General features: G+C 64.7%; 46 protein-coding genes (2 of these 46 cut by a window edge). 24 read left to right on the forward strand and 22 right to left on the reverse strand.

Going from position 1 to position 57,671, the window contains the following annotated elements:
• On the reverse strand, positions 1-635 hold the 5' portion of the coding sequence (gene pcaDC / locus BLR92_RS07895; RefSeq protein ID WP_089727277.1) for a bifunctional 3-oxoadipate enol-lactonase/4-carboxymuconolactone decarboxylase PcaDC. 553 nt of this gene lie to the left of the window's left edge; only the first 635 of its 1,188 coding nucleotides appear in the window; the start codon lies at positions 633-635; the stop codon falls past the left edge of the window.
• A gap of 228 nt (positions 636-863) precedes the next feature.
• Entirely contained in the window at positions 864-2,195 is a 1,332-nt protein-coding gene (locus tag BLR92_RS07900) for a class-II fumarase/aspartase family protein (protein WP_089727280.1), read from the reverse strand.
• 132 nt (positions 2,196-2,327) lie between these two features.
• Here BLR92_RS07900 and BLR92_RS07905 point away from each other — a divergent pair, with 132 nt between their 5' ends.
• From BLR92_RS07905 to BLR92_RS07915, 3 genes are all read left to right on the forward strand, one after another.
• Positions 2,328-3,107, forward strand: coding sequence for an IclR family transcriptional regulator domain-containing protein (locus tag BLR92_RS07905; RefSeq protein ID WP_089727517.1), 780 nt, complete (start codon positions 2,328-2,330; stop codon positions 3,105-3,107).
• A 74-nt stretch (positions 3,108-3,181) separates the two neighbouring features.
• Complete coding sequence (locus tag BLR92_RS07910) at positions 3,182-4,135, forward strand: AEC family transporter (RefSeq protein ID WP_089727282.1); 954 nt, start codon at positions 3,182-3,184, stop codon at positions 4,133-4,135.
• Between the two features lie 250 nt (positions 4,136-4,385).
• Positions 4,386-4,862, forward strand: coding sequence for a MarR family winged helix-turn-helix transcriptional regulator (locus BLR92_RS07915; protein WP_245704139.1), 477 nt, complete (start codon positions 4,386-4,388; stop codon positions 4,860-4,862).
• Position 4,863: 1 nt separating this feature from the next.
• Here the strand turns inward: BLR92_RS07915 and BLR92_RS07920 are convergent, their stop codons facing one another.
• Positions 4,864-6,813 carry an FAD-binding monooxygenase gene (locus BLR92_RS07920; protein ID WP_089727286.1) on the reverse strand — a complete coding sequence of 650 codons (1,950 nt, stop codon included), beginning with the start codon at positions 6,811-6,813 and terminating at the stop codon, positions 4,864-4,866.
• A gap of 346 nt (positions 6,814-7,159) precedes the next feature.
• Here BLR92_RS07920 and BLR92_RS07925 point away from each other — a divergent pair, with 346 nt between their 5' ends.
• From BLR92_RS07925 to fdxA, 13 genes are all read left to right on the forward strand, one after another.
• The gene (locus BLR92_RS07925) at positions 7,160-8,137 is read left to right on the forward strand and encodes a PDR/VanB family oxidoreductase (RefSeq protein ID WP_089727288.1); all 978 of its coding nucleotides are present in this window, start codon (positions 7,160-7,162) and stop codon (positions 8,135-8,137) included.
• A gap of 25 nt (positions 8,138-8,162) precedes the next feature.
• Entirely contained in the window at positions 8,163-9,368 is a 1,206-nt protein-coding gene (locus tag BLR92_RS07930; protein WP_089727289.1) for a Gfo/Idh/MocA family oxidoreductase, read from the forward strand.
• 44 nt (positions 9,369-9,412) lie between these two features.
• A complete protein-coding gene (locus tag BLR92_RS07935) occupies positions 9,413-9,898 on the forward strand; it encodes a MarR family winged helix-turn-helix transcriptional regulator (protein WP_089727291.1) in 486 nt (161 codons plus the stop codon).
• A 47-nt stretch (positions 9,899-9,945) separates the two neighbouring features.
• On the forward strand, positions 9,946-10,692 hold the full coding sequence (locus BLR92_RS07940) for a class II aldolase/adducin family protein (protein WP_089727293.1): 747 nt from the start codon (positions 9,946-9,948) through the stop codon (positions 10,690-10,692).
• Positions 10,693-10,971: 279 nt separating this feature from the next.
• The gene (locus BLR92_RS07945; protein WP_089727295.1) at positions 10,972-12,285 is read left to right on the forward strand and encodes a Rieske 2Fe-2S domain-containing protein; all 1,314 of its coding nucleotides are present in this window, start codon (positions 10,972-10,974) and stop codon (positions 12,283-12,285) included.
• A gap of 64 nt (positions 12,286-12,349) precedes the next feature.
• A complete protein-coding gene (locus BLR92_RS07950; RefSeq protein WP_089727297.1) occupies positions 12,350-13,342 on the forward strand; it encodes an ABC transporter substrate-binding protein in 993 nt (330 codons plus the stop codon).
• Between the two features lie 95 nt (positions 13,343-13,437).
• Positions 13,438-14,445 carry a TAXI family TRAP transporter solute-binding subunit gene (locus BLR92_RS07955; RefSeq protein ID WP_089727300.1) on the forward strand — a complete coding sequence of 336 codons (1,008 nt, stop codon included), beginning with the start codon at positions 13,438-13,440 and terminating at the stop codon, positions 14,443-14,445.
• Between the two features lie 99 nt (positions 14,446-14,544).
• On the forward strand, positions 14,545-16,395 hold the full coding sequence (locus tag BLR92_RS07960; RefSeq protein ID WP_245704140.1) for a TRAP transporter permease: 1,851 nt from the start codon (positions 14,545-14,547) through the stop codon (positions 16,393-16,395).
• Positions 16,396-16,504: 109 nt separating this feature from the next.
• Entirely contained in the window at positions 16,505-17,404 is a 900-nt protein-coding gene (locus BLR92_RS07965; RefSeq protein ID WP_089727305.1) for a DMT family transporter, read from the forward strand.
• 28 nt (positions 17,405-17,432) lie between these two features.
• A complete protein-coding gene (gene nadC, locus BLR92_RS07970) occupies positions 17,433-18,281 on the forward strand; it encodes a carboxylating nicotinate-nucleotide diphosphorylase (protein WP_089727307.1) in 849 nt (282 codons plus the stop codon).
• 43 nt (positions 18,282-18,324) lie between these two features.
• Positions 18,325-18,579 (forward strand): hypothetical protein, encoded by a 255-nt coding sequence (locus BLR92_RS07975; protein WP_089727309.1) that lies wholly within the window; start codon positions 18,325-18,327, stop codon positions 18,577-18,579.
• A gap of 43 nt (positions 18,580-18,622) precedes the next feature.
• Positions 18,623-21,193, forward strand: coding sequence for a DNA mismatch repair protein MutS (gene mutS / locus BLR92_RS07980; RefSeq protein WP_089727311.1), 2,571 nt, complete (start codon positions 18,623-18,625; stop codon positions 21,191-21,193).
• A 183-nt stretch (positions 21,194-21,376) separates the two neighbouring features.
• Positions 21,377-21,700, forward strand: coding sequence for a ferredoxin FdxA (gene fdxA, locus BLR92_RS07985; RefSeq protein WP_089727312.1), 324 nt, complete (start codon positions 21,377-21,379; stop codon positions 21,698-21,700).
• Positions 21,701-21,776: 76 nt separating this feature from the next.
• On the opposite strand, the gene eno is transcribed toward fdxA, so the two are convergent.
• The 13 genes from eno to pilM all read right to left on the reverse strand — a co-directional run bounded on the left by eno (position 21,777) and on the right by pilM (position 39,127).
• Positions 21,777-23,072 (reverse strand): phosphopyruvate hydratase, encoded by a 1,296-nt coding sequence (eno, locus tag BLR92_RS07990; RefSeq protein WP_089727314.1) that lies wholly within the window; start codon positions 23,070-23,072, stop codon positions 21,777-21,779.
• A 43-nt stretch (positions 23,073-23,115) separates the two neighbouring features.
• Positions 23,116-23,967 (reverse strand): 3-deoxy-8-phosphooctulonate synthase, encoded by an 852-nt coding sequence (gene kdsA, locus BLR92_RS07995; protein WP_089727316.1) that lies wholly within the window; start codon positions 23,965-23,967, stop codon positions 23,116-23,118.
• Positions 23,968-24,004: 37 nt separating this feature from the next.
• Positions 24,005-25,666, reverse strand: coding sequence for a CTP synthase (locus BLR92_RS08000; RefSeq protein WP_089727318.1), 1,662 nt, complete (start codon positions 25,664-25,666; stop codon positions 24,005-24,007).
• A gap of 117 nt (positions 25,667-25,783) precedes the next feature.
• Positions 25,784-26,338: a cupin domain-containing protein gene (locus BLR92_RS08005; RefSeq protein ID WP_089727321.1), complete on the reverse strand. Its 555-nt coding sequence runs from the start codon at positions 26,336-26,338 to the stop codon at positions 25,784-25,786.
• Positions 26,339-26,448: 110 nt separating this feature from the next.
• Positions 26,449-27,867 (reverse strand): glutamate synthase subunit beta, encoded by a 1,419-nt coding sequence (locus tag BLR92_RS08010; protein ID WP_089727323.1) that lies wholly within the window; start codon positions 27,865-27,867, stop codon positions 26,449-26,451.
• Between the two features lie 43 nt (positions 27,868-27,910).
• Positions 27,911-32,365, reverse strand: coding sequence for a glutamate synthase large subunit (gene gltB, locus BLR92_RS08015; RefSeq protein WP_089727324.1), 4,455 nt, complete (start codon positions 32,363-32,365; stop codon positions 27,911-27,913).
• Positions 32,366-32,607: 242 nt separating this feature from the next.
• Positions 32,608-33,723, reverse strand: coding sequence for a 3-dehydroquinate synthase (aroB, locus tag BLR92_RS08020; protein WP_089727326.1), 1,116 nt, complete (start codon positions 33,721-33,723; stop codon positions 32,608-32,610).
• A gap of 5 nt (positions 33,724-33,728) precedes the next feature.
• Positions 33,729-34,271, reverse strand: a complete 543-nt coding sequence (gene aroK, locus BLR92_RS08025; protein WP_089727329.1) for a shikimate kinase AroK — start codon at positions 34,269-34,271, stop codon at positions 33,729-33,731.
• Positions 34,271-36,307 carry a type IV pilus secretin PilQ gene (pilQ, locus tag BLR92_RS08030; protein WP_089727331.1) on the reverse strand — a complete coding sequence of 679 codons (2,037 nt, stop codon included), beginning with the start codon at positions 36,305-36,307 and terminating at the stop codon, positions 34,271-34,273. The genes aroK and pilQ overlap by 1 nt, the downstream gene beginning before the upstream one ends.
• Positions 36,308-36,337: 30 nt before the next feature.
• Positions 36,338-36,877, reverse strand: coding sequence for a pilus assembly protein PilP (locus BLR92_RS08035; protein WP_089727333.1), 540 nt, complete (start codon positions 36,875-36,877; stop codon positions 36,338-36,340).
• Positions 36,874-37,494, reverse strand: coding sequence for a type IV pilus inner membrane component PilO (gene pilO, locus BLR92_RS08040; RefSeq protein WP_089727335.1), 621 nt, complete (start codon positions 37,492-37,494; stop codon positions 36,874-36,876). The genes BLR92_RS08035 and pilO overlap by 4 nt, the downstream gene beginning before the upstream one ends.
• Positions 37,491-38,069, reverse strand: a complete 579-nt coding sequence (locus tag BLR92_RS08045) for a PilN domain-containing protein (protein WP_089727336.1) — start codon at positions 38,067-38,069, stop codon at positions 37,491-37,493. Before BLR92_RS08045 ends, pilO begins: the two co-directional genes overlap by 4 nt.
• On the reverse strand, positions 38,066-39,127 hold the full coding sequence (pilM, locus tag BLR92_RS08050) for a type IV pilus assembly protein PilM (protein WP_089727338.1): 1,062 nt from the start codon (positions 39,125-39,127) through the stop codon (positions 38,066-38,068). Before pilM ends, BLR92_RS08045 begins: the two co-directional genes overlap by 4 nt.
• Before the next feature lie 258 nt (positions 39,128-39,385).
• Here pilM and BLR92_RS08055 point away from each other — a divergent pair, with 258 nt between their 5' ends.
• On the forward strand, positions 39,386-41,908 hold the full coding sequence (locus tag BLR92_RS08055) for a penicillin-binding protein 1A (RefSeq protein WP_089727340.1): 2,523 nt from the start codon (positions 39,386-39,388) through the stop codon (positions 41,906-41,908).
• A gap of 118 nt (positions 41,909-42,026) precedes the next feature.
• Complete coding sequence (locus tag BLR92_RS08060) at positions 42,027-42,809, forward strand: DUF481 domain-containing protein (protein WP_245704141.1); 783 nt, start codon at positions 42,027-42,029, stop codon at positions 42,807-42,809.
• Positions 42,810-42,897: 88 nt separating this feature from the next.
• Here BLR92_RS08060 and BLR92_RS08065 read toward each other — a convergent pair whose 3' ends face one another.
• On the reverse strand, positions 42,898-44,169 hold the full coding sequence (locus BLR92_RS08065) for a malic enzyme-like NAD(P)-binding protein (RefSeq protein ID WP_089727342.1): 1,272 nt from the start codon (positions 44,167-44,169) through the stop codon (positions 42,898-42,900).
• 252 nt (positions 44,170-44,421) lie between these two features.
• The gene (rpmE, locus tag BLR92_RS08070; protein ID WP_089727343.1) at positions 44,422-44,637 is read right to left on the reverse strand and encodes a 50S ribosomal protein L31; all 216 of its coding nucleotides are present in this window, start codon (positions 44,635-44,637) and stop codon (positions 44,422-44,424) included.
• A 167-nt stretch (positions 44,638-44,804) separates the two neighbouring features.
• Between rpmE and BLR92_RS08075 the strand changes: the two genes are divergently transcribed.
• From BLR92_RS08075 to hslU, 5 genes are all read left to right on the forward strand, one after another.
• A complete protein-coding gene (locus BLR92_RS08075; protein ID WP_089727345.1) occupies positions 44,805-47,051 on the forward strand; it encodes a primosomal protein N' in 2,247 nt (748 codons plus the stop codon).
• A 263-nt stretch (positions 47,052-47,314) separates the two neighbouring features.
• Entirely contained in the window at positions 47,315-49,000 is a 1,686-nt protein-coding gene (argS, locus tag BLR92_RS08080) for an arginine--tRNA ligase (RefSeq protein ID WP_089727347.1), read from the forward strand.
• A 3-nt stretch (positions 49,001-49,003) separates the two neighbouring features.
• Positions 49,004-49,660, forward strand: coding sequence for an SPOR domain-containing protein (locus BLR92_RS08085; RefSeq protein ID WP_089727349.1), 657 nt, complete (start codon positions 49,004-49,006; stop codon positions 49,658-49,660).
• 333 nt (positions 49,661-49,993) lie between these two features.
• Entirely contained in the window at positions 49,994-50,512 is a 519-nt protein-coding gene (gene hslV / locus BLR92_RS08090; protein ID WP_089727351.1) for an ATP-dependent protease subunit HslV, read from the forward strand.
• A 17-nt stretch (positions 50,513-50,529) separates the two neighbouring features.
• Positions 50,530-51,858, forward strand: a complete 1,329-nt coding sequence (gene hslU, locus BLR92_RS08095) for an ATP-dependent protease ATPase subunit HslU (RefSeq protein ID WP_089727353.1) — start codon at positions 50,530-50,532, stop codon at positions 51,856-51,858.
• Between the two features lie 55 nt (positions 51,859-51,913).
• Here hslU and BLR92_RS08100 read toward each other — a convergent pair whose 3' ends face one another.
• Positions 51,914-53,035, reverse strand: coding sequence for a phospholipase D-like domain-containing protein (locus BLR92_RS08100; RefSeq protein ID WP_089727355.1), 1,122 nt, complete (start codon positions 53,033-53,035; stop codon positions 51,914-51,916).
• Positions 53,036-53,198: 163 nt separating this feature from the next.
• Between BLR92_RS08100 and plsB the strand changes: the two genes are divergently transcribed.
• The gene (plsB, locus tag BLR92_RS08105; protein WP_089727356.1) at positions 53,199-55,628 is read left to right on the forward strand and encodes a glycerol-3-phosphate 1-O-acyltransferase PlsB; all 2,430 of its coding nucleotides are present in this window, start codon (positions 53,199-53,201) and stop codon (positions 55,626-55,628) included.
• A 15-nt stretch (positions 55,629-55,643) separates the two neighbouring features.
• Here the strand turns inward: plsB and BLR92_RS08110 are convergent, their stop codons facing one another.
• The 3 genes in view from BLR92_RS08110 to tsaB are tightly spaced (at most 43 nt apart) and all read right to left on the reverse strand, a layout consistent with a single transcriptional unit that may run on beyond the window.
• A complete protein-coding gene (locus tag BLR92_RS08110; RefSeq protein WP_089727358.1) occupies positions 55,644-56,417 on the reverse strand; it encodes a class I SAM-dependent methyltransferase in 774 nt (257 codons plus the stop codon).
• Positions 56,405-57,220: an undecaprenyl-diphosphate phosphatase gene (locus BLR92_RS08115; protein WP_089727360.1), complete on the reverse strand. Its 816-nt coding sequence runs from the start codon at positions 57,218-57,220 to the stop codon at positions 56,405-56,407. The genes BLR92_RS08110 and BLR92_RS08115 overlap by 13 nt, the downstream gene beginning before the upstream one ends.
• Positions 57,221-57,263: 43 nt before the next feature.
• On the reverse strand, positions 57,264-57,671 hold the 3' portion of the coding sequence (gene tsaB, locus BLR92_RS08120; protein WP_089727362.1) for a tRNA (adenosine(37)-N6)-threonylcarbamoyltransferase complex dimerization subunit type 1 TsaB. 279 nt of this gene lie beyond the right edge of the window; the window shows 408 of its 687 coding nt (coding positions 280-687); its start codon lies beyond the right edge, outside the window; its stop codon occupies positions 57,264-57,266.

A 57,671-nucleotide genomic window follows, 5' to 3' on the forward strand; every position in this document is an offset into this window, starting at 1 on the left:
CCGCCGAGCAGGGCGATGCGAACGCCCGAGTCCCGGAGCTTGCCGCGGAAGTCGGCGCGCCCGAGCATCTCGCACAGCAGCGCGTAGCTCTCGCCGTCGCCGCGCGCCATCTGAGTTTTCCAGCCGGCTTCCAGTGCCGGCTGCGCCTTCAGCAGCGCGGGCGCGAACCAGCGCGGCACGATCTCGCCGGATAACGCCGCCAGGCCCTCCTCGCGCACGCGCCGGGCGCGGGTGTTCCAGTTCTCCGCGCTGCCGATCACCGCGCCGGTGTTGGTCAGGGTCGCCGATAGCAGGCGCTCGGGCGCCTGGATCAGCAACTGCTGGCCGATCGCGCCGCCGAGCGAGGTGCCGACGAAATGAAAGCGCGCGGCACCGGCATGCGCGGCCAGCGCCAGCGCCTCGTCGGCGAGCCGCTCGGGGGTGATCTTGCCCGCCACTAGCGGCCAGGCATCACTGGCGCCGTGGCCGGGCAGGTCCCAGGTCAGTACGCGATAGCGCCCCAGCAGCGCCGGCAGGATGTCGTCCCACACCGCCTGGGACATGCCCAGCGGATGCGCCAGCACCACCAGCGGCAGCGCCTCGCCACCCAGCAGGCGATAAGCGACGCTGCGACCATCAATTTCCAGAAATGACATATACCCTCCTTGTTCGCGCAGGCAGGTCAGCGCCTGGGCGGCGAACGCATCCTCTCAATTTCCCAATTTCCCAATTTCCCAATACTCATGTTCGCCAAGTGAACATAGATTTGCAATACGAACAACTTAATCAGGGTTGCGCCTGTCGTCAAACCGAAAAAACGCCGGAGCAGGTCCCCGGCGTTGTCGCTCAGCGTGTCAATTGCAGGTATTTACAGTCGCTACGCGTTATTTCAGCGCCTTCAGCACACGCTCCACCTGGGCCCGACTGCTACCAATATATAACTCGGGTTGGACGGCGGCACGCAGCGTCTCGGCGTCGATGCGGCCGGCGACCTCGCCATGCGCTAGCAATGCCTTGGCATACTCGCTCCCCTCGTGGCGGGCGGTTTCGGCCGCCTCGCGGGCGATACGCTTGGCCGTATCGCTACCCAGCGCCGGGGTCAGCACTCGTGCCGCCGGCTCGGCCATGATCGCGCCGCCGGTGATCGCCAGGTTGCGCCGCATGGCCTCGCGATGCACTTCCAGCCCCTCGAGCAGTGCGGCCAAACTCTCCAGCGCGCCCTCCAGCAACAGAGTGGCATCCACCAACGGTGCCCATTCGGCGTGCCATTCGCCAAGACCGCGCTCGAGCGGCTGCGCGGCGGCATGGGAGAGCAGGCCGGTCTGGCCGTGAATCTGGCGCGCGGCGGCGCGAATCCGCGCGCAGCCCACCGGATTACGCTTGTGCGGCATCGACGACGACTCGCCGACCCCGGCCTCGGCCGGCTCGCTGAGTTCGCCGATTTCGGTCTGGCACAGCAACGCGACGTCCAGGGCGATCTTCTCGGCCCCGGCGGCGACCGCGTCCAGCGCCCCACTCAGCGCCAGGATCGGCTGGCGGTCGGTGTGCCATGGCAGCAGCGGCGCATTCAGCCCCAGCCGCGTGGCCAGGCCGTCCATCAGCGTAAGGCCGTGTTCGCCCTGGCCCGAGTGCACGCCGACGGCGCCGCCGAACTGCACGTAGAGACCCTGCGCGACGACCTCCGCTAGGCGCCGCTCGGCCTGGTGCAAACCATGCAGCCAGTGGGCGAGCTTGGCGCCGAAGGTGATCGGCAGCGCCTGCTGCATCAGCGTGCGTCCGACCATCGGCGTGTCGCGGTGATCACGCATCAGCACGCAGCCCGCGACGCGGGCGCGCTCGAGCAGCGTCAGGCAGCGCGCCAGGCGCGGCTTGAGCAGCAGCATCAAGGCGCTGTCGAGGATGTCCTGGCTGGTGGCGCCCCAGTGGAAACAGGGCTTGAGTTCGTCGGGTAATGCCGCCTTGGCCTGCTTGACGAAGGGGATCGCCGCGTTGCCGCCCTTGAGCGCGCCGTCGGCCAGTGCGCGGCTGTCGAAGACCTCGTCGCCGAGATGGCGCGCCATGGCCTCGGCGCTACCCTGGGGCAGCAGGCCGAGGGCTTCCTGCTCGCTCGCCAGCGCCAGTTCGACTTCGCGCATGGCCGCGATCAGCGCCGTGTCCCGGGTCGCCGCCAGGCCCTCCGCGCTCATGAAGGGGTGGCGTAACAGCAGGTCATACATGGCGTTGTCTCCCTGGGCAGGTCTTCTAAAGTGTAATGCCGCACATGTGTTCGCTCAACGAACCCTATGCTAGAGTCATTGCGTGCATTCGAGCAACGCAACCATTGGGACGGCGCCGCCATGACGACGCAGATGAAGGAAGACATTCTCACGCCCGACGATCGGGACTTCGTGACCGCCCTCGCCAGCGGCCTGGAAGTGATCCTGGCCTTCGACAGCGACAACCCGCGCATGACGCTCAGCGAGGTCGCCGCCAGGACCGGCATGAACCGCGCCCGCGCGCGACGCTTCCTGCTCACGCTGCACGCGCTGGGCTATGTGCGCAAGCAGCATCGCCACTTCGAGCTGGCGCCCAAGGCGCTGCAGCTCGGCTACGCCTTCCTCTCGGCCAACAACTATCGCTCGGTGATCCAGCAGCACCTTGAGGACATCACCCAGCGCATCGGCGAATCCTCGTCGCTGGGCGTGCTCGACGGCAACGAAGTGATCTACGTGGCGCGCTCGGCGGCGCCGCATCGGTTGATGGCTATCACCCTGTCGATCGGTACGCGACTGCCCGCTGTCGCCACGTCCATGGGCCGCGTGCTGTTGGCGCAACTGCCCGAAGCCGAACTCGACGCGCTGCTTGCCACCACCACGCTCACCGCCTACACCGAGCACACCATCACCGACAAACGGGTACTGCGCGAACGCCTCGCCGAGGTGCGCCGCCAGGGTTATTGCATCGTCGACCAGGAACTCGACTCCGGCCTGCGCTCGCTGGCGGTGCCGACCTTCGACGCCAACGGCAAACTGCTCGGCGCGATCAACGTCAGCACCAACGCCGCGCGCATCGACTTGGCCACGCTGACCGACAAGTTCCTGCCGCTATTGCAAGAGAAAATCCGCCAGATCCGGACCCAGGTCAGTTGAGGCGATTTCTTCCAAGCGTAGACGACCTGACAGCCGCGCTCCGGCCTTCACCATGACGCGACCCAGGAGCTAGCGTGCTCGAGATTCTTGCCATCACCACCCCGATCTTCCTGCTGATCGGGATCGGCTATCTGGCCATGGCCGGTCGCATCGTCACCCACGAGCAGGTCCAGGGCGTGGGTAACTTCGTCATTTACTGCGCCCTGCCGGCCCTGGTGATACGCGCCCTGACCCAGAATCCTCTAGAGGAGGTATTCAATCCGCAATACCTGCTGGCCTATGGCGGGGGATCGCTATTGGTCTTTGCCGGCGGCCTGGCCTTCGCCCGCAAGCGGCGACACCAACCGCTTAGCGCCAGTGCCATTCAGGCATTGGGCATGTCGGCTTCCAACAGTGGCTTCATCGGCTATCCAGTGGCCGTCATGGTGCTCGGTTCGCCCGCCGCCGTATTCCTGGCGATGAACATGGTAATCGAGAACCTGTTGATCATCCCGCTGGCGCTGGCGCTGGCCGAGATGAGCAACCAGGCCGGCAACGGTCTGCGTGAAACACTGCGCCGGACTGCCGCCCGCTTGGCGCGCAACCCCATCCTGATCGGGCTGCTGGTGGGCGTGCTGCTCGCGGTGTCGGGACTCGATCTGCCGGGCCCATTGGCCAAGGCCGTCGACATGCTGGCCAATGCCGCCGGTCCGGCGGCGCTGTTCGTGATTGGCGGCACCCTCTACGGACTGCGGGTGCGTGGCATGGTCACGGACGTTACCCAGATCGCCATCGGCAAGCTGATGCTCCATCCGCTGGCGGTGTTCGGCATGTTTCTGCTGTTGCCGGAAAGGGATCCCCTTTTGCTCAGTGGCGCCCTGCTCTTCGCCTGCGCCCCGATGATCAGCGTCTACCCTTTGCTCGGCCAGCGCTACGGCATGCAAACGGTCGGTGCGGCGGCGCTGATGGTGGCCACGCTGAGCTCCTTCCTCTCCATCAGTCTGGCGATCTGGCTGATGAGCGGCAGCCGGCTCTTCGTGATGCCGTGATGGCTTTTGCGAATTTCTGCAGCTCAGACACTGACGCTACGCCAGCGCCATCGAAGCGACCTTGGGGTTATTTAGCCTGCCCGTGATGAGCGCAGAGACGTTCATCGTGACCACTTCCGGTTCTTCGGCCGATGGTCGTAATGGTGACCCGGCCAGGAAACCGTCAAATGTTTCAGGCTCCCCCGGCTTCTGCCGTGAATACGGTTAGAATGGCTTGGTGATATTCATGCTAGGAATCACAGGAGACTCAGTGAATATATGTGAGGCCCCCCTGACCCAGGCAAGCGCCTTCCCGGGCAACTTGCTGCGGCGCTGCCACCAGATCAGCGTGGCGATCTTCCTCAAGCAGTGCCAGGCGCTTGGATTGACGCAATTGCAGTACGTCATTCTCTCGGCGCTTGAGGAAAAGGGGACACTGGAGCAAAGCCGTATCGGCGGGCTGACGGCCCTCGACCGCAACACCACAGCCGTGGTGGTGAGGAAGCTGGAGGAGCGCGGGCTGGTAACCCGGCGCCGAAACGAGCGAGATCGTCGCTCGCTGTTGGTGAGCCTGACCGAGGAAGGGCGCGCCCTGCGGCGCCAGGCCGAGGCGGGCGCCGCCGCCACCCAGGAGGAGCTGACCATGCCACTCAGCGAGTCGGAACGCGCGATGCTGTGCACCCTGCTGCAGCGCATTGCCGACAAGAACAACGCGCTGAGCCGGGTCCCCCTGAGCCAGGGCGTGTGAGTCAGTCCGCGTCGAGCATGAAGCGAGCGAAGAACTCAGCCAGCTCATCGTGGGCATCGAGCGGCAGCACATGGGCGATGTGCTGATCCGGCCGCACGATGACCATGCCGCCTTTTTCCCGATCGATGCCACGCATGTCGAAGATGTCATTGCCGTTCTTCAGATCCGGGCAGAACACCTTCTCGTAGTCGTGCAGGCCATAGCGCCCCTTCCTGGGCCACAGCATGGCCGGGAAGGCATCGAGGGAGAGTTCACGGAAGCCCTGCTGGCAGATGACGCGCAGATCGATCACCAAATCGATATCCTCGCCCGACGGCGTATAGCGCCTGATAGGCGAGTCCGGCGACTCGCTGAGGAACTCGCACAGGGCGCCGATGCCCGAACCGGCGGCCGTGGGATCCTCCGCCCCCGAAAAGGCAAAGAGGCGCCAGCGGCCATCCGCCTTGACCGCATGGCCCAGGTGAACGGGCCTGGCATCGGCCAGCCGGATGACCGGCGCGGAGTGAAAGCGCTTGCCGATCTCCAGTCCCTGAGCGAGATGCTGATGGGTGGGTTCGGCGCAGATCAACGACGGGTAGTACTGGATCGCGGTCCCTGCCGTGAAACGCCCCTGCTGGACGAAGTACTTCTGGAACTCCGCCGGATCGATGCCGTTGCCCCTGTCTTCGGGCGAGCCCTTGGGTGGGGCGCTGAACATCTTGGCGAACTCCCGATCGAAGTCGATCAGTTCCTTGGCGACGGTCTGGCGTTCCGTGGTGTAGGTGTGCAGGATTTGCGGGGAGCAGCGCTCCTGGAGCACGGCGGCCAGCTTCCACCCCAGATTGAAGGTATCGCGCATCGAGACGTTCATGCCTTGGCCCGCTTTCGGGCTATGGGTGTGGCAGGCGTCGCCTGCGATGAATACATGGGGCAGGCGTTCGCCGACTGCCGCTGCCGGGACGTCGTCGAACTTGTCGCATAGGCGCTGGCCGATCTCGTACACCGACCACCAGGCGACCTCCTTCACGTCCAGGCTATAGGGATGCAGGATTCGCTGCGCCGCGGCAATCAGCTGGTCGGCGGTAATATTGTGGCTGGCGATCCGCTCGTCCGCCTTGAGCTTGTCCAGCTCGATATACAGCCGAACCAGATAGCCGCCCTCCCGTGGAATGATCAGGATGTTGCCCTCGTTGGCGGAGTGAATCGCCGCCTTCATGCGGATATCGGGGAAGTCCGTGACCGCCAGCACATCCATGACTCCCCAGGCCTGGTTGGCGGAATCGCCATGCAGGGAGCGGCCCAGGGATTTCCTGACCGCGCTGCGCGCCCCGTCACAGCCCACCACGTAGCGCGCACGCACGATTTCCAGCTCACCCGCATGGGCCGGGTCGGTGCGTTCGAGCCTCGCCGTCACTGGGTAGCCGCCAATGCTGGCGTTTGCCGATGCCGATTCAGCGACATCGATCGCGAGATCGACCAGCCGGCGCGAGTAGTTGGGTTCCAGCCGAGCGGGGGAATGGCGCATCACGTCCAGATAGAAATCATGGATCCGCGCCTGGTTGAGTACCACATGGGGGAATTCGGAGAGGCCATCCTCGGTGTCCTGGATGCGGCCGCTGCGCACGATGTTATGCCGGTTCGCCTCATCCGGCTTCCAGAATACCGTCTCGCTGATCCAGCAGGCCTCCTTGAGCACCCGCTCGCTGAAACCGAAGGCCTCGAACATCTCCATGGTGCGGCAGGCGATGCCATCCGCCTGACCGAGCCTCAGTGGGCCGTCCTTCTGTTCGACGATACGCGTTCGTATCCCCGGGAAGGCCGACAGCTGTGCCGCCAGGGTCAGGCCCGCCGGACCGCAGCCGACGATGAGGACATCGACTTCCTCGGGCAATCGATCGCTGTTGGCGAGCTCACCGGCAGGCTCGCAAATGGCTGGGTCACCTGTCCGGAATCCGTTGAGATGGAATTGCATAGGCTACCTTGTCCGAGTCGTTGGCGGTTGGGTCAGTCATATTCATCACTATTGTGACAATTTGCTCGCCGAACAATTAGACGTTTTGCCAAAGCTTGGCAGTCGGTGCGGTCGTCTAGGCCAGTTTTACCGGCCATGTATTAGTCATTCGGCGACGTGCCCGAAGCCAACGCCTACCTCAGCGCCCTGCTCGTCGTCGCCGGCCTGACATCGCCACGCGCCCTCCCGTGTTCGGCAGGTCTCTCGCCTGCACGGCTAAAGTCGAATATTGCCCCGCTTGCATTCTGTTCGTGAAAATACTTAGATATAAAAGTATTTCGCGACATCAATGACAACGGAACTTCCCATGGCTACCACTCCCGATGCAGTTCCCATGAGCGCGCTCGAAGTGACGGCGCTGGATGCGATCGCCAAGGGCATCTATCGCATCGAATTCGCGCATCCCGAAGGCGCCGAGCTGGCCGAATTCACCCCCGGTGCACACCTCCACGTCCAGGTGCCCAACGGCCAGGTGCGTCGCTACTCGCTGTGCAACGATCCCGAGGAGCGCCATCGCTATGTGATCGCGGTCAAGCGCGAGGAGGCCGGCAGCGGCGGCTCGAAGAGCCTGACCGACGAGACCCGGGTCGGCGACGAACTCCAGGTCTCCGAGCCGCACAACGACTTCGAGCTCAAGGGTAACCCGGCGCGCTACGTGTTCATCGCCGGCGGCATCGGCATCACCCCGATCATGTCGATGATCCACCACCTGCGCGCCACCGGCGGCAAGCCGTTCAAGCTCTATTACCTCACCCGCGATGCCGAACAGACCGCTTTCCTCGATGAGCTCGGCGGCCCCGAGTACCGCGGCAAGGTGGTGATCCACCACGATCAGGGCGAGCCCGACAACGCCTACGACCTGTGGCCGGTGCTGGAGCAGCCCAAGGGCGCACACATCTACTGCTGCGGCCCGCGCGGCCTGATGGAAGCGGTGCGCGACATGACCGGCCACTGGTCCTCCGCCAGCGTGCATTTCGAGGACTTCGGCACGCACAAGCCGGCGGCGATGCAGGACGACAAGCCATTCACCGTGCGTCTGTCCAAGACCGGCGAGGCCGTGCCGATCCCCGCGGGGGTGTCGATCCTCGAAGCGCTGAGGACCAACGGCCACCACGTGCCCTACTCCTGCGGGAGCGGCACCTGCGGCTCCTGCCGCACGCGCCTGGTGGAGGGCGAGGCGGAGCACCGCGACCTGGTGCTGTCCGAAGCCGAGCGCCAGGACAACATCATGGTCTGTGTCTCGCGCGCCTGCTCGGCGGAACTCGTGATCGACCTGCCGGAGTGAGCCCACCGACCCCGCGGAGATGGACATGACAACGCCTCGTTTACGACTGGGGATTGCCGGCCTGGGCCGCGGCTTCATGCTGCTGCTGCCGACCCTCGCGGCGCATCCCGGCATCCGCCTGGTCGCGGCGGCCGACCCGCGCGAAGACGCGCGCCGCCAGTTCGCGGCCGACTTCGCCGCCGCCACCTACGCCGAGATCGCCGAGCTGTGCGCCGACCCCGACGTCGAAGCGGTCTACATCGCCACGCCGCACCAGTTCCACCGCGAGCACGTCGAGCTGGCGGCGGCGCACGGCAAGCATGTGTTGGTCGAGAAGCCCATGGCGCTCTCGCTCGCGGACTGCCAGGCCATGATCGCGGCGATGCGTCGGGCCGGGCGCTGGCTGATGGTCGGCCACAGCCACAGCTTCGATGCCCCTTACCTGCGCACCCGTGAGCTGATCGACAGCGGCGACTTCGGCGCGGTGCGCATGATCCAGGCGCTCAACTTCACCGATTTCCTCTACCGCCCGCGACGCCCCGAGGAGCTCGACACCACGCGCGGCGGCGGCGTGGTCTTCAGTCAGGCGGCGCACCAGGTCGACATCGTGCGCCTGCTCGGCGGCGGCCGGGCGACGAGCGTGCGTGCCATCACCGGCAGTTGGGACGCCGCCCGGCCCACCGAGGGCGCCTACGGCGTGCTGCTGAATTTCGACAACGGCGCCTTCGCCAACCTGACCTACAGCGGTTTCGCGCACTTCGACAGCGACGAATTCTGCGGCTGGTCCGGCGAGTTGGGCCAGCCACGCGACCCGCACCAGTACGGCCGCGCCCGGGCGCAGCTCGCCCAGGTGCATAGTGCCGAGGAGGAGGCCGCGCTCAAGAACACCCGCACCTACGGCGCGGGCCTGTCGCTCGCCAACAGCGGCCTCGAGGGCATCACGCACAACCATTTCGGCTTCGTCGTGGTCGCCTGCGACCGCGCCGACCTGCGCCCCTCGCCCCAGGGCGTGCAGGTCTACGCCGATACCCGGCGCTATCTGGAGGCGCTACCACCGCCGGCAATTCCGCGCCGCGAGGTGCTCGACGAGCTGATCGACGCCGTGCGCCACGACCGCGCGCCGATCCATTCCGGCGAATGGGGCCTGGCGACCATGGAGGTCTGCCTGGGCATGCTCGAGTCCGCGGCCACCGGGCGCGACGTGGCACTCTCCCGCCAGGTGGGACTGCCCCAGCACGCTGCGCTAAGGTAGGCGTTGGCTGGGAGAACCCATTGGCTCGTCAAAAGGAAACAGCGATGGCACGAAGCAATAACCAAGAGACAAGAACGGTACTGCGGCACTGGCAGGAGGACGTCCCCGACGACCGCCTGGCCCACCTGGTACGCGATGCCGGGCGCGTGCTCACCAAGACCCTGCAGACGAAGCTGGCGGATCACTCAGTGAGCTTCGGCCACTGGTCGTTCTTGCGCATTTTGTGGGTGACCGAAGGGCTCACCCAGCGTGAGCTCAGCGAACAGGCCGGGCTCATGGAGCCGACCACCTACACCGCGCTGAAGGCCATGGAGGCCAACGGGCTGATCGAGCGGCGCCAGCTCAACGGCAACCGCAAGAACATCCACATCTACCTGACCCAGAAGGGCCGCGATCTCAAGCAGACCCTGATTCCCTTGGCCGAAGCGGTCAACGAGAGCGCGGTGCGCGGCGTCGACGAGGACGACCTGCTGGCGACTCGGCGCACCCTGCTCGCCATCATCAGCAACCTGGCGGAAGCCAACGAGTAGCGCCGTCCGCCAGGCGAACTCCCACTCCCCAGCCATCAGGACAGACGATGAACAGCCACACGTCGCAAGCCACCGTCGCAGTGTCGGACATCGACGACCTGCTGCAGGACCTGGTCCATGCCAACCACATTCTCTCCAACGAGGGCGTGCTCGATGCGTTCGGCCACGTCAGCGTCCGCCATCCCGAGCGGCCCGAGCGCTTTTTGCTCGCGCGCAACATGGCGCCCGGCCTGGTCGGCATGGAGGACATCATCGAGTTCGACCTCGACGGCACGCCCATCGACGCCGACGGGCGCAGCGTCTATCTCGAGCGCTTTATTCACGGCGAGATCTACCGCGCGCGGCCGGACGTGATGGCCGTGGTGCACAGCCACTCGCCCTCGGTGGTGCCGTTCAGCGCAGTCAAATCGACCCCACTCAAGCCGATGTGCCACATGAGCGGCTTTCTCGGCGAGGGCGCGCCGATCTTCGAGATCCGCGACGTGGCCGGCGCGGCGACGGATCTTCTGATCCGAAGCGCCCCGCTCGGCGAATCGCTGGCTCACTCGCTGGGCGATAACAATGTCGTGCTGATGCGTGGACACGGCGCGACGGTCACCGGCCCGACCCTCAAGCAGGCGGTCTACCGCGCGGTCTACGTCGAGGTGAACGCGCGCCTGCAGGCCGACGCCCTGCGCCTCGGCCCGGTCGAATACCTGACCCGCGAGGAAGCCAACACGGCGATGGAGATGATCGAGGGCCAGGTCGAGCGGCCGTGGCAGTTGTGGAAGCGACGCGCCCAGGCACGCCGCTAGCCGACCCCGGCATCCGGCGGCAGATACAGCCCTTGTCGCCGGTAAATCGACGACGTAACCACCGCCGCGGTGGCGGTGCGATCCCGTGCGTGCCCGGCGCGTATTTTCCTTCGACGAAAGTCGCCCTCCGAGGAGCGAATACGACACCAAATTACGACTTTTGGCGTATTTGACATCGCCGCCTCATGGACTAACTTAGCCCTATAAGTTAGATATCTAAGTATTTATATCGCACAACGCTTGGATAGCTTCACGAACCCGATCCGGAGATTTCGCGTCATGCTCACTCAAGAAGAAAACGACCTGCTCTGCCGTGTCGAAGGCGATGCCCCGATGGGCCGGATCATGCGCCGCCACTGGCTGCCCGCCTGCCTCTCCGAGGAGCTCGCGGAGCCGGACGGCGACCCGGTACGGGTGCGCCTGCTGGGTGAGGACCTGGTGGCCTTCCGCGACACCGACGGCCGTGTTGGGGTGCTGGACGAGATGTGCCCGCACCGGCGCGCCTCGCTGGTGCTAGGGCGCAACGAGGAGTGCGGCCTGCGCTGCCTGTATCACGGCTGGAAGATGGACGTCGAGGGCAACGTCCTCGAGATGGCCTCCGAGCCGGCGGAATCGAAGATGACCGAGAAGGTCAAGCACAAGGCCTACCCGACCCACGAGGCGGCCGGTTTCGTCTGGGTCTACATGGGCCCCGAAGAGGAGCAGCCGGCGTTCACCGCGCCGGTGTTCCAGCCGACGCCGGAGACCAAGGTGTCGATCTCCAAGGTGATCGTCGACTGCAACTGGGCGCAGATCCTCGAGGGCGCCATCGACTCGGCGCACTCGTCGTCGCTGCACTCCACCGACATGGTGCCGGCGCGCATCGGCGGCGCCGAGGCCAACGACAAGGTCTGGCTGCGCCCGTCCACCGACAAGGCGCCGCGCCTGCAACTGCAGAAGACCCGCTTCGGCTTCCGCTACGCCGCGCTGCGCCGGCCGATCACCGATGCCAGGACCCACGACTACGTGCGCACGACGCTGTTCATCGCGCCCTACACCGTGCAGATCCCGCCGAACAACCTCTACGACATCGCGATCCTGCACGTGCCCATGGACGACACCCACACCGCGTTCCACTTCATCGCCTGGGGCGACGAGGCCACCACGCCGGATACCGAATCCTGGCGCAAGTTCCTCGGCACCCAGATCGGCATCGACCTGGACGCGCGCTTCCGCAAGTTCCGCACCCGCGAGAACAATTACTGGCAGGATCGGCGCATCATGCAGCTCGGCACCAGCTATACCGGGATTCGCGGCATTCCCAACCAGGACATCGCCATGTGGGAGACCATGGGCCCCATCGCCGACCGCACCCACGACCGCCTGGGCGCCAGCGACCTGGCCATCGTCGAGTTCCGCCGCCAGATGGTCCAGGCCGCCAAGACCATGCAGCAGGGCGGGCCGGCGATCGGCACCAGCGAGCCGCGCATCCCACACTACAAGCTCAAGTCCTTCCAGGGTGTGGTGCCCAAGGAGACCGACTGGCGCCAGCTGGGCACCGCCCCCGAGGAAACCGAGCCCTACGCGGCCGAGCCGGACACTCAGACCCAGTGATCGATCGACCGGTGACCGGCTGAACGCATCCATAGACAATAAAACGAATGATTCAGGACTGCCGATGAACAAGCTAGAGCTCTCCATTGCCGTGGGCAACTACGACCGCATGCGTCCTTTGATCGATGGCGAGGTGCAGATCGACGGCGTGGACCCGGTGTTCATGCTGCACGACCCGGAGGAGATCTTCTTCCGCGCCTTCCGTCATGCCGACTTCGACATCACCGAGCTCTCGCTGAGCAGCTTCACGGTGAAGACCGCGGCGGGCAACTGCCCGTACGTGGGCGTGCCGGTGTTTCCCTCGCGCGCCTTCCGCCACACCTCGATCTACATCCGCACCGACCGCGGCATCGAGACGCCCGCCGATCTGCGCGGCAAGCGCATCGGCGTGCCGGAATACCAGCTCACCGCCAACGTCTGGGCGCGGCTGTTCCTCGAGGAGGATCATGGCCTGAAGGCCAGCGACGTCACTTGGCTGCGCGGCGGCTACGAGCAGCCGGGGCGGGTCGAGAAGATCGACCTCGACCTGCCCGAGGGTGTCCATGTCGAGAACATCCCCCCCGGCGAGACCCTCTCGGGCATGCTCGCCTCGGGCGAGCTGGACGCGGTGATGGGACCGCGCGCGCCCTCCTGCTTCGATCGCGGCCATCCGCACGTCGGCTATCTCTACGCCGATCCGCAGCAGGCGGCGTCCGACTGGTACCGGCGCACCGGCATCTTCCCCATCATGCACCTGCTGGGCATCCGCAAGACGCTAGTCGAGCGCCACCCCTGGCTGCCGTTCTCGGTCTACAAGGCCTTCGAGCAGTCGAAGGCGCTGGCCCTGGCCAAGCTCAGCGACACCGCAGCCACCAAGGTCACGCTGCCCTTCGTCGAGGACCAGCTCCAGGCCGCGAGAAAGCTGATGGGCGATGACTTCTGGTCGTATGGTTTCGCGCCCAACCGGCATACGCTCGAGCGGTTTCTCGCCCAGCATCACGCGGAAGGCCTGTCCTGCCGGCCGCTGACCCCTGAAGTACTTTTCCACCCCGCCACACTGGAGAGCTTCAAGATCTGATTCCGCCAGTCGATGGCGATAACGCCGTGCCCCGGCACGCCACAACAACAACGTCCGAAGACGCAAAGACCGACCCAACAACAAAAGGTGAAGAGATGAAAGCATCAATCAGGAAGACCCTGCTGGCCGCCGCCTTGCTCGTCCCCGGCCTGCTGATGAATACGGCCCCCGCCGCCGAGAGCGAGGGCTACAACCTGACGGTGGCTGGCGCCTCGCCGGGCGGTTTGTGGTCGCTGCTCGGCGCCGGGCTCGACTCCGCGCTCAAGGCGGAGTATCCCGGCTCCACCGTGACCTACCAGACCTCGGGCGGCGGCATCGCCAACGTCATGGTCCTGAAACGCGGCGACGCCAGCCTGGCGATCATCGAGGACGCCGTGCTGCGGCTGGCGAGCGAGGGCGAGGCACCGTTCCGCGAACCGGCCAAGGACGACATCCGTCTCCTCTCCTACCTCTATACCTGGGCGCCGATGCAGGCGTTCATGCGCGAGGAGTTCGCCGAGGAGCATGGCATCGAGACCTTCTCGGACATCGCCGAGGTCAAGCCGCCGATCACCATCGCCATCAACAAGCGCGGCAACATCGCCTCGAGCGTCGCCGTGGCCATGCTCAAGGCGATCGGCGCGGGCCCCGAGAAGATCGAGAGCTGGGGCGGGGAGATCATCTACGCCGCCTCCAGCGAGCAGTCGACCCTGATCCAGGACCGGCGCATCGACATGTTCCTCAACAGCCTGTTCGTGCGCCAGAGCTCGATCATGCAGGCGGCCAACAGCATCGACCTGGACCTGCTGCCGCTGTCCGACGAGACCATCAAGAAGGTCACCGCGAAGACCGGCACCCAGCCCTTCGTCATTCCCGGCGGCGCCTATGAGTGGATCACCGAGGACACGCCGACGGTGTCGATCAGCGCCGCCCTGGCGGTACGCAGCGACATGAAGGACGAGACCGCCTACAAGCTGACCAAGGCGCTGTACGAGAACTTCGAGAAGATCGCCAACGTGCACCCGGCGATGAAGCGCCTCAACCCGCGCATCATGGCCTCGGCCGAAGTCATCCCCTATCACGATGGCGCCCTGCGTTACCTGAAAGAAGCGGGTCTTCGCTAACCGGCGCAGCATCGTTGCCAAGAGGTTCCTTCGATGAATTCGATACTTTCCACAGTGATGGGAACCGGCACCAAGCGGTCCCTCACGGGCAATCTGGGCATGGCAGTGCACGGATGCGCTGCCCTGGTGGCGCTGGCCGTGGTGTATACCACCACGCTGGTCTACATCGACCTGTACGTCATGACGGTGGTGTTCCTGTCCGCCATGCTGGTCCTGTTGTTCCTGACGGTGAGCGCCGGCCCCAAGGGCCGCCTGGATCGCCCCAGCGCGCTCGACTGGCTGCTCGTCGTGGCCAGTATCGCCGCCGGGATCTACTTCTTCATGGAGAGCGAGCGGATCGCCCAGCGCATCACGCTGCTGTTTCCGCTGGAAATGCCCGACCTGATCGCGGCCAGCGTGCTGCTCTTCCTGACCATCGAGGCCACGCGGCGTACTGTCGGCTTCGGCCTGACCAGCGTCGTGCTGGTATTCGTGGCCTACAATCTGCTGGGGCATTCACTGCCCGGGGCGCTCGGCTTCCGCGAGGTGAGCTACAACCACTTCCTCGACATCATGATGTTCACCTCGGACGGCCTGTTCGGGGTGCCGCTGCGCGTCGCCGCGACCTATGCCTTCCTGTTCGTGATGTTTGGTACCTTCCTGGCCAAGGCCGGCGGCGCCGACTTCTTCTTCGATCTTTCGTCGGCGATCGCCGGCCAGCGGGTTGGAGGCCCAGCCAAGATCGCCGTGATCTCCTCGGGCCTGTACGGCACCATGTCGGGCAGCCCGACCTCGGACGTCGTCACCACCGGCTCGGTCACTATTCCCATCATGCAGCGCCTGGGCTACAGCAAGCCGCTGTCCGGAAGCGTCGAGGTGGCGGCGTCCACCGGCGGCAGCCTGCTGCCCCCGGTGATGGGTTCGGCGGCCTTCATCATGGCCGAGTACACCGGCATCGCCTATCGCGACATCGCCATCGCCGGCTTGGTGCCCGCCCTGCTCTACTACCTCTGCGTCTACACCCAGGTTCATCTGCGCTCGCAGAAGCTCGGGCTGCGCGGCCTGTCCAAGGAGGAGACCGCCCCGCTGCGTCAGACGCTCAAGAACGGCGGGCTGTTCATTCTGCCCCTCGTCGCGCTGACGGTGGCCCTGTTGCAAGGCTATTCGCCCACCTATGTGGCGGCCATTTCCACGGCGGTGGTGCTGCTGGTGTCGATGTTCCGCCGCTCGACCCGCATGGGACCCAAGGCGATCTGGGACGCGCTGGCCATGACTACGCTGCGTATGGTCTCGGTGGTCGCCGCCTGCGCCGCGGCGGGCCTGGTCATCGGCGGCATCTCGATGACCGGCCTGGGCAGTAAGTTCGCCGATCTGGTGTTCCTGCTGGCGGGCAATAGCGCCTTCATTGCGCTGATCATCTCGGCGGCGCTGGCCATCATCCTGGGCATGGGCATGCCAACGCCGTCGGCGTTCATTCTCGCCGCGGTGCTGGTCAGTCCGACCCTGATGGCGTTGGACTTCAGCTTACTGCAGACCAACATGTTCATCCTCTACTTCGCCGTGCTCTCGGCGATGACGCCGCCGGTGGCGGTTGCTGCCTTCGCTGCGTCGGCCATCGCCGACGCCAAGCCGCTGGAGATCGCGGTCGGTGCGGTGAAGCTCGCAATTACCGCCTTCGTCGTGCCGTTCGCCTTCATCTATGGCGAGGGGCTGCTGCTGGAGGGAAGCTGGACCGGCATCGTCGTCTCGTGCACCACCGCCGTGGTGGGCGTACTGCTGCTCAGCATCGCCGTGGAGGGTTACTGGCGGCGGCGCCTGGCCGCGCTGCCGCGGCTCGGCTTCGGCCTCGCCGGCCTGCTGTTCATCGCACCCAGCGGGTGGGCGATCGCCGTGGCCATGGTCTTCGTCGCGATCGCCATCATCGCCACGCCCCACCTACGGCCCAACGGCCACAACTTGCCGGCGGCGTAGCGCGCCGCCCCGGCAATAGCGTGCAACGAGGCAGTACCGGCACCCTCGGGCCGCCGGTACTGCTTTTTTGGGCCGGCGCGAACGCCCCATAGACGAGAATGATCGCCCAATGGCAGAGATCGACATCACCGCCATCGCCCTGGCGCTGCTCTCGGCGCTGATGTTCGCGATCACCTTCCTCCTGGTGAGAGTCGGCGTCGGCGCCGCCTCCTCGTTCACCGCGCTGTGGATCACGCTATCGGTCAATGTGGTGCTGCTGTGGAGCTGGAGCCTATGGACAACCGGCTGGCAGTTCGGCGACTGGTGGCAGTGGCGTCATTTCGTGCTGGCCGGCATGTTCGCACCGCTGCTGGGTCGGCTGTTCCAGTTCCAGGGCATGGCGCGGCTGGGGGCCAACATCACCACGCCGCTGACCCTGACCCACCCGGTGGTGACGATCGTTCTGGCCCTGCTCTTCCTCGACGCGACGGCCACGCTGCCGGGACTGCTCGGCGCCGGCCTGGTGCTGCTGGGCAGCCTCGTCGTCGGCGCGCAGAGCGGCCGCGACGCCGCGGTCGGGCTGGGCCAGGCATCGCGCCTTCACCTGCTGTTCCCGCTGGCGGCCTCGCTCTCCTACGGCGTGTCGGTGGTGTTTCGCAAGCTCGGCATCGACGCCGGCACCGATGCGGTGACCGCCTCCGCCGTGACCACCACCGCGTCGTGGCTGTTCGCCTCGCTCTACCTGCTCGCCAGTGGTGCCAATGGCGACATCCGCTGCAGCCGCCGGGAGTTTGGCTTCTTCGCGTTGGCGGGGCTCTTCTCGAGCCTCGGGCCGGTGTTTCTCTACCTCGCGCTCCGCCATGGCAACCTGATCGTCGTTGCGCCCTTGGCGGCCACCACCCCGCTGTTCGTGCTGTTGATCTCGTGTGCGTTCTTGCGCGGCAGCGAGATCATCAACCGCTGGGTGGTGCTCGGCACGCTGGCCACGGTGCTCGGCGTCAATATCGTGACTTTCTTCGGCCTGGCGTAGCCGGCCACAACCCCGATTCGGAGTGGACATGTATACCCTCGACAAGGCACAACTCGAACGCGACAGGCAGGCCAACGTGACGGCGGCGCTGGTGGAGGATCTTGGCAGCGGCGACATCACCGCCCAGCTCGTCCCGTGGCAGAGCCGGGCACAGGCCCACATCACGGCGAAACAGAACGCCGTGGTGTGCGGCAGCGCCTGGGTCGAGGCCGTGTTCGAGCGTCTCGATCCAGGCGTCAGCCTCGACTGGCAGGTCAGCGATGGCGATCGCGTGGTCCCCGGCCAGGTGCTCTGCCAACTGACCGGGCCGGCCCGCGCCCTGCTCAGCGGCGAGCGCAGCGCGCTCAACTTCCTGCAGACGCTCTCGGCCACGGCGACGCGCAGCCGCCGCTACGCGGACATGGTCAAGCACACCGCGGTGAAGCTGCTCGACACGCGCAAGACCCTACCCGGGCTGCGCCTGGCGCAGAAGTACGCGGTGACCTGCGGCGGTTGCCATAACCATCGCATAGGCCTGTACGACGCCTTCCTGATCAAGGAGAACCATATCGCGGCCTGCGGCAGCATTGTCCCGGCCGTCGACGCGGCCAGGCGAATCGCGCCGGGCAAGCCCGTCGAGGTGGAGGTGGAGAACTTCGGCGAACTCCAGCAGGCCCTCAAGGCGCGGGCCGACATGATTCTGCTCGACAACTTCGGCATCGATGCGCTGTACACGGCGGTGCGCATCGCCGATGGCCGGGCCAGGCTCGAGGCCTCGGGCGGTGTCACTCACGCCGGCCTGCCGCGCATCGCCGAGACCGGGGTGGATTACATCTCCATCGGCACATTGACCAAGGATCTCGAGGCGGTCGATCTGTCGATGCGCCTATCGCTCTAGGACGAGCTAAAAACGCCACGGCCATGGCGCCGCTCGCACGGTGATGGTCGGCGACTCCTATAACGACTATCGCGCCGCGCGCTCCAACGGCACACGCTTCATCGGCGTACTGCCCGAGACGACGGCGCACTCGCCGTTCCCCGCAATACGCCCTGCGTGCCCGATCTGTTTGGGCTGGAAGCGGCGCTGGAGAAACTGCCACATCGGTAGGTCGTTTGACACTTTATCGAGTTCGCCTATCTGGAGCGCGTACTCGCGACCCGAGCGGGCCTGTCCTGGCCACGGCGTACTGAGATAGAATGGCAGCCCAAAACGCACCCGGAACCGCGTAAGGCGTGACGATGCAGGCAGCCCCAACTCAGACGCCGATGATGGCCCAGTACCTGAAGATCAAGCGCGAGCACCCGGACGTGCTGCTGTTCTATCGGATGGGCGATTTCTACGAATTGTTTTTCGATGATGCGCGCCGCGCCGCGCAACTGCTCGATATCACGCTCACCCAGCGTGGCCAGTCGGCGGGCAAGCCGATCCCCATGGCCGGCGTGCCCTATCACAGCGCCGAGGGCTATCTGGCGCGGTTGGTCAAGTCCGGCGAGTCGGTGGCGATCTGCGAGCAGATCGGCGATCCGGCCACCAGCAAGGGCCCGGTGGAGCGCAGGGTGGTGCGCATCGTCACCCCCGGCACGCTGCACGACGAGGCACTGCTCGACGCGCGCCGCGACAACCTGCTGTTGGCCCTGCATTGCCAGGGCGAGCGCTGGGGCATCGCCTGGCTGGAGCTCTCCAGCGGGCGTTTCAGTGTGCTCGAGGTCGACGGCGAGGCGGACATGCTGGCCGAGGTGCATCGCCTGACCCCCGCCGAGCTGCTGGTCGCCGATGGCCTCGATCTGGCGGCCACGCTGAGCGAGCGTGCCGGCCTCAAACGCCAGGGCGAATGGCTGTTCGATCTGGAATCGGCGACTCGCCTGCTGTGCGATCAGTTCGGCGTCGCCGATCTGCGCGGCTTCGGCTGCGCGCATCTGAGCTGCGCCATCACCGCCGCCGGGGTGCTGGTCGATTACGCCCGCGATACCCAGCGCTCGGGCCTGCCGCACGTCACCGCGCTCGGCGTCGAGAACCGCGACGACAGTGTGGTCATCGACGCCGCCAGCCGGCGCAATCTCGAGATCGACATCAACCTCGGCGGCAGCGCCGACAACACCCTGGCCAGCGTACTCGACACCACCGCCACGGCGATGGGCTCGCGGCTGCTCAAGCGCTGGCTCAACCGGCCGCTGCGCGATCGCGGGCAGGTCGGCGCGCGTCAGGGCGCGGTGCAATTGCTGCTCGCCGACGACGCCTATGTCGCGCTACGCGAGGCGCTCAAGCGGATCGGCGACGTCGAGCGCATTCTCGCACGCGTCGCCCTGCGTAGCGCCCGCCCGCGCGATCTGGCGCGCCTGCGCGACGGCCTCAATGCGCTGCCCGAGCTGCAGCGGGAGCTCGCCACGCTCGACGAAGGCACCGCGCTGGACGAGCTGCGCCGGCACATTCGTCCCTATCCCGAGCTTGCCGAGACGCTGACGCGCGCGCTCGTCGACAATCCACCGGTGGTGATTCGCGACGGCGGCGTGATCGCCGGCGGATTCGATGACGAGCTCGACGAATTCCGTGGCCTGGCCGAACATGCCGGCGACTATCTGGTCAAGCTCGAGACCCGCGAGCGCGAGCGCACCGGCCTCGCCGGGCTCAAGGTCGGCTACAACCGGGTGCATGGCTATTTCATCGAGATCCCCCGCGCCCAGGCCCGCGAGGCGCCGGCCGACTACATTCGCCGCCAGACGTTGAAGAACGCCGAGCGCTTCATCATCCCCGAACTCAAGGAGTTCGAGGACAAGGCGCTGTCGGCCAAGTCGCGCGCGCTGGCCCGCGAAAAACTGCTCTACGAGAGCCTGCTCGATACCCTGGGCGCCGAACTCGACGCCCTGCAGGCCAGCGGTCGCGCGCTGGCCGCGCTCGACGTGCTGGCGGCCTTCGCCGAGCGTGCCCTGGCGCTGGATTTCGTGCGCCCGCAACTGCTCGATGCGCCGGGCATTCATATCGTCGGCGGGCGCCACCCGGTGGTCGAGCACGTCAGCGATCATCCCTTCGTGCCCAACGACCTGCGGCTCGACCCGAGTCGCCACATGCTGGTGATCACCGGCCCTAACATGGGCGGCAAGTCGACCTACATGCGCCAGGCGGCGCTGATCGCGCTGCTCGCGCATAGCGGCAGTTTCGTACCCGCCGACCGCGCCGAGATCGGTCCGCTGGATCGTATCTTCACGCGCATCGGCTCCAGCGATGACCTGGCCGGCGGGCGCTCGACCTTCATGGTCGAGATGACCGAAACCGCCAGCATCCTGCACAACGCCACGGCCGAAAGCCTGGTGCTGATGGATGAAATCGGCCGCGGCACCAGCACCTTCGATGGCCTGTCGCTGGCCTGGGCCAGCGCCGAGCACCTGGCCCGGGTCAAGGCGTTCACGCTGTTCGCCACCCACTACTTCGAGATGACTGCGCTGGCCGAGCAGGCCGAGGGCGTGGCCAACGTGCATCTGACCGCCGCCGAGCACCGCGATGGCATCGTCTTCATGCACCGCGTCGAGGATGGCCCGGCCAGCCAGAGCTATGGCCTGCAGGTCGCGCAACTCGCCGGCGTGCCCCAGGCGGTGATCGTCCGCGCCCGTGAGAAACTGGCCGGCCTCGAGCAGCAGGAGGTCGATCAGGGCCAGCGTCGCCCTAGCACAGTGGGCGCTTCGCCTCCCCAGCAGGCCGACCTGTTCGCCAGCACGCCGCATCCATTGATCGAGGAGCTCAGCGGGCTGGCGCTGGATGAACTGACACCGCGCCAGGCGCTGGACCTGCTTTACCGATGGCGGGAAAATATCTGAGGCCATGCGTCGCGATGGAATGACACCATAGCCAATCGATCGATAGCGTGGCTTGCCGCCGTGCGGGCGGCACGACTAAAATCGAGCCCCAATTAGAATAGGGTCTTATAATGGCCCAGCCGCTTATAACCTAGCTGACGATGATGCACCGGCATCGGGCATATCGAGATTGAGGGAGACACCATGACATTCGTCGTCACCGAAAACTGCATTCGCTGCAAGTATATGGATTGCATCGAGGTCTGCCCGGTCGACTGTTTCTACGAGGGGCCCAACTTTCTGGTGATCCACCCCGACGAATGCATCGATTGCGCGCTATGCGAGCCGGAGTGTCCGGCCGAGGCGATCTTCTCCGAGGATGAACTGCCCGATGGTCAACAGGAGTTCATCGAGCTGAACGCCGAACTCGCCGAGGTCTGGCCGAACATCACCGAGAAGAAGGATCCGCCGGCGGACGCCGAGGAATGGGATGGCAAGCCCAACAAGCTGGAACTACTGGAGCGCTGATCGGCATTCGCCAAACGGCCCGGCCCCGAATCATCGGGGCCGGGCCGCAAACCGCTCGAAAGCTCTACCTTGACGCTCAGCCCTGACCCTTGATGGCCTTGAGCCCCGGGTAGCCAGCCTTGCCGCCGAGTTCCTGCTCGATCACCAGCAGGCGATTGTACTTGGCGATACGATCGCTGCGGCTCAACGAGCCGGTCTTGATCTGCCCGGCCGAGGTGCCGACCGCCAGATCGGCGATGGTGGTGTCCTCGGTCTCGCCACTGCGATGCGAGATGACCGCGGTGAAGCCGGCGTCCTGGGCCATTTTGATGGCATCCAGGGTCTCGGAGAGCGAGCCAATCTGGTTGAATTTAATCAGGATCGAGTTGCCGATCTGCTCGTCGATGCCACGCTTCAATATTTTAGTATTTGTGACGAACAGGTCGTCGCCGACCAGTTGCACCTTGTCGCCCAGCTTGTCGGTCAGCGTCTTCCAGCCCGCCCAGTCGGATTCGTCCATGCCGTCCTCGATCGAGACGATCGGATACTCGGCGACCAGCTCGGCCAGGTAATCGGCGAAGCCGGCGGAATCGTAACGCTTGCCTTCGCCCGCCAGATCGTACTCACCGTTGTTATAGAACTCGGATGACGCGCAATCCAGCGCCAGGGTGACGTCCTTGCCCAAGGTATAGCCGGCGTCGCTCACCGCCTGCTTGATCACCGCCAGCGCCTCGGCGTTGGATTCCAGGTTGGGCGCGAAGCCGCCTTCGTCGCCCACCGAGGTGGCCAGGCCACGACCAGACAACACCTTCTTCAGCGCGTGGAAGATTTCCGCACCCATGCGCAGCGCCTCACGGAAGTTCGCCGCGCCGACTGGCTGGACCATGAACTCCTGCATGTCGACGTTGTTGTCGGCATGCTCGCCGCCATTGATGATGTTCATCATCGGTACCGGCATGCTGTATTGGCCGGGCTGGCCGTAGAGCTCGGCAATATGCGCGTAGAGCGGCACACCCAGCTCGGCGGCGGCGGCCTTGGCGGCGGCCAGCGACACGGCGAGAATCGCATTGGCGCCCAGGTTGGCCTTGTTGTCGGTGCCGTCGAGTTCGAGCATGGCGTTGTCCAGCGCACGCTGGTCGCGCGCATCCATGCCCACGAGGCGTTCGCGAATCTTGCCGTTCACGGCCTCGACCGCCTTGAGCACGCCCTTGCCCAGGTAGCGCGACTTGTCGCCGTCACGCAGCTCCAGCGCTTCGCGCGAGCCGGTGGAGGCACCGCTCGGCGCACAGGCGCTGCCGCGCACGCCACTTTTCAGGATCACCTCGGCCTGTACGGTCGGGTTGCCACGCGAGTCGAGCACCTCGAGGGCGCGAATATCGACGATCTCTGCCATGTATGTCGTCCTTTTCAGGTGGTTCAGCGTTGTCGAAATTGAATTATTGAATGTGAGTCTCGGGGAAGCTCTTGGTTAAATCGTCGAGCGCCTTGAGCTGGCCCAGGAACGGCTCGAGCTTGTCCAGCGGCAGCGCGCAGGGGCCGTCGCACTTGGCGTTGTCGGGGTCGGGGTGTGCCTCGAGAAACAGCCCGGCCAGACCCACGGCGACGCCGGCACGCGCCAGTTCGAAGACCTGGGCACGGCGCCCATCGGCACTGTCCGAACGCCCGCCGGGGCGCTGCAACGAATGGGTCACGTCGAAGATCACCGGGAAGCCGGTCTGCTTCATCTCGCCGAAGCCGAGCATGTCGACCACCAGGTTGTTGTAGCCGAAACTCGAACCACGCTCGCACAGGATCAGCCGCGAATTGCCGACTTCCTGGCACTTGGCGAGGATATGGCGCATCTCGTGGGGCGCGACGAATTGCGGCTTCTTGATGTTGACCACCGCGCCGGTCTCGGCCATCGCCACCACCAGGTCGGTCTGGCGGGCGAGAAAGGCCGGTAGCTGGATGACATCGGCAACCTCGGCGGCGGGTGCGGCCTGCCAGGGTTCGTGAACGTCGGTGATGATCGGCACGTTGAAGCGCGACTTGACTTCGGCGAGGATCTCGAGCCCTTGTTCCAGGCCGGGGCCGCGATAGGAGTGGATCGAGCTGCGGTTGGCCTTGTCGAAGCTGGCCTTGAACACGTAGGGGATGCCCAGCCGGCCACACACGTCGACGTAGGTCTCGGCGACGTCCAGCGCCATCTCGCGGGATTCCAGCACGTTCATGCCGCCGAACAGCATCAGCGGCAACGAATTACCGGCCCTGAGGCCGGCGAATTCGATGATTCGTTGAGTCACAGCCATGCCAAATCCCCTTATAAAAGGCTCTCTTCGAGCGGGCTCAGCCCTGAGGCGCCTGTTGGGCCTGCAGTCGCGCACGCGCCGCCTTGTGCTCCAGCGCCGCGTTGACGAAGCCGGTGAACAGCGGGTGACCGTCGCGCGGCGTGGAGGTGAATTCCGGGTGGAACTGGCAGGCCACGTACCAGGGGTGATCGGGCAACTCGATCATTTCCACCAACGAATTGTCGACGCTCTTGCCGGAGATCACCAGCCCGGCCTTTTCCAGTTCGTCGATGAACTGGTTGTTGACCTCGAAGCGGTGGCGATGACGCTCGGTAATGGCATCCAGGCCATAGGCCTCGCGCGCCTTGGTGCCGGCCTTGAGGTGGCATATCTGGCCACCCAGGCGCATGGTGCCACCCAGATCGGAGGCCTCGTCGCGCAGTTCGATCTTACCCTCGGGGCTGAGCCATTCGGTGATCAGGCCGATCACCGGATGCTGGGTGTCGTGGGTGAATTCGGTGGAGTCGGCATCTGCCCAGCCGGCGATATGACGGGCGAATTCGATCACCGCGACCTGCATGCCCAGGCAGATACCCAAGTAGGGGATGCCCTGCTCGCGCGCGTAGCGGGCGGTGGCGATCTTGCCTTCCACGCCGCGCTCGCCGAAGCCACCGGGGACCAGAATCGCATCCTTGCCGGCCAGTCGCTCGGTGCCGTGGTGCTCGATGGTTTCGGCGTCGATGTAGTCGATGTTGACCTTGACCCGGGTCTGGATACCGGCGTGAATCAGCGCTTCGTTGAGCGACTTGTAGGCGTCGAGCAGCTCCATGTACTTGCCGACCATGGCGATGTTGATCGACTTGAGCGGGTTGAGCTTGGCGTCGAGCACATGCACCCATTCGGTCAGATCGGCCTGCGGCGCCTCGATACGCAGCTTGTCGCAGACGATCTCGTCGAGGCCGAACTCGTGCAGCATCAGCGGGATACGGTAAATGGTGTCGGCATCCTTGAGCGGGACGACCGCGCGCTCCTCGACGTTGGTGAACAGCGCGATCTTGCGCCGCTCGACCTCTTCGAGCTCGACCTCGCTGCGGCAAATCAGGATATCGGGCTGGATACCGATCGAGCGCAGTTCCTTGACGCTGTGCTGGGTCGGCTTGGTCTTGGTCTCGCCGGCGGTCTTGATGTAGGGCACCAGCGTCAGGTGCATGAACAGCGCGCGGTTGGCGCCGACTTCGCTGCGCAACTGGCGGATCGACTCGAGAAACGGCAGCGACTCGATGTCGCCCACGGTACCGCCGATTTCCACCAGCGCCACGTCGCAGCCCTCGCCACCTTCGATCACCCGGCGCTTGATCTCGTCGGTAATGTGCGGAATCACCTGCACGGTGCCGCCCAGGTAGTCGCCGCGCCGCTCGCGGCGCAGCACGTGCTCGTAGACGCGCCCGGTGGTGAAGTTGTTGCCCTGGGTCATCCGGGTGCGGATGAAACGCTCGTAATGGCCCAGGTCGAGATCGGTCTCCGCGCCGTCTTCGGTGACGAATACCTCGCCGTGCTGGAATGGGCTCATGGTGCCCGGATCGACGTTGATGTACGGATCCAGCTTGAGAATGGTGACCTTGAGGCCGCGTGCCTCGAGAATCGCCGCGAGGGAGGCCGACGCAATGCCCTTGCCGAGAGAGGACACAACGCCGCCGGTCACGAAGATATATCGTGTCATGGAAAACCTGTCGAATCGTGAGCAGAGGGCCGTGGAGAAACCGGGCCCGGATGGGACGCCAGAATAGCAGACTCGGCTCCCGGGCTCAATTTAGCCGGCCTCCCCGATCAGCCGAGCCTACGACCACCAGCGCGACATGGCCCCGCCCAACGGATCACGCTCGGGTTGCGACAACTGGGCGATCCGCGCAACCGCCGCGTCGTGCTCGGCGGGGTCGGCGCGAATCAGGTCGAGCGTTGGCTGATCGATCGGATAGGCGGCCAGCAGCAAGAAATCGTCGCTCGCCGCCAGGCAACAGTGGCCTGTGCCGGCGGGCAATATCAGCGCGTCGCCGGCGCGAATCTCGACATCGCGGCCCGCCTCGCCGCCCAGGCGCAGCTTGCCCCATCCCGAAAGCGCACCGAACGCCTCATGGGCGGTGGAATGATAATGATGGTAGTCATACACGCCACCTCGCCAGCTGGGTGGCCAGTCGTAAGCGCTGAAGAGCCGCTCGAAACACTGCGCCACGCTCTCCCGGTCCAGCCCCGCCTCAAGCCCACCGGAGCGAAACAGCAGTGTGGCCAAGCGTGTATTGGGGATGCGCCCGTCATCGTCGAAGGTCAACTGCTCGGGAACCACCGAGCCACCCTCGCTCGACCCAAGGCCAAGTGTCGCCAGCGTGTCGTCCATGTCTTTCTCCTGGCTAATGGCTGTCACTCCCAGCGTAGATGAAGGTAGCGCTGAAAACGCAATCGCCCCGGCCATGGCCGGGGCGATGCTCGAGGGCGATCGATACGCGATCAGACACCCAGGTAATCGAGAATCCCTTCGCCGGCCTGGCGTCCTTCATACACCGCCGTGACCACCAGGTCGGAGCCGCGCACCATGTCGCCACCGGCGAAGATCTTCTCGTTGCTGGTCTGGAAGGCGAAGCTTCCATGCTCCGGCGCGGTGACCCGGCCGCGTTCGTCGGTGGCGATGTCGTTGGGCTCGAACCAGTCGATCTCGCTGGGCTGGAAGCCGAAGGCGATGATCACCGCATCGCAGGCCAGGATCTCTTCCGAACCCGGCACCACTTCGGGGCGCTGACGGCCGTTCTCATCCGGCTCACCCAAACGCGTGCGCACCAGCTTGACGCCCTCCACCTTATCCTCGCCGATCACCGCCACTGGCTGGCGATTGAACAGGAAGTCGACGCCCTCCTCGCGGGCGTTGGATACCTCGCGCTTGGAACCGGGCATGTTGCCCTCATCGCGACGGTAGGCACAGGTGACGCTGGTCGCACCCTGGCGAATCGCGGTGCGGTTGCAGTCCATGGCGGTGTCGCCGCCGCCCAGCACCACCACGCGCTGGCCTTGCAGGCTTTGATACTCGCCCGGGGCATTCTCGAAACCCAGGCAGTGGTTGACGTTGGCGACCAGATAGTCGAGCGCCTTGTGCACGCCGGGCAGCTCCTCGCCGGGGAAACCGCCCTGCATGTACTTGTAGGTACCCATGCCCATGAACACCGCGTCGTACTCGGCGAGCAGCGCGTCGATGCTTACGTCCTTGCCGATCTCGGTGTTGAGGCGAAACTCGATGCCCATCTCCTCGAACACCGCACGGCGCCGCTCCATGACGTTCTTCTCGAGTTTGAACTCGGGGATGCCGAAGGTCAGCAGGCCACCGATCTCCGGGTAGCGGTCGAACACCACCGGCCTTACGCCATTGCGCACCAGGATATCGGCGCAGCCGAGCCCCGCCGGGCCAGCGCCGATCACCGCCACGCGCCTGTCGGTCCAGGTGACCTGGGACATGTCCGGACGCCAGCCCATGGCGAAGGCGGTGTCGGTGATGTATTTCTCCACCGAGCCGATGGTCACCGCGCCGAAGCCGTCGTTGAGCGTGCAGTCGCCTTCGCAGAGGCGATCCTGCGGGCATACGCGACCACACACCTCGGGCAACGAGTTGGTCTTGTGCGACAGCTCGGCGGCTTCGAGAATATTGCCCTCGCTGACCAGCTTGAGCCAGTTGGGAATGTAGTTGTGTACCGGGCACTTCCATTCGCAATAAGGGTTGCCGCAGTCCAGGCAGCGATGCGCCTGGCTGGCCGCCTCGCTGGGCTTGTAGGGTTCGTAGATCTCGGCGAACTCGCGGGCGCGGGTGCGTGCCTCTTTCTTGCGCGGATCCTGACGGCCGACATCGATGAACTGGAAATCGTTGCTTAGACGGTTTGCCATGAATCGTCTCTCCTAATTATTCGGGGCGCCACCGGGGCTCGGCTCATTCGGGTCGCCGCCGGGACTCGGCGAGCAGGCCGTTGAGACTTGCCGCCTTGGGCTTGACCAGCCAGAAATGACGCACGAAGTCGGAGAAGTCCTCGAGGATCTCTTCGCCGCGCGCGGAGCCGGTCTCGGCGACGTACTCCTCGATCACTTCGCGCAGGTGGCGCCGATAGGCTTCCATGGCCTCGGTATTGATGCGGTGGATCTCCACCAGTTCATGGTTGTACTTGTCGACGAAGGTACGATCCTCATCGAGCACGTAGGCGAAGCCACCGGTCATGCCCGCGCCGAAATTGACGCCGGTCTCGCCGAGCACGGCGACCATGCCGCCGGTCATGTACTCGCAACAGTGATCGCCCGCGCCCTCGATCACCGCATGCACGCCGGAGTTGCGCACAGCGAAGCGCTCGCCGGCGGTGCCGGCGGCAAACAGCTTGCCACCGGTGGCGCCATACAGGCAGGTATTGCCGATGATCGCGGTCTCATGGCTCTTGAAGGTGCTCGTGCGCGGCGGAACGATGACCACCTTGCCGCCGTTCATGCCCTTGCCGACATAGTCGTTGGCATCGCCCTCTAGATACAGATTGAGGCCGCGCGCATTCCACACGCCGAGGCTCTGGCCGGCGACGCCGGTGAAGCGCACGTTGATCGGTGCATCCTCGAGCCCGGCCTCGCCATAGCGCTTGGCGATCTCGCCGGAGGCGCGCGCGCCCAGCGAGCGATCGCCATTGGTGATAGTGAATTCGAACTCACCGCCGGACCTGGTCTCGATCGCCGCCATCAGCGTTTCCACTATCTCTCGGTTCTTGGCGCCCGGATCGTGCGGCTCGTTGCGACTGATCGTGCAGAACTGCGGCGCATCCGCCGGCACGAAGTCGTTTTCCAGCAGCGGCGTCAGGTCGAGCTTGCGCTGCGAGGCAGTCTCGCCTTCGAGTGCCTCGAGCAGATCGGTACGCCCGATCAGATCGGTGAGTTTACGCACGCCGAGCAGCGCCATCAGTTCGCGCACTTCCTCGGCGATGAAGCGGAAGTAGTGCTTGACCATGTCGACGGTGCCGCGGAAGTGCTCGTCGCGCAGGTACTGGTGCTGGGTAGCGACGCCGGTGGCACAGTTGTTGAGGTGGCAGATACGCAGGTACTTGCAGCCCAACGCGACCATCGGCGCGGTGCCGAAGCCGAAGCTCTCGGCGCCGAGAATCGCCGCCTTGACCACGTCGAGGCCGGTCTTCAGGCCGCCGTCGGTCTGCAAGCGAATCTTGTCGCGCAGGCCGTTGATGCGCAGCGCCTGATGCACCTCGGGCAGGCCCAACTCCCACGGACTGCCGGCGTGCTTGATCGAGGTCAGCGGGCTCGCCGCGGTGCCGCCGTCGTAGCCGGAGACGGTGATCAGATCGGCATAGGCCTTGGCCACGCCGGTGGCGATGGTGCCGATGCCCGGCTCGGAGACCAGCTTGACCGAGACCTGGGCGGTCGGGTTGACCTGCTTGAGATCGAAGATCAACTGCGCCAGATCCTCGATGGAATAGATGTCGTGGTGCGGCGGTGGCGAAATCAGCGTCACGCCGGGCACCGCGTAGCGCAGCCGGGCGATCAGCTCGTTGACCTTGCCGCCGGGCAACTGGCCGCCCTCACCGGGCTTGGCGCCCTGGGCGACCTTGATCTGCAGCACCTCAGCGTTGACTAGGTAGGCCGGCGTCACGCCGAAACGCCCGGAGGCGATCTGCTTGATCTTCGAGCTCCTGATGGTGCCGTAGCGCGCCGGATCCTCGCCGCCCTCGCCGGAGTTGGAGCGCCCGCCGGCCTCGTTCATGGCCTGGGCCAGCGCCTCGTGGGCCTCCGGCGACAGCGCGCCGAGCGACATGCCGGCGCTGTCGAAACGCGGCAGCAGCTCCTCGACCGACTCGACCTCGTCGAGCGGCAGCGGCTCGGCGGCCGGCTTGAGCTTGAGCATGTCGCGAATGGTCGCCACCGGCCGCTCGTTTACCAGCCGGGCGAATTTCTTCCACTTGGCGTAATCGCCCTGCTGCACCGCTTCTTGCAGGGTCATCACCACGTCGGGGTTGTAGGCGTGGTATTCATGAGCATGGACGTACTTGATCAAGCCACCCTGACGCAGGGTCTTGCGCGGTATCCAGGCATCGCGCGCCAACAGCTCTTGCTGCAACTGCAACTCGGCGAAACCCGTGCCTTCGATGCGCGACATCATGCCCGTGAAGCACAAGTCCATGACCTCGGACGACAGCCCCACCGCCTCGAACAACTGCGAGCCGCGATACGACGCCAGCGTCGAGATACCCATCTTCGAGAGAATCTTGTAGAGCCCTTTTTGCAGGCCCTTGCGATAGTTCTCGCGGGCATCCGCCGGGTTGCCGACCAGTTCGCCGCTGCGATGCATGTCGGCCATCACCTGATAGGCCAGGTAGGGATAAACCGCCGTGGCGCCCACACCGAACAGCACCGCCATCTGGTGGGCGTCGCGGGCATAGCCGGTCTCGACCACCAGATTGACGCGCGGGCGCAGCGCCAAGCGCCCCAGATGATGATGAATCGCGCCGGTGGCGAGCACCGCATGGATCGGCAACTGGCCATTTGCGAGGCAGTCGTCGGACAGCACCAGCAGCACCGCGCCCTTCTCCAGCACTGCCTGCTCGACCTCCTGGCACAGCGCCAATAGCGCCTGCTTGAGGGTGCTCTGCTCGGGATCGTAAGCCAGCTTGAACGTCTGGACGCGAAACGCCTCATCCTCCTGGGCGACCAGCGCGGTGAACTTGCGCGGCGACAGCACCGGCGTGGTCAGGATCAGGCGATGGGCGTGATCGGGAGTCGCCTCGAAGACATTGAGCTCGGCGCCACAGCAGGTTTCCAGCGACATCACGATCGCTTCACGCAGTGGATCGATGGCCGGGTTGGTGACCTGGGCGAATTTCTGGCGGAAGTAGTCGGTGAGCAAGCGACCGTGGCGCGACAGCACCGCCATCGGCGTGTCGTCGCCCATCGAGCCGACCGCCTCCTGGCCGCTTTCGGCCAGCGGCCGCAGCAATTGGTCGCGCTCCTCGGAGGTAACCTGGAACATCTTCTGGTAAACGCGCAGCTCGTCGCCTTCGAGCGGCTGGAAGCGCGCCAGCTCGGTAAGCGCCGACTCAAGATACTGGGCACGATCCTTCAGCCAGCGCTTATAAGGGTGCGCCGACTTGAGCCGATCGTCGATCTCGCGGGTGTGCAGTACCTCGCCGGTCTCGGTGTCCACGCCGAGCACCTGCCCCGGGCCGACCCGGCCCTTGGCGACCACGTCCTCGGGTTTGTAGCCGTAGGTGCCGACCTCCGAGGCCAGGGTGATATAGCCATTTTTGGTGATCACCCAGCGCGCCGGGCGCAGGCCGTTGCGGTCGAGCATGCACACCGCGTGGCGACCGTCGGTCATCACCAGCCCCGCCGGGCCGTCCCAGGCCTCCATGTGCATGGAGTTGTATTCGTAGAAGGCACGTAGCTGGGCGTCCATGGTCTCGACGTTCTGCCAGGCCGGCGGCACCATCATGCGAATCGCGTTGTACAGGTCCATGCCACCGGTCATCAGCACTTCGAGCATGTTGTCCATGCTCGACGAGTCGGAACCGCTGGTATTGACGATCTCGTCGAGCTCGGTGATGTCGGGCAGCAGGTCGCTGACGAAGTTTTCCTTGCGCGCGTTGGCCCAGCCACGGTTGGCCTCGATGGTGTTGATTTCGCCGTTGTGGGCCAGGAAGCGGAACGGCTGCGCCAGCGGCCAGCGCGGCGCGGTGTTGGTCGAGAAACGCTGGTGGAAAACGCAGATAGCGGTTTCCAGGCGCGGGTCGTTCAGGTCGTGATAGAAGGTCGGCAGATCGACGGGCATCATCAGGCCCTTGTACGACACCACCTTGGACGACAGCGAGCAGACGTAGAAGTCTTCCTCGTGCTTGAGCTGTTGCTCGGCGCGCCGCCGCGCCATGAACAGATCGACATTGAAGACCTGGTCGAGACGATCGTCGCTCGCCTCGACGAAGACCTGGCGGATGCGCGGCAGGCAGTCGAGCGCCATCGGCCCGCACACGCTGGGGTCGACCGGCACGTCGCGCCAGCCGCGCACGCTAAGGCCCCGCGCGCCGAGTTCGGCGTCGAGTATGTCGCGGGCCCGCGTCTCGCGTGCATCGTCGTCGGGCAGGAAAACGCTGCCCACGGCGAAACGCCCGCCGAGTTCGATGCCGAGTTCCTCGCGGGCGATGCCGCGCATGAAGTCGCTAGGCATCTTGAACAACAGGCCGCAACCATCGCCGGTCTTGCCGTCGGCGGCGATACCGCCACGGTGGGTCATGCAGGTCAGCGACTCGATGGCGGTTTTCAGCAGATCGTGGCTGGCCTGTCCTTCCATATGGGCGATCAGGCCGAAGCCACAGTTATCGCGGAACTCACCAGGCTGGTGGAGACCTTTCATCATGGGCATGTCTCGATCTTGTTTTGTGCAGTGTTGTGCGAAATCCAGGAAAACTCACAGACCGGGGCCGTGAAGATAGAGTCACAGCCCGCGAGGGACTCCGTAAATCGGCTTGTTATGCATAATGTGCATGGGGCATGCACATATATTATGACAGACGACCGCCTCTCTCCAACCCCTTGGCAAAAAAACGCCCGCTGCAAATGCAGCGGGCGAAAATTGCCATGAATAGATAGGGTTGGGTGTCAGGTGCGTGGGTAATCGCGCAAAAACTCGTCAAGCAGCGTGGGGGGCGTGTCGTCATGCACGCAAGCGTCGCCGAGCGTGCGCAGCAAAACCAGCCGCAGGCGGCTGTCGAGATTCTTCTTGTCCAGGCGCATGCGTTCGATAAATGCCTCGGCGTCCATTTCACTCGGTGCCGCCAATGGCAGCCCGGCGGCCTCGAGCAGCGTCGTGACGCGCGTCACCTCGTCGTCATCCAACCATCCCAGGCGCCGGGACAGCGACGCGGCCATTGCCATGCCGGTACCGACCGCCTCGCCATGCAGCCAGTTACCATAGCCCTGGTGCGCCTCGATGGCATGCCCGAAGGTGTGGCCCAGGTTGAGCAGCGCGCGCACGCCCTGCTCGGTTTCGTCCTCGACGACCACCCGGGCCTTGATCGTACAACTGCGCAGGATCGCATCAATGAGCAGCGCATCGTCCAGTTCGCGCAGCGCCGCCATGTTCGCTTCGAGCCAGGCCAGGAAGTCGAGATCGCGAATCAGGCCGTACTTGATCACCTCGGCCAGTCCGGCCGTCAACTCGCGCGCCGGCAAGCTCTTCAGTGTCGCGGTATCGATCAGCACCGCACGCGGTTGCCAGAAGGCACCGATCATGTTCTTGCCGCGCGGATGGTTGACGCCGGTCTTGCCGCCCACCGACGAGTCGACCTGCGAAAGCAGGGTGGTGGGTACCTGAATGAACGCCACGCCGCGCTGATAGCAGGCCGCGGCGTAACCGGTCATGTCGCCGATCACGCCGCCGCCCAGCGCGATCAGCGTACAGCGGCGATTGAACCCCGCCGCGAGCAGGGCATCCCATATGCGCTCCACCGAGGCCAGCGTCTTGGTGTGCTCGCCATCGGGCAGGATCAACTCGCGGACGTCGAGATCGCTTTCCGCGCCGCCAATCAGGCCGCGCTTGAGCGATTCGAGATACAGCGGCGCCACCGTCTCGTTGGTGACGATCATCACTTGGCGCCCGGCCAAATGCGGGCGTAACAGGGAACCATCATCGAGCAGGCCGGGGCCAATGTGGATGGGATAGCTGCGCTCGCCCAGATCGACACTGAGCGTCTTACGCGGTGAATCGGCGTTCATGGGCATCAAGCCTTGGTTTGCAGCGGATCGACGAGACGCTGCACGCGTCGCAGTATCTCGTTGACCACCGCGCGTGGGCCACGGCGGTCGGTACGCACCACCAGATCGGCGGTGGCGCGATAAAGGGGGTCACGCACCTCGAATAACCCTCGCAATACCGCTTCGGGGTCCTTGTTGCGCAGCAGGGGGCGATTGCGATCCTTGGCGGTGCGCCGTAGCTGTTGCTCGACGGTGGTGTACAGATAGACTACGGTGCCGCGCTCGCGCAGCGCGCGGCGATTGACTTCACGCATCACCGCGCCACCACCGGTGGCCAGTACGATCGAGGCACGCCGGGTCAGTTCATCGACCATCAATGCCTCGCGCTCGCGAAAGCCGCTCTCGCCTTCGACATCGAAGATCCAGGGTATGTCGGCGCCGCAGCGCGCCTGAATTTCGTGATCGCTATCCACGAAATCACGCTGCAACTCGGCCGCCAGAAGGCGGCCGATGGTGCTTTTGCCGGCCCCCATGGGGCCGACCAGAAAAACATTGGGAAAACCCTGCATCAGCGAATCGCCAGTTCGTCCTCGATAATCTTCGGGGTGATGAAGACTAGCAATTCTACCTTCTCATTGCTCTCCTCGGTATAGCGAAATAGTTGCCCGAGGATGGGAATGTCGCCGAGCAGCGGCGTCTTGAACAGGTTGCGCAACTGCTGGGTGGTGAGGATGCCGCCCAGCACCACGGTTTCGCCGTCATCGACCAGCACCTGAGTCTGGATCTCGTTGGTATCGATGGCCGGCGCGCCTTCGAACCTGGCATCGGAGACGCTGTCGTTGTTGATCACCAGGTCCATGATGATGCGATCGTCGGGCGTGATCTGCGGGGTGACCTCCAGCGACAGCACCGCTTCCTTGAACTCGACGTTGGTCGCGCCGCTCGAGGTGGATTCCTGATAGGGGATCTCGGTGCCCTGCTTGATGATCGCCGTCTGCTGGTTGGCAGTAATCACCTTGGGCTGGGAGATGGTCTGGCTCTTGCCCTCGCTCTCCAGCGCACGCAGCTCCAGGTCGAGCAGTATGTCGCCCGATAGGTAGCCGAAGCTGAAGCCGGTACCGGGATTGACCTGATCGCCGAGATCGACGCTAAGCCCGCCGTTTTCGACCAGGCCATCGGCCGCTCCTTCAAGATCGAAGCGACTGCCCTGGGGTGACGACAGCCCCCAGTTGAGGCCCAACTCGCGCGTCACGCTATCGCGGGCGATGACGATGCGCGCTTCGATCTGCACCTGACGCACCGGGACATCGAGCCTGGCGATGGCCAGGCGAATTTCCTCGAGCTGTTCGCGGGTCTCCTGGATCAACAGCGTGTTGGTGCGCACATCGACGCTGACCCGCCCGCGCTCGGAAAGCAGCCCCAGGCCTTCGCCGCCGCTCAGCAGCACGGCAAGATCCGATGCCTTGGCATAGCTGACCGGAATGTACTCGGTGACCAGTGGCGCCAGCCCTTGCATCTGCATCTGCGCTTCGAGTTCCTGGCGCTCCATGGCGGCAAGCTCGTTGGCTGGAGCAACGATCAGCACGTTGCCGGTCTTGCGACTGGCCAGACCATGACTCTTGAGCACCAGATCCAGCGCCTGATCCCAGGGTACATCCTGCAGGTTGAGGGTCACGCTGCCCTGCACGCTATCGCTGGCGACCAGGTTGAGTCCGGTAAAGCTGGCGATGATCGCCAGCACTTCGCGCACTTCGATATCCTGGAAGTTCAGCGAGATTCGCTTGCCGGTGTAGGGAAACTGCTCGCGCTGCTCGGCCTCGCGTTCGGCACGCGTCACCGGCTCGGCCTCAATCACCAGACGCCGCCCGCTCTGGGTGGAAAGCATCGAATACTCGCCATCGAGCTCGATCGCCAGGGTAACGCCGTCGCTTCCAGGCTGCGGCACGATGCGCTGCATCGGCGTGCCGAAATCGCTGACGTCGAGCACCTGCAGCATCGAGGGGGGCAGCTCGACATCGCTCAGTTCGGCGACGATGCGGCCAGCGCCACGCTGACTGACCTGGGTATCGACGCCGCTACGATCGAAGGTGACGATCAATCGGCTGGCGCCATCCTCACCACGCCGAAAGTCGATATTCTCGACCTGCGCCTCGCGCGACATGACCTCAACCCGATCGGTCGGCGCCGCAGCGGCTGTGCGGCTCTCCGCGAGCTGTTGGTCGACGACGCCCTCGCCCATGCCAAGCACCAGCGTATCGCCCTGCTCGCGAAGGGCATAGGGCAACGCCCGGTCGAGATTGAACACCAGTCGCGTTCGTTCGCCGGCTTCCAGGGCAACCACATGGTTGACGCCGCCCACGCCCAATTCGAAACGCCGTCGCTCGAGCTGGCTGACGGTATCCATGAGATCGATGGTCAGGCGCGGTGGCGAATCGACCCGGTACCCCCGCACCTCGGGGACGTCACCCGCAAAGCGCAGCGACACCTCGATCTGACCGGCACGCTGGTCGAAATCCAGCCCCGTCAGGGTCGACACCGCCGCGGCCGGCCCCGCCATTCCCAGCATCAGCAACGCGACCAGCAGCGTGCGTACCATTCCCGTCATGTTAATCCCCTCTACCTGCGTCTTGCCGGGTCAGCCCTGGCCTTGTTCGGTGGCTTGCTTGAGCGAAATATTGCGGGTGCGTTCGACCCAGCCCCCCTGGCCATTGGAGACGACCTCCACCAGTTGCACGGAACTGTCGGTAATGCTGACGATGCGCCCGAAATCGGTACCCATGTGCTCGCCGACATACACGCGATGAACCTTTCCTTGCGGGTCGCGCACCAACGCCGAATTGCGTCCATCGGTGCGTAGCGTGCCGACCAGGCGCAGCCCGTCGAGCGGGTATTGCTCGAGTGGATCGCGTGGCCGGTCGAGGTTCGGCGCCAGGTCGAGACCTTCGATGGCGTTTTCCTCGGGTTCCGGCCGCTCGGGCACGAAGGGGCTGCGCAAGCCCGCCTGGTCATAGGTCACTGCCTGATAGCGAGGCGCCTGGGGCAGCGGCTCGACCCGACCCGCCGGCTTGGCGCGAATCTCGTCGAGGCGGCGATCGAGCGCCGGGATCTCCGCATCCTGGCAGCCGGCCAGGGCGAGCACACCCAGTGCCAGCCACGGGAACGCGAAACGCCTCATTGCGCGTCCTCCGTGACCGAGCGATGGTTATAGGTCTTGGCCAGCATCGAGAGTTGCAGCGTGTCTCCGCCTTCCATCGGGACCAGGCTGAAATCGTGCAACGTGACGATCCGCGGCAGGCTGGCAACGCCCGAGATAAAGGCGCCGATGCGGTGGTACTCGCCCCGAACCTGAATATCGAACGGCTGCTCGGTATAGAACTCGCGTGGCACCGGGCTACGCAGGCGAATGAAGTCGATGGTCAACTGGTTGTCCAGCGCGGTCTCGCTGATGTTGTCGATCAGCGAGGGGACTTCCGCTCCGGTCGGCAGCATTTCCAATAACACGCCCATGCGCGCTTCCAAGGCAGCCATTTGCTCGCGCATCATCGGCAGGTTGGCGGCCTGATAGGATTTGCTCTCGAACTGGCGCAGCAACTCGCGTTCCTGTACCTCGGCCCGTGCAAGCGCATCGATCTTGGGCGCCACCACGTACCAGTGCGCCGCCCAGAAAATCACCACCAGCACCAGCGCGTAACACAGCAGTTGCAACGACAGCGGCCAGCTACCCGCCTCACGCACGTCGAGTTCGCGCCAATCGAGTTCGCGCAGCCGGCGCAGTTCCGCTTTCATGCTCATCGCGCCTCCTCCCCGCCAGCCGCGTCGCCGGGCGTCTCGGGCAACGTTTCCTCGACACTCATGTCGAAACGGCGCCGGTTGCCGTCATCCTCGACTTGCACTTCGGACAGCACGGGAATGGCGAATGCCCTGGCGGCGGCAATCGCGCGCATCTGGTCGGATACCTGACGGTTGGTTTCGGCCAGCCCCGTGAGGTTGAGCTGATCGGCCTGGCGCGACAGCCGGGTATAATAAACGCCCTGCTCGAGGCTAGCGGCCAACTGGTTGAACACGCGCACCGTCTGCGGCCGGCTGAACTGCAACTCACGGATCAGCTCGATCTGGGTCAGCATCTGCTCGCGCAGCGTCTGGTAATCGAGAATCGCCTGAATGTCGCTGTCGAGCTGCTGGGTCCGCTCCTTGATGTACGCGATGCGTTGCTGGCGCAGCTCCAGCGAATGCTGATACCACTGCGAGGCACCCCAGGCGGCGCCCACGCCGATCAGCGCCACCAGCGCCAACGTGACCAGAAAGCGCCGGCTACGCCGTTCGCGCAGCTCTTCGCGCCATGGCAGGAGATTGATTTCGATGCTCATGAGCGCGACCTCATCGCCAGACCGCAAGCGGTGAGCATGGCGGGGGCATCGTTGGCCAGGGTGTGAATGTCGATGCGCGGATTGACCTTCATGCGCACGAACGGATTGGCGATCACCACATCCATGCCGCTCTCGGCGGCCACCCGGTCGCTGAACCCCGGAATGACGCTGGAGCCACCGGCCAGGATCATGCGATTGACCTCGGGATTGCGCCCGGCGGTGTGATAGAGCTGCAATGAGCGGGATATATGCTGCAACAGTGTGTCGCGAAACGGCTTGAGCACCGTATCCTGATAGTCGTCGGGCAGGCCACCACGCTTCTTAGCCAGTCCCGCTTCTTCCATGCTCAGGTCATAGCGCTCGCGGATGGCGTCGGTGAGCTGCCGACCACCGAAGACGCTGTCGCGGCTATAGATGATGCGTCCGCCGCGCAGCACATGAAAAGCATTCATGTTCGCGCCGATATCCACCAGCGCGACACATTCCTGGCTGTCTTCCATCGGCAATTGATGACGCAGCTCACCGAAGGCGCGTTCCATGGCGAATGCCTCGACGTCGACGGCGGCGGGCTCGAGCCCGGCTTGCAGCACCGCATCGGTCAGCCGGCTGACATCCTGTTGGCGACAGGCCACCAGCAGCACGTCCTGCTGATCGCCGAAACGCGCGTTCAGGCCCAGGCGCTGAAAATCGAAGGCGACCTCACTGAACGGAAAGGGAATATGCTTGTCGGACTCTAGCTCGATGCGCGCTTCGATCTCTTCATCGCTGAGCGAGGCAGGCAGGGTCAACGTCTTGGTGATCGCCGCGCTGGCCGGCAATGCGACCGCGGCGCGCAGGGAGTGCGGGCGCGCGTGATCGACGGCGCGGCGAATCGCGTCGACGACTTCGTCCATTTGTCGAATGCGCCGTTCGACCACGGCACCCTCGCGCAGTGGCCGCACCGCGTAACTATCGACACGGTAGTGCTGCCCACTGCGCTTGAGTTCGATCAGTTTGACCGTGGCCGAGGTGATGTCGACACCGATCAGCCCTCTACCGGACTTACTGAGCCCCAGCATTGTCGTGCCCCTGCTGATGAAAGCGGTTTATGGGAAGCACCATACCGCTTCTTATTACCAGCCTAACGCTTAAGCACTACGCATTATTGGCTATATTTCCGAGGTTACATGATGTTTCTGCCATTTACACACTCAACCACTCGTTGCGTCATCAACGCTGGTTACTGCCACCTCAGCTTCTTATAATGCGCAGTTCAACGGATTGCCTTGCTCTTCGCGGCTCGACCGCCACCCGATCACCATGGATACCGTCATTTCATGAAGCTCTTCAGACGCCTGCTGACCTCGGCCCTGTGGCTCATCCTCTCCTTGAGCGCAGCCAGCCTCCTGGCCATCACCGGTGCCGCCTTGTATTTCGCACCGGGCCTGCCCGATGTACGCCAACTGCAGGATTTCGAACTGCAGACCCCGCTACGCATCTTCACCCGTGATGGCAAGCTGATCGGCGAGTTCGGCACCGAACGGCGCATGCTCGTCGATTACGACGACATCCCCAAGAACATGGTGCAAGCCTTCCTCGCCGCCGAGGACTCCAGCTACTTCGAGCACCCCGGGGTCGATCCCACCAGTCTGGTGCGCGCCGCGCTCGAACTGATCGCGAGTGGCGAAATCCAGTCCGGCGGCAGCACCATTACCATGCAGGTCGCGCGCAACTACCTGCTGACCCTGGACCAGACGTTTACCCGCAAGATCCGTGAGATCCTGTTGTCCCTGCAGATGGAGCAGATCCTAAGCAAGCAGGAGATCTTCGAGCTCTACGTCAACAAGATCTACCTCGGTCACAGTGCCTACGGCGTCGCCGCCGCCGCCAAAACCTACTACGACAAACCGCTGGATGAGCTCAGCGTGGCCGAGACGGCGATGATCGCCGGCCTGCCCAAGGCGCCCTCGGCGCTGAATCCGCTATCCGATCCCGAGCGTTCGCTGATCCGGCGCAACTGGGTGCTTTACCGCATGCGCGATCAGGGCTTCATCGATCAAGCGGCTTACCAGCAAGCGGTCAAGGCCCCCATCACGGCGAGCAATCATGCCACCCAGGTCGATATCGAGGCGTCTTATGTCGCCGAAATGGCGCGCCGATTCGCCATAGACCGCTTCGGTGAAGCCGCCTACACCGGCGGCTATCGTATCCACACCACCATCGACAGTGAGCTCCAGGTTCAGGCGCGCGAGGCGTTGGTCGAAGGGCTCATCGAGTACGACACGCGCCATGGCTGGCGCGGCGCCGAGAAGACCGACATTCCGCCCAGCCTGGTGGAGGCCCAGAGTCAGACCCAGCGCGAGGGCCTGGAGGAGGAATTGTCGGAATCGCCCGAAGTCATGGAAACCGCGCGCCAGGCCGCCGAGAGCAGCAAGGCGCGGGTCAGCGGCATCGATATCGATGTCAGCAACTGGCTCAAGGTGCTCGAACGCACGCCATCACTGGGGCCGCTACAGCCCGCCATCGTGGTTTCCAGTGAAGGCAAGGAGATGGAAGTGCTGACCCGCGATGGCGAACTGGCCACCATCGGCTGGGCAGGCCTTGAATGGGCACGCGAGTACCGCAGCCCCGAGTGGCGCGGCGAAGTACCCACCAGCGCCGATCAGATCGCCCAGCGCGGCTCGCTGGTACGCATATTGCGCACTGAGGAGGGCGATTGGCGGCTATCCCAGAAACCCGGCGCCCAGGCGGCAATCGTGGTACTCGAACCCGACACCGGCGCGTTACTCGCCCTACAGGGCGGCTTCAGTTTCGCCGGCAGCCAGTTCAACCGTGCCATTCAGGCCCAACGTCAGCCCGGCTCGAACTTCAAGCCCTTCATTTATATGGCAGCGTTGCAGAAAGGTGGCATGACCGCGGCCACGGTCATCAACGATGCGCCGGTGGTCATGAGCGATGTCAGCGGCGACTGGCGTCCGAATAATTCAGGCAACGAGTTCCATGGTCCGACCCGGCTGCGCGTGGGACTCTATCGATCGCGCAACCTGGTCACCATCCGCGTACTGCAGTCGCTGGGGCTCGAGAATGCCTTGGATTTCCTCGAGAAATTCGGCTTCTCGCCGGAGAAACTACCCCATGGCCTTTCCCTGGCGCTGGGCAGCGCCTCGCTAACGCCTCTGCAAGTGGCGCGCGGGTTTGCCATCCTCGCCAATGGCGGCTTCAAGATTTCGCCCTGGTATATCGAGCGCGTCGAACGGGTCGGTAAAGAAGAGCCGTTGATGAAAGCCACCCCCAGCGTGGCCTGCACGACCTGCCCGCCGGAGGCCGAAACCACCCAGATCGACGGCGAAACCTATCCCGTCGCGCCGCGCGTGCTCGATCCCCAGGCCCTGTACATCCTGCGCGACATCATGCGCGACGTGATCGAGCGCGGTACCGGCCGCGCCGCCCTGGCGCTCAATCGCGAGGATATCGTCGGCAAGACCGGCACCAGCAACGATCAGCGCGACGCCTGGTTCTCCGGGTTCAACGGTGAATTGGTGACCTCGGTGTGGGTCGGCAAGGACGACTACGAAAGTACCGGTGAATACGGCGCGCAGGCGGCACTGCCGATCTGGATGGACTTCATGGCGGGAGCACTCGAAGGCATGCCAAAAAGCATACCTGAGCGCCCCGAAGGCATCATCACCGCACGCATCGACCCGCAAAGCGGTCGCCGGCTACACGACGACCAACCCGGCGGCATCAGCGAAATGTTCCGCGAGGGCAACCTGCCCGGTTTCCAGCCGCGACATATCCAGAGCGAGCTGGAAGACAGCAGCGGCTCTCAGGGCACCGGAACCTACGAAGCGATTTTCTGATCACACACGGGGCCGGCAATGCCGCGCCCCGCCGCTACCCTATGCGACGCTTTCTCCCTATCGGCCGCATTTCACAACGACGCGGCCCACATGATCAGGAGAACGAGGAGCTTGTGACATGCCACGACCATTCATCGCTTCAGCGCGAATGGCCTTATCACGGCGAGTCAGTCCGGCACTGGCCATCGGCTTGCTGCTCGCCGCCACGCCGACGCTGGCCAGCGCGTTCTACGCCCCGCCCGCCCCAGGCGAAGACGCCCCTGAATTCAGCGGCTCGGCGGAACTCGGTTACACCAAGCTCTCGGGCAATACCAACAGCGAAACGCTGATTGCCAAGGGCACCCTGTCATGGCTCAGCGGCGCCTGGACGCACATTCTGCGCGCCGAGACCCGTCGCGTCGAAAAGGATGACGATACCAGTGCGGAGCAATACCTGGTCGCCGGACGCGAGCGTTACGATCTGGATGGCCCGCACTACCTGTTCGGCTTCGCCCGCTGGGAAAAGGATCGCTTCAGTGGCTACCGTCACCAGACCACCATGATCGCCGGCTATGGTCGCCAGCTACTCGAAGGCCCCCCTCACAGCCTGTCTGTGGAGGGCGGGCCCGGCTATCGCCACGACGCGCTGGAGAACGGCGAAGACGAGGACCTGGCCGTCGGCTATGCCGCGGTGAATTACCAGTGGGCGCTCTCGGAGCATGCCAGCGTGCAGCAGGAGCTTTCGGTGGAGGGAACCGCCGAGAACGTCACCACCCGCTCTTTCTCGGCACTGACCACACAATTGAACTCGCACCTCGCGCTGCGCCTGTCCCATGAGCTCAAGAGCAACTCCAACCCACCCGACGAGGCATCCGCCAACACCGACCGCACCACGACCGCCTCATTGCTGTATAGCTGGTAGTGTGCCGCGATAGACAATCACTAACGAAGAAGCCGGCCCGTTTGGGCCGGCTTCTTCGTGTCATGAAGTCGTGTCCCGACCAGGGCGATCAACCGCCATAGACGTTATCGACGCTGGTCAGCGGATAATGTGACGGATAGGGGCGACGCGCCACGCCGGAGTCCACGGCGGCCTGGGCCACGGCGGCGGAAACGCGATCGAGCAAGCGGATGTCCAAGGGCGTGGGAATGATATAGCCAGGGCCGAATTCCAATGCCTCGAGCTCGTAGGCGTCGAGCACCGCCTGCGGTATCGGCTCGCGAGCCAAGTCCTTGATCGCATGCACCGCGGCGACCTTCATTTCCTCGTTGATGCGCGTGGCGCGCACATCCAGCGCGCCGCGAAAGATGAATGGAAAACCCAGCACGTTGTTGACCTGATTGGGGTAGTCGGAGCGCCCGGTGGCCATGATCACGTCGTCGCGCACCCCATGCGCCGTCTCGGGATGAATCTCCGGGTCGGGATTGGAGCACGCGAACACCACCGGGTTGACGGCCATTTTCTTGAGCTGCTCGGAGGTCAGCAGGTTGGGGCCGGACAGGCCGACGAAGACGTCGGCGCCGTCGATGGCTTCATCGAGGGTGCGCAGCGGGGTTTCGGTGGCGAACATCGCCTTGTACTGATTGAGATCGTCGCGACCGCTGTGGATGACGCCCTTGCGGTCGATCATGAAGATGTTCTCGGCCCGGGCGCCGCAGGAAACCAGCAGCTTCATGCAGGCAATGGCCGCGGAGCCGGCGCCCAGACAGACGATGCGCGCCTCTTCGATTCGCTTGCCGGCGATATCCAGCGCGTTGAGCATGCCCGCCGCGGTAACGATGGCGGTGCCGTGCTGATCATCGTGAAAAACCGGAATGCTGCACTGTTCGATCAAGGCACGTTCGATCTCGAAGCATTCGGGCGCCTTGATGTCCTCGAGATTGATGCCGCCCCAGGTATCGGCGATGCGCGCCACGGTATCGATGAAGGCTTGCGGGCTCTCGGCATTGACTTCGATATCGACCGAATTGATGCCCGCGAAGCGCTTGAACAGGACACCCTTGCCTTCCATGACCGGCTTACTGGCCAGCGGCCCCAGATTGCCCAGACCGAGAATCGCGCTGCCATCGGAAATCACCGCGACCAGATTGCCCTTGCCGGTATACAGGTACGCGCTTTCGGGATCCCTGGCGATCTCCCGGCACGGCTCGGCCACGCCGGGACTGTATGCCAACGCCAGGTGCTTGGCCGAGGAAGTCGGCTTGGTGAGCTCGACGGACAGCTTGCCGGGAATCGGTTGTGAATGATAATCCAGCGCCGCTTGTTTTTTCGCGTCTGTCATGCTCGTATCCGGTATGGGTCGCAGAGGGTATTCCGGACAGAATATAGAAAAAGCCTCACGCTAACAACTTGACACAAGCTGCTGTATTGAAAGAACTTTAGTCGTTTGCTTGAAATAATTTCCAGATATTAATCATGGCTTATAGCAACTCCAAAACCCATAACGAAGAGCTTATTTCCGAATCGAGCGATCACAAAAAACCCGCCACGAGGGCGGGTCGATGATTCATGCAGCCAAACTGCAATGCGCGAATCAGTTACGCTTAACGGCAGCGCCAAAACGCTTGTTGAAGCGTTCGACACGGCCACCTGTCGTCGCCTGCTTCTGCTTGCCGGTGTAAAACGGATGGCAATTGGAGCAGACATCGACCGAGAAATCCTGGCCTGCGGTGGTGCCGACTTCGTGAGTGGCGCCGCAGGAACAGGTCGCCGTGACTTTCGTGTAATCCGGATGGATACCTTTTTTCATCGTGAAGCCTCATGATGCTGTGTGCCGCCACCCGATCCACGCCGAGCACCGCACACGGGTTGTGAGAAACCGGTTTGCCTCGCAGCCAGTGCGCCGAGAAGCTCTCGCAAGACTCGCCACTAAAAACGAGGGCCGGGCATTATAGCAGAGCCATCAGCGGAGGCCAATTGTCAGCCACACCCCTCATACCGCCAGCCCCTCGGGCACTCGGCGTCGCCGTACCCACACCCTTGCGCAAGCTATTCGACTACCGCCCTTGCCAGCCGGCACCGGCCGGTGGCTGGCAACCGGGTCTGCGCGTGCGGGTTCCCCTGGGCCGCCGCGAGGTCGTGGGTATCGTCGTCGAATGCCGCGACACCAGCGAGCTGGATCTCGCCTCGCTCAAGCCGGTCGGCGCCTGCCTGGACAGCGAACCGTTGCCCGCCGATTGGCTATGGCTGTGTCACTTCACCGCGCGTTATTACCAGCATGCACTGGGTGACACCCTGCATCAGGCGCTGCCGGTGCTGCTGCGCCAGGGGCGCCCACTGGAAGCGCGCACCCGCGAGCGCTGGCAACTGACCGCCGCCGGCCGGGCCGCCGACGCGGCGAGTCTGGGTCGGGCACGCCGCCAAGCCGAATTGCTCGAATTGCTGCGCCAGCATCCACGCGGGATCATCGGCTCGGTGATCGGCGCCCAGGGCTTCAGCCGTGCCCAGCTCACCGGACTTGCCAGCAAGGGGCTGGCCGAATGCGTCGACGAGTTGCTGACTGCCTCCTCAGCACGACCAGGCGGCGGCTTATTGGCCGAGCCCGCGTTGACTCTGAACCGCGAACAGGCCACCGCCCTGGCCGAACTTCATCAGGGCCTCGAACGCTATCACCCCTGCTTGCTGCAGGGCGTAACCGGCAGCGGCAAGACCGAAATCTACCTGCAACTGATCGAGGCGATCGTCGCCCAGGGTCGCCAGGCGCTGGTGCTGGTTCCCGAGATCGGCCTGACACCGCAGACCCTGTCACGCTTTCGGCGACGTTTCCGCGCACCGGTGGTGGCGCTGCACTCCGGGCTGACCGATGCGGAGCGCCTGGATGCCTGGGAAGCCGCACGCGCCGGGCGCGCACCGATCGTCATCGGCACCCGCTCGGCGGTGTTCACGCCACTCGCTCGCCCCGGCGCGATCATCGTCGACGAGGAGCACGACGGCTCGTTCAAACAGCAGGATGGGCTGCGTTATCATGCCCGCGATCTGGCGATCGTGCGCGCCCACCGCGAGGGCATCCCGATCGTGCTGGGCAGCGCCACGCCATCGCTGGAAAGCCTGGTCCAGGCACGCGCCGGTCACTACCGTCACCTGCGCCTGACGCAGCGCGCCAGCCACCATGGCCCGGCGCGCCTGGAACTGGTCGACCTGCGCGGGCGGCCGCGCCAGGGTGGGCTGATTCCCCCGGTCATCGACGCCATCAGGAACACGCTGAACGACGGCGGCCAGGTGCTGGTGTTCATCAATCGTCGCGGCTTCGCGCCAACGCTCGCCTGCCACGCCTGCGGTTGGCTGGCCGAGTGCGACCGCTGCGACGCACGCATGACCTTGCACCGCCAACCACCGCAACTGACCTGCCATCACTGCGAGCGCCAGCGCGCGCTGCCCGAGGCCTGCCCCGATTGCGGCAGCGCCGATCTGCGCCCGCTGGGCACCGGTACCGAACGCAGCGAAGAGACCCTGGCCGCGCTATTCCCCGACGTCCCGGTGCATCGCATCGACCGTGACAGCACACGACGCAAGGATGCCTTCGAGCAGACGCTGAACGAGGTACGGCGTGGCGAGCCTTGCCTGCTGGTCGGCACCCAGATGCTCGCCAAGGGCCACCATCTACCCCACGTGACGCTGGTCGTGGTGGTCAATGCCGACGCCGGGCTTTACGCCAGCGACTTCCGCGCCCTCGAGCACAGCGCCCAATTATTGATACAGGTGGCCGGGCGCGCCGGGCGCGCCGAACGCCCCGGGCGCGTGATGGTGCAGACCCTGCACCCCGACGATCCGCACCTGCGTCTACTCGCCGACAGCGGCTTCGATGCGCTCGCCAAGACGCTGCTCGAGGAGCGCCGCCTGGCCATGTTGCCGCCCTATCGCTATCTGGCGCTGCTACGCCTGGAAAGCGCGCGCGAGGCCGACGCCATTGACTTGACCGGCCAGGCCGCCACGGCACTGCGCGATTGGCTCGAGGAGCGCGGCCTGACGGTGGACTGCCTGGGGCCGGTGCCTGCGCCGATGGAGCGCCGCCAGAATCGCTATCACGTGCAATTGATGCTCTCGGCGGCCAGGCGCGGGCCACTGCATGAAGCCTGCGCCTTCCTCGTCGGCTGGCTGGAGCGCGCCCCCCAGGCACGCCGCGGGCGCTGGTCGCTGGATATCGATCCGCAGACGCTGAGCTGAAAGCTGGAAGCTGGAAGCTGGAAGCTGGAAGCTGGAAGCTGGAAGCTAAGAACGGTCTCGGCTCTTGGTTTTTCTTCAAGGCGCGTAGCGCCGATCTTCCAGCTTCCAGTCGCATAGCGACGCTCTTCCAGCTTTAAGCTCCCGGCGAAGCCGGGCTAGGGTTTAAAGCCGGGCCGCAATTGCCGATAATGACCGACCACGCTCATGCTTGAGCGACGATTTCACGCGCCGCACCACTCGGGCTACAGGACGCTGCACGCCACATGAAAGACACCATCATCTCGCTGCTCAACGAAGCACTGGCCACACTCAAGCGGCGGGGCGTCGTGCCCGAAGATACGTCGCCGGCAATCAAGGTCGATCCGACCAAGGACAAGGCCCACGGCGATTACGCCAGCAACCTGGCGCTGATGCTCGCCAAGCCGGCGGGCAAGCAGCCCCGCGAGTTGGCCGAGCTACTGATCGACGCTCTGCCAAAAAGCGATGCCGTTCGAAAGGTCGAAATCGCCGGCCCCGGTTTCATTAACGTCTTCGCCGCCACCGATGCCGTGGCCCGTATCGTGCCGGCGATCCTCGACGCCGGCGATACCTTCGGGCGCAGTCTCACGGGGGCCGGCCAGAAGGTGCAGGTGGAATTCGTCTCTGCCAACCCCACCGGGCCACTGCATGTCGGTCACGGTCGCGGCGCGGCGATCGGCGACTGCCTGTGTCGTCTGCTCGAGGCTACCGGCTATGATGTCACCCGCGAGTTCTATTACAACGACGCCGGCGCCCAGATCGCCAACCTGGCGCTGTCGGTGCAGGCGCGCGTCAAGGGACTCACGCCGGACGACGGCGCCTGGCCCGAAGACGGTTATCGCGGCGCTTACATCAACGACGTCGCGCTCGGCTATCTTGCCGGCGACACCGTCGATGCCGACGACCAGCATGTCACCGCCGCCGCCGATGGCGACGATCTCGAGGCGATCCGCCGCTTCGCCGTGGCCTACCTGCGCCGCGAGCAGGATCTCGACCTCAAGGCCTTCGGCGTCGAGTTCGACGTCTACTTCCTCGAATCCTCGCTGTACAGCGAGAACAAGGTCGAAGAGACCGTGCAGCGGCTGATCGCCGGCGGTCATACCTACGAGCAGGACGGCGCCCTGTGGCTGCGCACCACCGACTTCGGCGACGACAAGGACCGGGTGATGCGCAAGAGCGACGGCGCCTACACCTACTTCGTTCCCGACGTCGCCTATCACCTCAACAAATGGCAGCGCGGCTTCAAGCAGGTCATCGACGAACAGGGCGCCGATCACCATTCCACGGTGACTCGTGTGCGTGCCGGCCTGCAGGCACTGGAGATCGGCATTCCCAGCGGCTGGCCCGATTACGTGCTGCACCAGATGGTACTGGTGACCCGCTCGGGCGTGGAGGTAAAACTCTCCAAGCGCGCCGGCAGCTACGTCACGCTGCGTGACTTGATCGACGAGGTCGGACGTGACGCCACCCGCTATTTCCTCGCCGCGCGGCGCGCCGATTCGCAGTTGACCTTCGATATCGACCTGGCGCGCTCGCAGTCCAACGACAACCCGGTGTATTACGTGCAATACGCGCACGCCCGCGTGTGCAGCGTGATGCGCCGTGCCGAGTCCGATGGCCTGCCTTTCGATCTCGCAGTGGCGCGCGAGCACCTGGCGCTGCTCGAGGCCGATCAGGAAAAGGCGCTGATGAACCGCCTGGCACGCTTTCCCGAGGTGGTCGAACATGCCGCCGCGAGCCGCGAACCGCAGCAGATCGCCCAATACCTGCAAGACCTCGCCGCCGATTTCCACACCTGCTACAACGCGGTCAAGGTCATGGTCGACGACGGCGCAACCCGCAACTCTCGCCTGGCACTGGGCCTGGCCACGCGTCAGGTGATTCGCAACGGATTGGATCTATTGGGTGTCGGCGCCCCGGAGGAGATGTAAACCATGGCACGTCGTCCCGCACAGAAGTCGACACGTCGCGCCGCGCCCAAAGGCGCGACGACGCGTCGCGCGCCCCGTCAGCAGCAGGGGCGCCTTAGCATACCCGGCTGGCTATGGGGGCTGGCCGGGCTGATCGCCGGCTTCGCACTGTCGCAATACTTCCAGCAGACCGCGCCACCCGTCGCCACGGTGGTGCCCAAACCCCCTTCCAGCGCCACCGCGCCCGCCGCCGAGGAGACGGCGGCGGCATCCGGCGAGAGCCAGTCCGAGGCACCCACCAAACCGCGCATGCCGACGTTCGAGTTCTACACCTTGCTGCCGGAGTCCGAGGTCATCGCGCCCAAGGTCGAGGCTTACCACTCGACGCCGCGACCACAGGCAGATACCGAATCGGGCGAAGCCGCCGACGGCACCGCGAGCGCCGGTAGCTTCATGCTCCAGGCAGCCTCGTTCCAGGATGCCAACGATGCCCAGCGCCTCGCCGGCCGCCTCGAGGATCTCGGCCTGCTGGCCAAGATCACCACGGTCAAGGCCAATGGCAACCAGACCTGGCATCGCGTTCAGGTCGGGCCCTACCAGGACACCCGCGAACTCAGCCGTGCCCGCGACCTGATGGTGACCCAGGGTATCGAGCCGCTGCTGATCAAGCTACAGAACTGACCGAGAAAAGTGCCTGCGCTCGCCCATGCTGCGTTAAAAATCGGCTCACTATGCTCATTTACGACTCGTAAACTCCGCTAGTTCGCCGATTTTTGCCTTGCCTGGTCATCGCTCGACAACTTTTCGTAAGGAAACCGGCCAGCTTCGGACGTTTAGACTTGGCATCGTGCCAAAGTGGCCCTGGCTCGGCGGCGCCGCCAAAGTGGCCCCGCTTGATTTCATCGACCGGCGCCCGCATCTCCCTGTTAATTCACGCTAGGCGCCCGGTCAATGGCGGCGCCTTAAGTCATCGGGAGGGATCGAACCGATCACTTCCATTCAGGGAGTTCCAGCATGACGACGATCGTATCCGTGCGCCGTGGCGATCAGGTCGCGCTCGCCGGCGATGGCCAGGTGTCATTGGGCGATACGGTGATGAAGGGCAACGCCAGCAAGGTTCGCCGCCTCTATCGCGGCCAGGTGCTGGCCGGTTTCGCCGGGGGCACCGCCGACGCCTTCACGCTGTTCGAACGCTTCGAGTCGCAATTGGAGAAGTATCAGGGGCACTTGGTCAAGGCTGCCGTCGAGCTGGCCAAGGACTGGCGCACCGATCGCGCCTTGCGTCGCCTCGAGGCACTGCTGATAGTCGCCGACAAGAATGCCTCGCTGATCATTACCGGCAACGGCGATGTGGTCGAGCCCGAACGCGGCGTCATCGCGATCGGCTCCGGCGGCAATTTCGCCCAGTCGGCGGCCCGCGCGCTGCTCGAGAACACCGAACTCAGCGCCCGGGACATCACCGAAAAATCGCTGAACATCGCCGCCGATATCTGCGTCTACACCAATCACCACATCACGCTCGAAGAGCTGTGAAGGAAGGGCCCGGAGCCATGTCTCAATCCCAGATGACCCCTCGCGAGATCGTCCACGCGCTGGACCAGTACATCATCGGCCAGCACGATGCCAAGCGCGCCGTGGCCATTGCCCTGCGTAACCGCTGGCGGCGCATGCAACTCGACGACGAGTTGCGCCCCGAGGTCACGCCCAAGAATATCCTGATGATCGGCCCCACCGGGGTCGGCAAGACCGAGATCGCTCGCCGCCTGGCCAAGCTGGCCCGGGCGCCGTTCATCAAGATCGAAGCGACCAAGTTCACCGAAGTCGGCTATGTCGGCCGCGATGTCGAATCGATCGTGCGCGATCTGATCGAAATGTCGATCAAGATGGTTCGCGAGCAGGCCAAGGAAGAGGTACGCTACCGGGCCGACGATGCTGCCGAGGACCGTATTCTCGATGCCTTGCTGCCGCGCCCACGCGGTAGCGAGTACGACAGCGCCCGCGACGACTCCTCGACGCGTCAGCTATTTCGCAAGAAACTCCGCGAGGGCCAGCTCGACGACAAGGAGATCGATATCGAGATCACCCCGCAGAGCAGCGGTTTCGATATCGCCGGGCCACCCGGCATGGAAGAGATGACCAGCCAGTTGCAGAGCATGTTCTCCAACATGGGCAAGCAGAAGACCGAAAGCAAGCGCGTCGCGGTCAAGGATGCCTGGCAACTACTGCGCGACGAGGAAGCCGCCAAACTGGTCAACGACGAGGATATCAAGCGTCGCGCCATCGAGGCGGTGGAAGAGAATGGCATCGTCTTTCTCGACGAGATCGACAAGGTCGCCAAACGCGGCGATTCCGGCGGCGCCGAGGTCTCCCGCGAGGGGGTTCAGCGCGACCTGCTGCCGCTGATCGAAGGCTCGACGGTGTCGACCAAGTACGGCATGATCAAAACCGATCACATCCTGTTCATCGCCTCCGGGGCCTTCCACCTTTCCAAGCCTTCGGACCTGATTCCCGAACTACAGGGTCGCCTGCCGATCCGTGTCGAGCTTTCGGCGCTGTCGCCCGAGGATTTCCGGCGCATACTCACCGAGCCGTCCGCCGCACTGACCAAGCAATATCAGGCGCTGATGGCGACCGAAGGGCTGGCGATCGAATTCAGCGACGACGGCATCGCACGCATCGCCGAAATTGCCTGGCAGGTCAACGAAGGCACCGAGAACATCGGCGCGCGACGCCTGCATACGGTGATGGAGCGCCTGCTCGAGGAGGCCTCGTTCCAGGGTGGCGACATGCCCGGCCCGCTGGTCATCGATGCCGACTACGTCAATTCACAGCTTGGCGAACTGGCCATGGACGAAGACCTGTCGCGCTACATACTCTGAGTGGCGAGCTACGCGGGTCACGCGTTTCGCGGCACGCCCGCGTGGCCTGTCGCGGCTATCGTAACCGCGTCACCCAGGCATCCAGCGTTCCATAGGCCCATTCACGCAGGCGCTGCAACCTTGGACGTTTCGCCCACTGCCCGCTGCTGATTTCGCGGCTGAGGGCGAAATTGCGCTCGAACAACGCCGCCACCTCGGCGGCGAAGCGCGAATCCACCACTTCCTGATTGGCTTCCAGATTCCATTGCAGGCTCCAATGATCGAAGTTGCAGGAACCGACGCTCGCCCAGTCATCCGCCAGCGAGAACTTGGCATGAATGAAAGAGGGCTGAAACTCGAAGATGCGCACTCCAGCGCGTAACAGGCGGCCATAGAAGCGCTGCCCCGCGTAGCGCACGCCGGGGTGATCGTGGGCGTCGCCAGGCAGCAGCAGGCGCACATCGATACCACGCCGCGCGGCTCTCGCCAGTCGCCTGCGCAGGCCGAGCGTGGGCACGAAATACGGCGTACAGAACCAGATGCGCTGGCGCGCCTCGGCGACCTGGCGATGCAGTGAACGGCGCAATGCCTGATAGCGGTAACCCTGCCCCCACACCACACGGCCACGCATGCCCTGGTAGGTTTCCAGCGCCGTGATGTGCGTGATCAGGCGTTTGATCAACCGTGGGTCGCCCTCACCATGCGTCAGTGGCGAGTCCCATAGCCGCGAGAACAACCGCATCCAATCGGTGACTACCGGCCCTTCGATACGCACCGCGACATCGAACCAGCTGTCGAGAAAGACATCCATCGCCCCGAAACCACCGGTAAACGCCACCCGGCCGTCAATGATCAGCAACTTGCGGTGATCGCGCGTCAGGTTCTTGCCCCAGCGCTGCCAGGCCAACGGATTGAAAAAGCGCAGCGCCACACCCGCATCGCGCAAGCGTTGTCGGTCATGCTCGACGAGCCCCATCGCCCCGTAGCCGTCGAGTAGCACCATCACCGCAACGCCACGCCGAGCGGCAACGCCGAGCGCCGCAATCAAGCGATCCGCCAGCCGTCCCGTTTCCATCAGATACAGCTCGAGCACGATCGATGCCTCGGCGGACTCGATGGCCGATGCCATGGCCGGCAGGAAGCACTTGCTCTCGGGCAATAACGCAAAACGATTGCCGTTTCGCCACACTCCGCGCATCCGCTTCTCCTGCTGGAAACTTGCCGGGCCGTCTTGCCTGGCTAGCATGTTACCTTGTCATGCATAACGATACGGGTGTTAACGTTACCCATACACTGACGACCGCAACCTTACTCAGTCGCTATAATGCCCGAACCTTCTTTGGCCGGCACAAGGGATCGCCTTGCTCACTTCGTTGCTGCACTCGCTGCGCACCCCGCTTCGGCGCCTGCTGGCCGCCTGGGTCGAACTGCGCCTGGTCGAGCCCGACCCGCAAACCCTGAATCTCGATCCCACGCGGGCGACGCTTTACGTTCTGCCGCATCCGGCGCTCTCGGATAGCCTGCTGCTGGATGACTTCTGCCGGCGCCATGACCTGCCCGCCCCGGATGCACGGCTGCAACTGGGGCCACTCGCGCTCAACAGCTGCATGGCGCTGCCCAAGCAGGGACGCCGCCTGTGGGGGCGTTTGCCACGCAAGCGCCCACCCTTCGCCGCCTTGGTCGCGACACTCGAGCAACATCCCGAGCTCGACGTGCAACTGGTGCCGGTCAGCGTGTTCTGGGGGCGCGCGCCGGGCAAGACCTTCGGTTTCTGGAAACTGCTGGCCGCCGATAGCTGGCAGCTCACCGGTCGCCTGCGGCGACTGTTGTCGGTACTGGTCAACGGTCGCAACGTCGAGTTGCACCTGGGCACCCCGCTAGCGCTACGCGAGCTGATCGACGATCGCCCGCCGGAGCTCACCAGCCGCAAGATAGCGCGACTGGTGCGCGTGCATTTTCGCCGCGTGCGGACCCGCGTGCTCGGGCCGGATCTGTCGCATCGGCATACCCTGATCGAGGGCGTGGTAGCCAGTCGCGACATTCAGCGCGTGGTCGGCGAGTGCGCCATTGCCCAGCGGCAATCGCGTGAGCGCACCCAGCGCCGTGCCGAGCGCTACGGTCGCGAGATTGCCTCCAACATGAGCTACCCGGTGCTGCGCTTCATGGACCAGCTGCTGCAGCGCTTATGGAATCAGCTGTATGCCGGCGTGCAGGTTCAGGGACTCGAGCGCACCAAGCAATTGGCCGGTGAGGCCACGCTGGTTTACGTGCCCTGCCACCGCAGCCATGTCGATTATCTGCTGCTGTCCTATGTGCTCTATCGCGAAGGGCTGATGCCGCCGCACGTCGCCGCCGGCCGCAACCTCGACATGCCCATCGTCGGCCCGCTGCTGCGCCGTGGTGGAGCCTTTTTCATGCGCCGCAGCTTCAAGGACAACCGCCTGTACTCGGCGGTATTCAACGAATACCTGCATCGCCTGCTATCGCGCGGTCATCCGGTCGAGTATTTCATCGAGGGTGGGCGTTCGCGCAGCGGCCGCATGCTGACACCACGCCCCGGCATGCTGGCGATGACGCTACGCTCCTATCTGCGCGGCACCCAGCGCGAACTGGCTTTCGTGCCGGTGTATATCGGTTACGAAAAAGTGCTGGAAAGCTCGAGCTATCTGAAAGAGCTGCAGGGCGCAGGCAAGAAGAAGGAATCGCCACTCGACCTTTTCAAGGTGCTGAAACGCCTGCGCCAGCCATTCGGACGCGTGGCGGTGAACGTCGGCGAACCGCTCAAGCTCGGCGAGTTTCTCGACGCTCGCGCGCCTGGCTGGCGTCACGACCGCGACCAGGCCCGGCCACCGTGGCTGTCGCGCGTCGTGCCGGCGCTGGGACGCGAACTGAGCATGCGCATCAACGCCGCCGCCGCGCTCAACTCGGTCAATCTGGTCGCCCTGGTACTGCTGGCCACGCCACACCGCGCCATCGAGGCGGAGCTGCTCAAGGAGCAGATGGCGCTGCTGGTGGCCTTGCAGCAGCGCCGGCCCGGCGGGGCAAACATCAGCCTGCCCGGCGGCGATCCCGAGGCGTGGCTCGCCGAAGCCAAGACACTCGGCTTCATCGAGCGCCACGATCAGGCGCTGGGCGAGCTGATTCTCGCCGGTCATCAGCAGGCCACCCTGCTGACCTGGTATCGCAACAACGTGCTACACCTGTTCGCGCTACCCGCGCTGGTGGCGTTCGCCTTTCGCAATAACCCGCGCTTCGATGTCGATACCCTGCATGAACTGCTGGCCCCGGCCTGGCCACTGATCGGCCATGAGCTGTTCGTCTCGCCGCTGGCGAATTTTCGCGATGCGCTGGGCGAAACCCTCGAATTGCTAGGCCAGCAGGGCTTGCTGCATCAGCAGGATGGAACCTGGAGCCGACCGCCGGGGCACGAGCCGAACAGCGAGCGGCTGCTGTTGCTCGGGCGCTTGATCCAGCCGTCGCTGGAGCGTGGCTACCTGCTGCTGGCCGCGCTGTTGCGTTACCCCAGCGGCAGCCTGACCCGCGAGTCGCTGGAGGAGCACAGCCGCCAACTGGCCGAGCGCCTGACGCTGCTCTCGGGGCTCAATGCGCCGGAATTCTCCGACCGCCGGCTGTTCAGTGGCTTGCTCGACGTGCTCGAAGACGAAGGCTGGCTGTGGCAGGAAAACGACCGGCTATGCTTCGATGCCGCCCTGGAAGTCGCTCAGCAACGCGGCCGCGCGCTGTTCGACCCGGCGCTGCGTCATCGCCTCTCGCAACTGGCTCGGCAGTGAGCGGCGGGGCGGAGGTTATCTCAACGAACGATGCACGTAGAGATCGTAGCGGCTGGTTCGGGTTTCGATGACATGCGCCGGTCGTGGCCCGGCAATCGGTGGCGCCCGACGCGGGCGCTTGACCGCCACACGATGCGTCGCGACGTCCAGCGCCGCCTCGAGCAGGCGCGGCGCATCGTCATCGTCGCCGGCCAGCTCACGAAACACGCGCATCTCCTTCTTGACCAGCGCCGACTTGTCGCGGTGGGGGAACATCGGGTCGAGATGAATCACCTGCGCCTCGAAACCGCTTGCGACAACGGCACCCGCCAGGTCACTGGCAGCGTCGGCCCAGCGCGCCTGCAAGCGCATGGCGATGTCGTGAATTTCGGCGTCGGCGCCTAGCGCGCGCCTCAGACCATCCTCGAGCAACGCGAAGATCGCCGGCATGCGCTCGAGCATCAACACCGGAGCACCCAACCCGGCGAGTACGAAGGCGTCGCGCCCCAGCCCGGCCGTGGCGTCGACTACTCGCGGCGTAACGCCCTTGCCCAGCCCGCAGGCCTTGGCCACCAATTGCCCACGCCCACCGCCGAAACGCCGCCGGTGATCGGCCCTGCCGGTGGCAAAATCCACCACCAGTGGATTGCCGTAACGCAGGGGGTCGCCAGCAATGGCCAGGCCTTGCGGCGTTTCGATCAGCGCCAACCCCTGAGCCGGCTGAGCCGACGCCCAGGCCAACCCCAGCCGCTCGGCCAGCGGGCGCAATGCCTCGCCAACCGCCACCACATCGCTCTTCACCCTAGCCATAGCAGGAATAGCACGACCCCGAGCACCAGGCGATAGGCGGCGAACGGCCACATGCCGATACGATCCAGGGCGGCAAGAAACAGCTTGATGCAAATTAACGCAGCGACGAATGACAGCCCAACGCCCAGCAGTATGTCCTGCATCGCCACATCGCTACCCGACTCGACCAACTCGTAACCCTTGAGCACGCCAGCGGCGATGATTAACGGAATCGATAGCAAAAAGGAGAAGCGCGCCGAACTCTGGCGATCGAAGCCCAGCAGTAGCGCTGCGGTCATGGTAATACCGGAGCGCGAGGTGCCGGGAATCAGGGCTATCGCCTGGAATAGCCCGATGATCAACGCCGCCTTGAGTGTCAGACGGGTAAGATCATGAATTCTCGCGCCGCGCACGTCGGCCCACCACAGCAAGATGCCGAAGCCGAAGGTGGTTATGGCGATGACCAGCGACGAACGCAGCGAGGTTTCGATCAAGCCGCTGAACAAACCGCCGAAGATGACCGCCGGCAGCGTGGCCAGCAGCACCATCCAACCCAGCCAACTGGCGTCGGTTTGACGTGATGCGAGCGAGCCGGTGCCAGCGAACTGACCGAACCAGCCGCTCAGTATTTCGATCACCTCGCGACGAAAAGCCAGTATCACCGCCATCAAGCTGCCGACATGTACCGCGACATCGAAGGCCAGGCCCTGATCCGGCCAGCCCAGCAATTGCGAGGGTAGAATCAGATGCGCGGAAGAGGAGATCGGCAGGAATTCCGTGAGACCCTGAATCAGGGCCAGAGACACCAATTGCAACCAATCCATGGGTACGTGCCTATATCGGTGGAAAGAAGATCAACGGGTGGAACTAGCCACGCTGCCAGGCGACCCGGTCGCGCAGGTAGACCGGTTGTACCGCATGCGCTGGCTGGCCCTGACCGGCGGCGAAGGCTTCGGCCGCCAGGCGCGCCATCTCGGCGGCGGCCGGTTGCATATCCGGCAGGCGCTGGCTCAGTGCATCCTGGATCAGCGGCGGCATGCTATCCCACAGTGTCCAGCCGGAGCCCACGCCGCTCCAGTCGGCGTCACGACAGGCCTCGGGCAGGCTGAATCGCTGTGGCGCCATCACCGCCTCATCGAGCAGCGGCGTCAGTTGGCCGTCGCGGCAGTGATAGGCCGCCACGTAGATCTCGTTCATGCGCGCATCCAGCGCCGGGATCACATAGCGCAGATGATGCTGGCGGTGGGCGGCGAGCGCCAGCGCCTGGAGTGTCGA

It is taken from the genome of Modicisalibacter muralis (assembly GCF_900102945.1).
In the GTDB taxonomy this organism is placed as follows: Bacteria; Pseudomonadota; Gammaproteobacteria; order Pseudomonadales; family Halomonadaceae; genus Modicisalibacter; species Modicisalibacter muralis.

Coding starts and splice junctions, on each gene's coding strand:
- BLR92_RS07900 (WP_089727280.1), bottom strand. CDS start 2,195: ATGTATGACCTGCTGTTACGCCACCCCTTCATGAGCGCGGAGGGCCTG.
- BLR92_RS07905 (WP_089727517.1), top strand. CDS start 2,328: ATGAAGGAAGACATTCTCACGCCCGACGATCGGGACTTCGTGACCGCC.
- BLR92_RS07920 (WP_089727286.1), bottom strand. CDS start 6,813: ATGCAATTCCATCTCAACGGATTCCGGACAGGTGACCCAGCCATTTGC.
- BLR92_RS07925 (WP_089727288.1), top strand. CDS start 7,160: ATGGCTACCACTCCCGATGCAGTTCCCATGAGCGCGCTCGAAGTGACG.
- BLR92_RS07930 (WP_089727289.1), top strand. CDS start 8,163: ATGACAACGCCTCGTTTACGACTGGGGATTGCCGGCCTGGGCCGCGGC.
- BLR92_RS07935 (WP_089727291.1), top strand. CDS start 9,413: ATGGCACGAAGCAATAACCAAGAGACAAGAACGGTACTGCGGCACTGG.
- BLR92_RS07940 (WP_089727293.1), top strand. CDS start 9,946: ATGAACAGCCACACGTCGCAAGCCACCGTCGCAGTGTCGGACATCGAC.
- BLR92_RS07945 (WP_089727295.1), top strand. CDS start 10,972: ATGCTCACTCAAGAAGAAAACGACCTGCTCTGCCGTGTCGAAGGCGAT.
- BLR92_RS07950 (WP_089727297.1), top strand. CDS start 12,350: ATGAACAAGCTAGAGCTCTCCATTGCCGTGGGCAACTACGACCGCATG.
- BLR92_RS07955 (WP_089727300.1), top strand. CDS start 13,438: ATGAAAGCATCAATCAGGAAGACCCTGCTGGCCGCCGCCTTGCTCGTC.
- BLR92_RS07960 (WP_245704140.1), top strand. CDS start 14,545: ATGGCAGTGCACGGATGCGCTGCCCTGGTGGCGCTGGCCGTGGTGTAT.
- BLR92_RS07965 (WP_089727305.1), top strand. CDS start 16,505: ATGGCAGAGATCGACATCACCGCCATCGCCCTGGCGCTGCTCTCGGCG.
- nadC (WP_089727307.1), top strand. CDS start 17,433: ATGTATACCCTCGACAAGGCACAACTCGAACGCGACAGGCAGGCCAAC.
- BLR92_RS07975 (WP_089727309.1), top strand. CDS start 18,325: ATGGTCGGCGACTCCTATAACGACTATCGCGCCGCGCGCTCCAACGGC.
- mutS (WP_089727311.1), top strand. CDS start 18,623: ATGCAGGCAGCCCCAACTCAGACGCCGATGATGGCCCAGTACCTGAAG.
- fdxA (WP_089727312.1), top strand. CDS start 21,377: ATGACATTCGTCGTCACCGAAAACTGCATTCGCTGCAAGTATATGGAT.
- eno (WP_089727314.1), bottom strand. CDS start 23,072: ATGGCAGAGATCGTCGATATTCGCGCCCTCGAGGTGCTCGACTCGCGT.
- kdsA (WP_089727316.1), bottom strand. CDS start 23,967: ATGGCTGTGACTCAACGAATCATCGAATTCGCCGGCCTCAGGGCCGGT.
- BLR92_RS08000 (WP_089727318.1), bottom strand. CDS start 25,666: ATGACACGATATATCTTCGTGACCGGCGGCGTTGTGTCCTCTCTCGGC.
- BLR92_RS08005 (WP_089727321.1), bottom strand. CDS start 26,338: ATGGACGACACGCTGGCGACACTTGGCCTTGGGTCGAGCGAGGGTGGC.
- BLR92_RS08010 (WP_089727323.1), bottom strand. CDS start 27,867: ATGGCAAACCGTCTAAGCAACGATTTCCAGTTCATCGATGTCGGCCGT.
- gltB (WP_089727324.1), bottom strand. CDS start 32,365: ATGATGAAAGGTCTCCACCAGCCTGGTGAGTTCCGCGATAACTGTGGC.
- aroB (WP_089727326.1), bottom strand. CDS start 33,723: ATGAACGCCGATTCACCGCGTAAGACGCTCAGTGTCGATCTGGGCGAG.
- aroK (WP_089727329.1), bottom strand. CDS start 34,271: ATGCAGGGTTTTCCCAATGTTTTTCTGGTCGGCCCCATGGGGGCCGGC.
- pilQ (WP_089727331.1), bottom strand. CDS start 36,307: ATGACGGGAATGGTACGCACGCTGCTGGTCGCGTTGCTGATGCTGGGA.
- BLR92_RS08035 (WP_089727333.1), bottom strand. CDS start 36,877: ATGAGGCGTTTCGCGTTCCCGTGGCTGGCACTGGGTGTGCTCGCCCTG.
- pilO (WP_089727335.1), bottom strand. CDS start 37,494: ATGAGCATGAAAGCGGAACTGCGCCGGCTGCGCGAACTCGATTGGCGC.
- BLR92_RS08045 (WP_089727336.1), bottom strand. CDS start 38,069: ATGAGCATCGAAATCAATCTCCTGCCATGGCGCGAAGAGCTGCGCGAA.
- pilM (WP_089727338.1), bottom strand. CDS start 39,127: ATGCTGGGGCTCAGTAAGTCCGGTAGAGGGCTGATCGGTGTCGACATC.
- BLR92_RS08055 (WP_089727340.1), top strand. CDS start 39,386: ATGAAGCTCTTCAGACGCCTGCTGACCTCGGCCCTGTGGCTCATCCTC.
- BLR92_RS08060 (WP_245704141.1), top strand. CDS start 42,027: ATGCCACGACCATTCATCGCTTCAGCGCGAATGGCCTTATCACGGCGA.
- BLR92_RS08065 (WP_089727342.1), bottom strand. CDS start 44,169: ATGACAGACGCGAAAAAACAAGCGGCGCTGGATTATCATTCACAACCG.
- rpmE (WP_089727343.1), bottom strand. CDS start 44,637: ATGAAAAAAGGTATCCATCCGGATTACACGAAAGTCACGGCGACCTGT.
- argS (WP_089727347.1), top strand. CDS start 47,315: ATGAAAGACACCATCATCTCGCTGCTCAACGAAGCACTGGCCACACTC.
- BLR92_RS08085 (WP_089727349.1), top strand. CDS start 49,004: ATGGCACGTCGTCCCGCACAGAAGTCGACACGTCGCGCCGCGCCCAAA.
- hslV (WP_089727351.1), top strand. CDS start 49,994: ATGACGACGATCGTATCCGTGCGCCGTGGCGATCAGGTCGCGCTCGCC.
- hslU (WP_089727353.1), top strand. CDS start 50,530: ATGTCTCAATCCCAGATGACCCCTCGCGAGATCGTCCACGCGCTGGAC.
- BLR92_RS08100 (WP_089727355.1), bottom strand. CDS start 53,035: ATGCGCGGAGTGTGGCGAAACGGCAATCGTTTTGCGTTATTGCCCGAG.
- BLR92_RS08110 (WP_089727358.1), bottom strand. CDS start 56,417: ATGGCTAGGGTGAAGAGCGATGTGGTGGCGGTTGGCGAGGCATTGCGC.
- BLR92_RS08115 (WP_089727360.1), bottom strand. CDS start 57,220: ATGGATTGGTTGCAATTGGTGTCTCTGGCCCTGATTCAGGGTCTCACG.